The sequence below is a fragment of the Roseibium porphyridii genome, from assembly GCF_026191725.2.
GTDB classification, from domain to species: Bacteria; Pseudomonadota; Alphaproteobacteria; order Rhizobiales; family Stappiaceae; genus Roseibium; species Roseibium porphyridii.
This window is the reverse complement of sequence record NZ_CP120863.1, coordinates 2921899-2977588: the sequence shown is the minus strand read 5'-3', so window position 1 is coordinate 2977588 and position 55690 is coordinate 2921899. Positions and strand designations below refer to the sequence as shown.

At 54.1% G+C, this 55690-nt stretch carries 63 protein-coding genes, 1 tRNA gene and 1 riboswitch (2 of these 65 running past the window's edge); of the genes, 21 read left to right on the top strand and 43 right to left on the bottom strand.

Going from position 1 to position 55690, the window contains the following annotated elements; all coding sequences use genetic code 11:
• From K1718_RS14015 to K1718_RS14005, 3 genes are all read right to left on the bottom strand, one after another.
• On the bottom strand, positions 1 to 496 hold the 5' portion of the coding sequence (locus K1718_RS14015) for a DnaJ domain-containing protein (protein ID WP_265682069.1). The gene continues 212 nt to the left of window position 1, outside the view; only the first 496 of its 708 coding nucleotides appear in the window; it begins with the start codon at positions 494 to 496; its stop codon lies off the left edge, out of view.
• A gap of 134 nt (positions 497 to 630) precedes the next feature.
• A complete protein-coding gene (locus tag K1718_RS14010; RefSeq protein ID WP_209006938.1) occupies positions 631 to 1368 on the bottom strand; it encodes a vWA domain-containing protein in 738 nt (245 codons plus the stop codon).
• A 117-nt stretch (positions 1369 to 1485) separates the two neighbouring features.
• Complete coding sequence (locus K1718_RS14005) at positions 1486 to 2115, bottom strand: DUF2306 domain-containing protein (protein ID WP_265682071.1); 630 nt, start codon at positions 2113 to 2115, stop codon at positions 1486 to 1488.
• Positions 2116 to 2196: 81 nt separating this feature from the next.
• On the opposite strand from K1718_RS14005, the gene K1718_RS14000 reads away from it, so the two are divergent.
• Entirely contained in the window at positions 2197 to 2817 is a 621-nt protein-coding gene (locus tag K1718_RS14000) for a TetR/AcrR family transcriptional regulator (protein WP_265682073.1), read from the top strand.
• Positions 2818 to 2825: 8 nt separating this feature from the next.
• On the opposite strand, the gene K1718_RS13995 is transcribed toward K1718_RS14000, so the two are convergent.
• Positions 2826 to 3260 (bottom strand): DUF1489 family protein, encoded by a 435-nt coding sequence (locus K1718_RS13995; protein WP_265682075.1) that lies wholly within the window; start codon positions 3258 to 3260, stop codon positions 2826 to 2828.
• Between the two features lie 61 nt (positions 3261 to 3321).
• On the opposite strand from K1718_RS13995, the gene K1718_RS13990 reads away from it, so the two are divergent.
• The 3 genes from K1718_RS13990 to K1718_RS13980 all read left to right on the top strand — a co-directional run bounded on the left by K1718_RS13990 (position 3322) and on the right by K1718_RS13980 (position 6105).
• Entirely contained in the window at positions 3322 to 4266 is a 945-nt protein-coding gene (locus tag K1718_RS13990) for an SDR family oxidoreductase (protein ID WP_265682077.1), read from the top strand.
• A 107-nt stretch (positions 4267 to 4373) separates the two neighbouring features.
• Positions 4374 to 4928: a hypothetical protein gene (locus K1718_RS13985; RefSeq protein ID WP_265682079.1), complete on the top strand. Its 555-nt coding sequence runs from the start codon at positions 4374 to 4376 to the stop codon at positions 4926 to 4928.
• A 454-nt stretch (positions 4929 to 5382) separates the two neighbouring features.
• Positions 5383 to 6105 carry a DUF599 domain-containing protein gene (locus tag K1718_RS13980; protein ID WP_152501496.1) on the top strand — a complete coding sequence of 241 codons (723 nt, stop codon included), beginning with the start codon at positions 5383 to 5385 and terminating at the stop codon, positions 6103 to 6105.
• Here K1718_RS13980 and K1718_RS13975 read toward each other — a convergent pair.
• Positions 6024 to 7271 carry an adenylate/guanylate cyclase domain-containing protein gene (locus K1718_RS13975; RefSeq protein ID WP_265682083.1) on the bottom strand — a complete coding sequence of 416 codons (1248 nt, stop codon included), beginning with the start codon at positions 7269 to 7271 and terminating at the stop codon, positions 6024 to 6026. The two genes, K1718_RS13980 and K1718_RS13975, sit on opposite strands and share 82 nt — an antisense overlap.
• A gap of 113 nt (positions 7272 to 7384) precedes the next feature.
• Positions 7385 to 8182, bottom strand: a complete 798-nt coding sequence (locus tag K1718_RS13970) for a YdcF family protein (protein WP_265682085.1) — start codon at positions 8180 to 8182, stop codon at positions 7385 to 7387.
• Positions 8183 to 8681: 499 nt separating this feature from the next.
• Between K1718_RS13970 and K1718_RS13965 the strand changes: the two genes are divergently transcribed.
• Positions 8682 to 9086, top strand: coding sequence for a globin family protein (locus K1718_RS13965; protein ID WP_152501493.1), 405 nt, complete (start codon positions 8682 to 8684; stop codon positions 9084 to 9086).
• A gap of 72 nt (positions 9087 to 9158) precedes the next feature.
• Here K1718_RS13965 and K1718_RS13960 read toward each other — a convergent pair whose 3' ends face one another.
• The 13 genes from K1718_RS13960 to K1718_RS13900 form a co-directional block, all read right to left on the bottom strand.
• Entirely contained in the window at positions 9159 to 9773 is a 615-nt protein-coding gene (locus tag K1718_RS13960) for an ATP-dependent Clp protease proteolytic subunit (protein ID WP_152501492.1), read from the bottom strand.
• A gap of 186 nt (positions 9774 to 9959) precedes the next feature.
• On the bottom strand, positions 9960 to 10781 hold the full coding sequence (locus K1718_RS13955; RefSeq protein ID WP_265682088.1) for an adenylate/guanylate cyclase domain-containing protein: 822 nt from the start codon (positions 10779 to 10781) through the stop codon (positions 9960 to 9962).
• A 149-nt stretch (positions 10782 to 10930) separates the two neighbouring features.
• Positions 10931 to 11335 carry an ACT domain-containing protein gene (locus tag K1718_RS13950; protein ID WP_265682090.1) on the bottom strand — a complete coding sequence of 135 codons (405 nt, stop codon included), beginning with the start codon at positions 11333 to 11335 and terminating at the stop codon, positions 10931 to 10933.
• A gap of 12 nt (positions 11336 to 11347) precedes the next feature.
• On the bottom strand, positions 11348 to 11923 hold the full coding sequence (locus K1718_RS13945; RefSeq protein ID WP_265682092.1) for a GNAT family protein: 576 nt from the start codon (positions 11921 to 11923) through the stop codon (positions 11348 to 11350).
• Between the two features lie 119 nt (positions 11924 to 12042).
• Positions 12043 to 12732, bottom strand: coding sequence for an SDR family NAD(P)-dependent oxidoreductase (locus K1718_RS13940; RefSeq protein WP_265682094.1), 690 nt, complete (start codon positions 12730 to 12732; stop codon positions 12043 to 12045).
• A 92-nt stretch (positions 12733 to 12824) separates the two neighbouring features.
• Positions 12825 to 13730: a hypothetical protein gene (locus K1718_RS13935; protein ID WP_265682096.1), complete on the bottom strand. Its 906-nt coding sequence runs from the start codon at positions 13728 to 13730 to the stop codon at positions 12825 to 12827.
• A gap of 222 nt (positions 13731 to 13952) precedes the next feature.
• Positions 13953 to 14336: a cupin domain-containing protein gene (locus tag K1718_RS13930; RefSeq protein ID WP_265682098.1), complete on the bottom strand. Its 384-nt coding sequence runs from the start codon at positions 14334 to 14336 to the stop codon at positions 13953 to 13955.
• Positions 14337 to 14358: 22 nt separating this feature from the next.
• Positions 14359 to 15531: an isovaleryl-CoA dehydrogenase gene (locus K1718_RS13925; RefSeq protein WP_152501486.1), complete on the bottom strand. Its 1173-nt coding sequence runs from the start codon at positions 15529 to 15531 to the stop codon at positions 14359 to 14361.
• Between the two features lie 24 nt (positions 15532 to 15555).
• Positions 15556 to 16008, bottom strand: a complete 453-nt coding sequence (locus tag K1718_RS13920) for a GNAT family N-acetyltransferase (RefSeq protein WP_265682102.1) — start codon at positions 16006 to 16008, stop codon at positions 15556 to 15558.
• Position 16009: 1 nt separating this feature from the next.
• Positions 16010 to 16453, bottom strand: coding sequence for a PaaI family thioesterase (locus K1718_RS13915; protein ID WP_265682104.1), 444 nt, complete (start codon positions 16451 to 16453; stop codon positions 16010 to 16012).
• Complete coding sequence (locus K1718_RS13910) at positions 16454 to 16855, bottom strand: MerR family transcriptional regulator (RefSeq protein ID WP_152501484.1); 402 nt, start codon at positions 16853 to 16855, stop codon at positions 16454 to 16456.
• 89 nt (positions 16856 to 16944) lie between these two features.
• A complete protein-coding gene (locus K1718_RS13905) occupies positions 16945 to 17655 on the bottom strand; it encodes a glycoside hydrolase family 25 protein (protein ID WP_265682106.1) in 711 nt (236 codons plus the stop codon).
• A 57-nt stretch (positions 17656 to 17712) separates the two neighbouring features.
• A complete protein-coding gene (locus K1718_RS13900) occupies positions 17713 to 18138 on the bottom strand; it encodes a VOC family protein (protein ID WP_265682108.1) in 426 nt (141 codons plus the stop codon).
• A gap of 341 nt (positions 18139 to 18479) precedes the next feature.
• Between K1718_RS13900 and K1718_RS13895 the strand changes: the two genes are divergently transcribed.
• Positions 18480 to 19292 carry a type 2 periplasmic-binding domain-containing protein gene (locus tag K1718_RS13895; protein WP_265682110.1) on the top strand — a complete coding sequence of 271 codons (813 nt, stop codon included), beginning with the start codon at positions 18480 to 18482 and terminating at the stop codon, positions 19290 to 19292.
• Positions 19293 to 19334: 42 nt separating this feature from the next.
• Here the strand turns inward: K1718_RS13895 and K1718_RS13890 are convergent, their stop codons facing one another.
• Positions 19335 to 19760: an organic hydroperoxide resistance protein gene (locus K1718_RS13890; RefSeq protein ID WP_152501480.1), complete on the bottom strand. Its 426-nt coding sequence runs from the start codon at positions 19758 to 19760 to the stop codon at positions 19335 to 19337.
• A gap of 143 nt (positions 19761 to 19903) precedes the next feature.
• Between K1718_RS13890 and K1718_RS13885 the strand changes: the two genes are divergently transcribed.
• Positions 19904 to 20632: a MarR family winged helix-turn-helix transcriptional regulator gene (locus K1718_RS13885; RefSeq protein ID WP_265682112.1), complete on the top strand. Its 729-nt coding sequence runs from the start codon at positions 19904 to 19906 to the stop codon at positions 20630 to 20632.
• 29 nt (positions 20633 to 20661) lie between these two features.
• On the opposite strand, the gene K1718_RS13880 is transcribed toward K1718_RS13885, so the two are convergent.
• On the bottom strand, positions 20662 to 21267 hold the full coding sequence (locus K1718_RS13880; protein ID WP_265682117.1) for a TetR/AcrR family transcriptional regulator: 606 nt from the start codon (positions 21265 to 21267) through the stop codon (positions 20662 to 20664).
• A gap of 49 nt (positions 21268 to 21316) precedes the next feature.
• On the opposite strand from K1718_RS13880, the gene K1718_RS13875 reads away from it, so the two are divergent.
• Positions 21317 to 21757, top strand: coding sequence for a DUF1330 domain-containing protein (locus tag K1718_RS13875; RefSeq protein WP_265682119.1), 441 nt, complete (start codon positions 21317 to 21319; stop codon positions 21755 to 21757).
• A 75-nt stretch (positions 21758 to 21832) separates the two neighbouring features.
• Here K1718_RS13875 and mgtE (K1718_RS13870) read toward each other — a convergent pair whose 3' ends face one another.
• The 9 genes from mgtE (K1718_RS13870) to K1718_RS13830 form a co-directional block, all read right to left on the bottom strand.
• The gene (mgtE, locus tag K1718_RS13870) at positions 21833 to 23248 is read right to left on the bottom strand and encodes a magnesium transporter (protein ID WP_152501476.1); all 1416 of its coding nucleotides are present in this window, start codon (positions 23246 to 23248) and stop codon (positions 21833 to 21835) included.
• Positions 23249 to 23428: 180 nt separating this feature from the next.
• Positions 23429 to 23752, bottom strand: a complete 324-nt coding sequence (locus tag K1718_RS13865) for a hypothetical protein (protein WP_265682122.1) — start codon at positions 23750 to 23752, stop codon at positions 23429 to 23431.
• 55 nt (positions 23753 to 23807) lie between these two features.
• Complete coding sequence (locus tag K1718_RS13860; protein ID WP_265682124.1) at positions 23808 to 24386, bottom strand: hypothetical protein; 579 nt, start codon at positions 24384 to 24386, stop codon at positions 23808 to 23810.
• A 196-nt stretch (positions 24387 to 24582) separates the two neighbouring features.
• Complete coding sequence (locus tag K1718_RS13855) at positions 24583 to 24996, bottom strand: ankyrin repeat domain-containing protein (protein WP_265682125.1); 414 nt, start codon at positions 24994 to 24996, stop codon at positions 24583 to 24585.
• A 254-nt stretch (positions 24997 to 25250) separates the two neighbouring features.
• Positions 25251 to 25832: a cupin domain-containing protein gene (locus tag K1718_RS13850; protein ID WP_265682126.1), complete on the bottom strand. Its 582-nt coding sequence runs from the start codon at positions 25830 to 25832 to the stop codon at positions 25251 to 25253.
• The gene (locus K1718_RS13845; RefSeq protein WP_265682127.1) at positions 25832 to 27721 is read right to left on the bottom strand and encodes a TRAP transporter permease; all 1890 of its coding nucleotides are present in this window, start codon (positions 27719 to 27721) and stop codon (positions 25832 to 25834) included. The genes K1718_RS13850 and K1718_RS13845 overlap by 1 nt, the downstream gene beginning before the upstream one ends.
• Before the next feature lie 51 nt (positions 27722 to 27772).
• Entirely contained in the window at positions 27773 to 28705 is a 933-nt protein-coding gene (locus tag K1718_RS13840) for a TAXI family TRAP transporter solute-binding subunit (protein WP_152501472.1), read from the bottom strand.
• A 463-nt stretch (positions 28706 to 29168) separates the two neighbouring features.
• Positions 29169 to 29255: transfer RNA gene (locus tag K1718_RS13835), tRNA-Leu, on the bottom strand.
• Positions 29256 to 29385: 130 nt separating this feature from the next.
• A complete protein-coding gene (locus K1718_RS13830; protein ID WP_152501420.1) occupies positions 29386 to 29652 on the bottom strand; it encodes a FliM/FliN family flagellar motor switch protein in 267 nt (88 codons plus the stop codon).
• A 96-nt stretch (positions 29653 to 29748) separates the two neighbouring features.
• Between K1718_RS13830 and lipB the strand changes: the two genes are divergently transcribed.
• On the top strand, positions 29749 to 30450 hold the full coding sequence (lipB, locus tag K1718_RS13825) for a lipoyl(octanoyl) transferase LipB (protein ID WP_152501419.1): 702 nt from the start codon (positions 29749 to 29751) through the stop codon (positions 30448 to 30450).
• Between the two features lie 20 nt (positions 30451 to 30470).
• Here lipB and K1718_RS13820 read toward each other — a convergent pair whose 3' ends face one another.
• The 4 genes from K1718_RS13820 to K1718_RS13805 all read right to left on the bottom strand — a co-directional run bounded on the left by K1718_RS13820 (position 30471) and on the right by K1718_RS13805 (position 33938).
• The gene (locus K1718_RS13820; protein ID WP_265682130.1) at positions 30471 to 31337 is read right to left on the bottom strand and encodes an NAD-dependent epimerase/dehydratase family protein; all 867 of its coding nucleotides are present in this window, start codon (positions 31335 to 31337) and stop codon (positions 30471 to 30473) included.
• Between the two features lie 12 nt (positions 31338 to 31349).
• Positions 31350 to 32204: a glycosyltransferase gene (locus tag K1718_RS13815; RefSeq protein ID WP_265682132.1), complete on the bottom strand. Its 855-nt coding sequence runs from the start codon at positions 32202 to 32204 to the stop codon at positions 31350 to 31352.
• 8 nt (positions 32205 to 32212) lie between these two features.
• Positions 32213 to 33433 (bottom strand): NAD-dependent epimerase/dehydratase family protein, encoded by a 1221-nt coding sequence (locus K1718_RS13810; protein ID WP_265682134.1) that lies wholly within the window; start codon positions 33431 to 33433, stop codon positions 32213 to 32215.
• A 217-nt stretch (positions 33434 to 33650) separates the two neighbouring features.
• Positions 33651 to 33938, bottom strand: a complete 288-nt coding sequence (locus K1718_RS13805) for an acylphosphatase (RefSeq protein WP_152501415.1) — start codon at positions 33936 to 33938, stop codon at positions 33651 to 33653.
• Between the two features lie 328 nt (positions 33939 to 34266).
• On the opposite strand from K1718_RS13805, the gene K1718_RS13800 reads away from it, so the two are divergent.
• Complete coding sequence (locus K1718_RS13800) at positions 34267 to 35898, top strand: putative bifunctional diguanylate cyclase/phosphodiesterase (protein ID WP_265682136.1); 1632 nt, start codon at positions 34267 to 34269, stop codon at positions 35896 to 35898.
• A gap of 54 nt (positions 35899 to 35952) precedes the next feature.
• Here K1718_RS13800 and K1718_RS13795 read toward each other — a convergent pair whose 3' ends face one another.
• The 3 genes from K1718_RS13795 to K1718_RS13785 all read right to left on the bottom strand — a co-directional run bounded on the left by K1718_RS13795 (position 35953) and on the right by K1718_RS13785 (position 39981).
• Complete coding sequence (locus K1718_RS13795) at positions 35953 to 36858, bottom strand: DMT family transporter (RefSeq protein ID WP_265682138.1); 906 nt, start codon at positions 36856 to 36858, stop codon at positions 35953 to 35955.
• Positions 36859 to 36940: 82 nt separating this feature from the next.
• Positions 36941 to 37089: riboswitch (FMN riboswitch) on the bottom strand.
• A gap of 115 nt (positions 37090 to 37204) precedes the next feature.
• Complete coding sequence (locus K1718_RS13790; protein WP_265682140.1) at positions 37205 to 37870, bottom strand: HAD hydrolase-like protein; 666 nt, start codon at positions 37868 to 37870, stop codon at positions 37205 to 37207.
• A 98-nt stretch (positions 37871 to 37968) separates the two neighbouring features.
• On the bottom strand, positions 37969 to 39981 hold the full coding sequence (locus tag K1718_RS13785; RefSeq protein WP_265682141.1) for an acetyl-CoA carboxylase biotin carboxylase subunit: 2013 nt from the start codon (positions 39979 to 39981) through the stop codon (positions 37969 to 37971).
• Between the two features lie 250 nt (positions 39982 to 40231).
• Here K1718_RS13785 and K1718_RS13780 point away from each other — a divergent pair, with 250 nt between their 5' ends.
• Together K1718_RS13780 and K1718_RS13775 are read left to right on the top strand one after the other, a co-directional pair.
• Positions 40232 to 40702, top strand: a complete 471-nt coding sequence (locus tag K1718_RS13780) for a hypothetical protein (RefSeq protein WP_152501410.1) — start codon at positions 40232 to 40234, stop codon at positions 40700 to 40702.
• Between the two features lie 334 nt (positions 40703 to 41036).
• Positions 41037 to 41348, top strand: coding sequence for a hypothetical protein (locus K1718_RS13775; protein WP_152501409.1), 312 nt, complete (start codon positions 41037 to 41039; stop codon positions 41346 to 41348).
• Positions 41349 to 41423: 75 nt separating this feature from the next.
• Here K1718_RS13775 and K1718_RS13770 read toward each other — a convergent pair whose 3' ends face one another.
• A complete protein-coding gene (locus tag K1718_RS13770) occupies positions 41424 to 42956 on the bottom strand; it encodes an acyl-CoA carboxylase subunit beta (RefSeq protein WP_152501408.1) in 1533 nt (510 codons plus the stop codon).
• A 271-nt stretch (positions 42957 to 43227) separates the two neighbouring features.
• On the opposite strand from K1718_RS13770, the gene K1718_RS13765 reads away from it, so the two are divergent.
• From K1718_RS13765 to mgtE (K1718_RS13740), 6 genes are all read left to right on the top strand, one after another.
• Positions 43228 to 44229: a hypothetical protein gene (locus K1718_RS13765; RefSeq protein ID WP_265682144.1), complete on the top strand. Its 1002-nt coding sequence runs from the start codon at positions 43228 to 43230 to the stop codon at positions 44227 to 44229.
• A 110-nt stretch (positions 44230 to 44339) separates the two neighbouring features.
• Entirely contained in the window at positions 44340 to 45764 is a 1425-nt protein-coding gene (locus K1718_RS13760; protein WP_265682146.1) for a circularly permuted type 2 ATP-grasp protein, read from the top strand.
• On the top strand, positions 45765 to 46715 hold the full coding sequence (locus tag K1718_RS13755; RefSeq protein WP_152501405.1) for an alpha-E domain-containing protein: 951 nt from the start codon (positions 45765 to 45767) through the stop codon (positions 46713 to 46715).
• Positions 46716 to 46736: 21 nt separating this feature from the next.
• Positions 46737 to 47555, top strand: coding sequence for a transglutaminase family protein (locus K1718_RS13750; protein ID WP_152501404.1), 819 nt, complete (start codon positions 46737 to 46739; stop codon positions 47553 to 47555).
• 68 nt (positions 47556 to 47623) lie between these two features.
• The gene (locus K1718_RS13745; protein WP_152501403.1) at positions 47624 to 48355 is read left to right on the top strand and encodes a proteasome-type protease; all 732 of its coding nucleotides are present in this window, start codon (positions 47624 to 47626) and stop codon (positions 48353 to 48355) included.
• A 75-nt stretch (positions 48356 to 48430) separates the two neighbouring features.
• On the top strand, positions 48431 to 49855 hold the full coding sequence (gene mgtE, locus K1718_RS13740) for a magnesium transporter (RefSeq protein ID WP_265682149.1): 1425 nt from the start codon (positions 48431 to 48433) through the stop codon (positions 49853 to 49855).
• Between the two features lie 4 nt (positions 49856 to 49859).
• Here the strand turns inward: mgtE (K1718_RS13740) and K1718_RS13735 are convergent, their stop codons facing one another.
• Together K1718_RS13735 and K1718_RS13730 are read right to left on the bottom strand one after the other, a co-directional pair.
• Positions 49860 to 50633 (bottom strand): ATP12 family chaperone protein, encoded by a 774-nt coding sequence (locus K1718_RS13735; RefSeq protein WP_265682150.1) that lies wholly within the window; start codon positions 50631 to 50633, stop codon positions 49860 to 49862.
• Entirely contained in the window at positions 50633 to 51313 is a 681-nt protein-coding gene (locus tag K1718_RS13730) for an HAD-IA family hydrolase (protein WP_265682152.1), read from the bottom strand. The genes K1718_RS13735 and K1718_RS13730 overlap by 1 nt, the downstream gene beginning before the upstream one ends.
• Before the next feature lie 417 nt (positions 51314 to 51730).
• On the opposite strand from K1718_RS13730, the gene K1718_RS13725 reads away from it, so the two are divergent.
• The 3 genes from K1718_RS13725 to K1718_RS13715 all read left to right on the top strand — a co-directional run bounded on the left by K1718_RS13725 (position 51731) and on the right by K1718_RS13715 (position 53756).
• Positions 51731 to 52966 carry a DUF2778 domain-containing protein gene (locus tag K1718_RS13725; protein ID WP_265682154.1) on the top strand — a complete coding sequence of 412 codons (1236 nt, stop codon included), beginning with the start codon at positions 51731 to 51733 and terminating at the stop codon, positions 52964 to 52966.
• 73 nt (positions 52967 to 53039) lie between these two features.
• Positions 53040 to 53210 (top strand): hypothetical protein, encoded by a 171-nt coding sequence (locus K1718_RS13720; protein ID WP_173005992.1) that lies wholly within the window; start codon positions 53040 to 53042, stop codon positions 53208 to 53210.
• A 54-nt stretch (positions 53211 to 53264) separates the two neighbouring features.
• Positions 53265 to 53756 carry a P-loop nucleotide/nucleoside kinase family protein gene (locus tag K1718_RS13715; protein WP_265682156.1) on the top strand — a complete coding sequence of 164 codons (492 nt, stop codon included), beginning with the start codon at positions 53265 to 53267 and terminating at the stop codon, positions 53754 to 53756.
• A 24-nt stretch (positions 53757 to 53780) separates the two neighbouring features.
• On the opposite strand, the gene K1718_RS13710 is transcribed toward K1718_RS13715, so the two are convergent.
• From K1718_RS13710 to K1718_RS13700, 3 genes are all read right to left on the bottom strand, one after another.
• On the bottom strand, positions 53781 to 54800 hold the full coding sequence (locus K1718_RS13710) for an RluA family pseudouridine synthase (protein ID WP_265682157.1): 1020 nt from the start codon (positions 54798 to 54800) through the stop codon (positions 53781 to 53783).
• A gap of 118 nt (positions 54801 to 54918) precedes the next feature.
• Positions 54919 to 55302, bottom strand: coding sequence for a fluoride efflux transporter CrcB (gene crcB / locus K1718_RS13705; RefSeq protein WP_265682159.1), 384 nt, complete (start codon positions 55300 to 55302; stop codon positions 54919 to 54921).
• 143 nt (positions 55303 to 55445) lie between these two features.
• Positions 55446 to 55690, bottom strand: the 3' portion of a protein-coding gene (locus tag K1718_RS13700; protein ID WP_152501395.1) for a sterol desaturase family protein. Its footprint extends 544 nt past the window's final position; only the last 245 of its 789 coding nucleotides appear in the window; the start codon falls outside the window, past its right edge — the gene reads right to left on this strand; it ends in the stop codon at positions 55446 to 55448.

Genomic DNA, 55690 nt, shown 5'->3' with positions numbered 1-55690 from the left:
CATCCGTCTGGAAGTGTTCACGCCATCCGGCAAGCCGGCGGTCGAGATAAGCTTCGACTAACTTCTGACTTTGTTCATCCTGGCCAGATTCGCGCCAGAATGTTTCAAGTTCCTGGTCGTTGAGATCATCAAGCCCGCGGCCCTGAAAGCCGCCGGCCAACACCGTCCCGGTCATGGCTCCGCTGTCGTGATCCAACTCCATTTCAACCATTGCCGTTCGCACACGCGACCTCTGCCCGGAAGACTTCTGCGGTTTGTAGCCACCAGAAAGACCCGGAAAGACATGTTGTCGAAGCAACATCACGCCAAGCCCAAATGCTGGTAGCGCAAACGCAAAGCGTCCCGTAACGGCAAAAAATCCTGCAAGTGCTATCATGAAGACCCCAGCGAATGTACGCAGTTGCCTGGCAAGCGCGGCTGGGTTGGCGTGCACAAAGTTCCTGGCCAGCGTCAAAACGGCGACGAGAAGGACAATTCCGATCAGTAGGTAGAACATTCGGTCCCTTGGGACTGGATTGACAGATAAAGGATCGGGCAGCTCCAAACTGCCACGAACTTCCTGCCATCAAAATGGGGCATTCCAAAGCACTTTTGAAGGAACGCTCTTAGGTAGCCTCTTGCAGATTCGGGTCACGACTTTGGAGGAAGCTGTTGCAGAAGCAGCCGCGCACCCTGCCCGCCCCTTTTTTCCAACGCGTGAAGCGCCGATCGACCACCGCTTGCAAAAACTGCAACCGCCTTCAAAAGCTCTGCCAATTGTCGGGCTGCTCCAGCATCGAATGGGCAATAGGCCCCCTTTGTCAGGCGCGCCATTTCACGAAAAGCTTTTTCCGCTACTGGATCGCGACCCTCCTGAAACAGAAACATCGGCACCCCGAGCAGCCCAAGTTGACCCGCCTTGTCGCACAGCAAATCGACATCTTCTTCCATACAGTCGCCGACATAGACCAGCGCCGCTATCTTTTCCCTGTCGGCCGCTTCAAGCGCGGCCGTCAGAACCTTGCGAATCTGCGTGCGCCCGCCCTGACATGAAATTCGACTCATCGCACGAGCCAAATCATCGCTGGAATTAAACCATCGCGATGCCCGGCATTCGCCGAATCCTCGAAAAAAAACAAGCTTGATGTTCAGCCCACCGATGCTCCCGGCTTCCTGAAACATTTCTGCCTGAATGTGACAGGCCTGGTCCCAGGTCGGCTGTCGGCTCATCGTCGCATCAAGCGCAAAAATCAAACGACCGTCGCTTCCTGGCTGCGGTTTGATGCTTCGCGCCTTTTCCAGGAATGCCGAGACATCGGCATCCGCTGACGGAAGTTCTGATTTTTGCCGGACAAGCGCTTCTTTCATGCGGTCGTCGGTCTTACCCATGCTTGCCTAGTCCTTGTGACTTTCTCTGACATTCAACTTGGGACGCTCGAGGGACTTTGGCAAGTTCAGGTGCTCACGGGAGCTGAGTGCAGGGACCAAAATTTTCGTAGAGGCCGTTCACGTGGTTCGATGCTTCAAGAAATGAGCCCGGCGAAGATAGAACTCCACCAAAAGAGCATTCGGTACCCAGCACGCCCAACTTATGATGGGGTACGCAATGGCAAAGTCTGCACCTAAGGCCATCGAAGACCCCAGATAGACCCTTAAGGTGACGGCGGCAAAGGTAAGCGCCGCGGACCGAAGCATCCAGCGTCTGTGCCGAGCAATCTGACGATTCACCGCAAAATAGAAGGCTGCACCCGTGGTACCCAGCCAAACGACTGCCAGCGTGGCAAACCCAACCGTGGCAAAGGCGCCGGTGGTCGTATGGAATGCAAGCTGAAGACCCGCAAGGCCCGAGACAAGGATTGCTCCCACGTAGACCCGACCACTCCAACGGTGCAGAGCAGGCCAGCGTGACCGCAAGACGGACATGAATTGAAACGGCATCAGGGCCAGTGCAACCGGCGCGACCCCGATATGTGCGTAAAGTGCCAGGGCGTTACCGCTGAGATTATGGGCAACGAATTCCATTCCCTGTTGAACTCCCAGCGGTATGAAGCGGTAAGACACGATTGCAACCAAGACCGAAGATACCGTCGCCAGCCAAAAGCCGGAGCTGTTCGCAAGCCTTGAAATTCGTTCCATGTCGTTCCCCTCCTCATAACTTGACACTGTCAAGATAAGATCGAACTTGACAGTGTCAAGCTAATCACGGATGAAGCCTTCATGACGAATGCCTCCAAAAGCCGCCCGAGGGACGGAACGCTTCGCACCAAGTTGGTTGATGCAGGCGTCGAATTGTTGAGAGACCGAGGGCCCGATGGTTTGTCCTTGAGGGAATGCGCGGCAATGGCTGGTGTTTCGCATGCAGCGCCAGGCTATCACTTCAAAAACCTGATGGGGCTTTCAACGGCCATCGCAGCCAGAGGATATCGTCTTTTTTGCGATGCCATGCTTGCAAGAAGAGACAAGGCGGGCCCTGCGCCTTTTGAGCGTCTCTCTGCGATCTGTCACGGCTACCTGGACTACGCAGCGGGACATCCGGAATTGTTTCTGTTCATCTTCTCGGGGCAGAAATTCAATGAGAACGACCAGGACTTCTGTGAGGCCTCTTCCAAGGCATACAGTATCTTGCGGGAAACGTGTGCACCCTTGGTGCCTGCCGGAACTGAGATCGAAGAAACCGAGATCCTGATCTGGTCGCTCGTTCACGGTTACGCGCATTTGGCCATGACCCGAAAAAAGGACAACCCGAAGCTGGGGCGCGGCTGGCCTGAACTGGACGCCTTGCTCTCACATCTGCGCAACGCACTTTCCGCCCAATCCGCTTACAACGCCCGCAATTGAGCCTTTCGTTAGAGGAGGCAAAGCTCTGTCAGGTCGCGACGCATTGCGTCCGGCATCGCCACCGCCTCGCCTGCAAGCCGGATATCACCGGGAGCTTCATCCACCTTCAGATACCGCCAACCCTGAAACGGGCGCTTGGGCCGGTATTGGGTCAATATCAAACGGGGTTCCAGCACAAGATTGCACCGTTTGATACCCGCATCATCGGTAAACGGGCGAATGTCCAACAGGTGTTGGCGCGCTTGGATCTTCCCCTTGATGACCCAGAAGAGCGACCCGCCGTCCAGCAACTCATCCTTTCGGGTCGGGACCATGCGTGTTGTGTGTGTCGTCACCTCTTCCGCACCAGCAAGGCGCGCCTGCTCGACACGGTAGTCGATCCAGGCCTGAAGAGATTCTGCGCTGTCTGCTCCCACACACAATTTGACAAGATGCAAGGTCATAGACCTGACCTAGCAGGCCTGCCGGTTCCGTCAAGCTGACTTCTGGAAACGGCGGTGGATTTTGCACAGCAAGAGTGACGTAACGCTTGCGGTAGACGCCCAACAGGGGTCTCATAGACGTATGGAAGTGTTTCTCACAGGCGGGACCGGTAGCATTGGTTCGGCAGTCCTTAAGCGACTTCTCGACGAGAACGCCCGGATTGTCGGCCTCGCCAGATCAGACGCGTCGGCTGAAAAACTACGTGCTCTGGGGGCCAATGCCTACCCCGGTGACCTGCGCTCTCCAGAAAGCTGGGTGAGCCGCGCTGCCGCCTGTGACGCGGTGGTGCACTCCGGCGCAACTTTTTCTGCAGACATGGGCCGTGTCGACAGGCAATCAATGTTGGCATTGAAAAAGGCCGCGCAGCACCGTCAGCAACCACTCAAGGTGATCTACACCGGCGGTGTCTGGCTGTTTCCGCAAACGACATCACGAAACGTGATCACGGAAAAAACTCCATTTTCGCCTCTGCCTGCCTTTCGCTATATGACCGAGACAATCAGAACCTTGTCACACGGCACAGACATGAACCTTGCCGTGGTGCATCCGGCACTGGTGTGCAGCCGGAACTTCGGACCTATCGCAGAGATGACCGATGCCTTGAAGAAGGGCCAACCGTTCAAAACAAGAGCTACGCGCGATACGCTGTGGCCACTGGTCGAAGTCAACGATCTTGCAGATTTCTACGCGCGCGTTCTGCAACAGTCCCGTTTCAGAATGTCCCTGATTGCCAGCTGCATTGCCGGGATCTCGGTCGGTCACCTTGCATCGCACATTTCCGCAAGACACGGCGCACCGTTGGAAATCGACACGACGCAAGCCCCCGAAGAGACAGATCCGGAAACCGACTGGAGCGCGGGTTATGCCTTGTCGCAGAAAGTGGACGTCAGTCACGCCCGTCGCACCACCGGATGGCAGCCCGAGCATTCCACCATCGAAGATCTGGTTGTCACACTGTCAAAATGAACACTGACAATTCCGTATAACGACGTTAGCGATTTTCTCAATTCGAACAAAGACTTTCTAAAGTTTCCCAACTTAGATTTAAGCCAAGGGCAACTTGGGGCATTTCATTGATCCGTTCGTTATTCACAGGTTTGGCGTATCTTCTTTTGACGGTTTCACTTGCCGCCAGCGATTGGCCGCTTGGCACATTTGAGGTTCGCAATACGGCCGGGTTTGTTCAGGAAGGCGACGTGCGCAGGACGATCGAAGTCGATCGAAATGCCGGTACAGCCGAGATTGCCGGTACTGAAGGCGATGGCCTGAGTGTGAAGATCGGCGGGACCCGGATACACCTTTTCCGGATCGAAAACGGCCTTGCGTCGATAGAATGGGATGCAAGCGGAACCAATTTGCTCCATGGCGTCGATATTCAGGCGCTTCTCGGTAAGGAGACGCCGCAAAACGTTCCGGGTTGGGGTGCCCGCCTTGCCTGGCCCGGTGCCGGTTCGGTCCAGATGGTGCTGCTGCCACTTCGGCAAAACGCCTATACTGGATTTCTGATCAGCCGGCCGGCAGGTCGGATCGTTGTGCGTCAAATGGAATTCAGAAAGGTCTCCGGTCCATCCAATCGCCCAGGATCGACAGGATCAGCTGATAGGCGTCGCGCGGACATTTCCGGCTAGAAAAACGAAAAGGCGCAGCTCCCGGCTGCGCCTTTGTTCTGAACACGTCCAGCTGTTCTTATTGAGCAACAGCGACGGCTTGTTTGGCACTTTCCACATCATTGAACAAAAGAACCATCGTCAACGCGACGCCAACGACAGCGACAGTCCAAAGAGTGACGCTCCAACAAGATTTCTGCACGTTTTCGTCCATCAAATCCCTACACTTTGTTATTCGGCACCGGGTCCCACCGACCTCAAATGTGGCGCCATTGGGGCGATGAGGTAAACGATCCCTTACCCTTTCGCAAGCGCAAAAAAGGAGCAACTGGTATCGCTTTTTTGCAGAGCTTAAATCCTTTCAGTTTTTCAGCACCTTATGGTTTCCCACAGTGTTCCTTAGTGCTGTTGGATAAACTCTGTTATGACAATTTAAAGCCGGAGTTCACCCGCCGGCATCGTCAAAAGGTTCGTGATGCAGTCCCTCTCATATCTGGATATCGCCGCAGCCGTCTGGTTTCTGTTTGCCTGGTTCGGCTTCAATTTATTGATTGACGTCAGTCCCTTAAGACAAAAAACTCTGTCAAGCGCAATGGACGACTTTCGACGTGGCTGGATGATCTCCATGTGCATGCGCGAAGTCCGCATCATGGACACCTCCATCATGGCCGGCCTCCAGCAAGGCACTGCCTTTTTTGCCTCAACGGCACTTTTGGCAATGGGGGGCTGTTTTGCACTGCTCGACGCGACAGAGCGGATACTTCAAATTGCGGGGGACCTGGCGATACCAGGTGCAGACAGCCGAGCCTTATGGGAAATCAAGGTTCTTGGCCTGATGCTGATTTTCGCCTATGCCTTCTTCAAATTCGGCTGGGCCTATCGGCTTTTCAACTATGCGAGCATCATTATGGGTGCCGTTCCGGACCTCGGACAAGCTGAAGACCAAGCGGTTCGAAAAATGGCAATGCAGGCCGGCGAACTAAACGTACTCGCCGGACGCCATTTCAACCGAGGTCAACGCGCTTTTTTCTTCGCAATCGGATTTCTTGGCTGGTTTGCCGGCCCCTACGTTTTTGCAGGGGCCACGCTCGCAGTACTGATCGTGCTCACACGGCGTCAGTTTGCTTCAAGAGCACGCTCAGCCGTGTTTTCAGGGCAATATCCAAACCTTGGATCACCCGTCAAATCCGGAGAATAAACCGATACCGGGTCGTCGAAACCCTTCACCTGATACCGTCCATAAAGACCTGAACGGCAGCCCATGATGTCGGAAAGAGCGTCGGAAACCAGCACTTGACGCTCAAGGTCTTTCGCCAGTTCGGCAATACGCGCCGCCAGGTTGACGACCGGTCCCACCACAGTGAAATCAAGCCGCGTTTCGCTGCCGACATTGCCATAGAATACATCGCCGGCATGCAACGCGATCCCAACGCTCATGTCCGGGGTCGCAGCGCATGTTCTCGCGCTGTTGATCGTTTCGATCCGCTGCAGTGTCTCGCGCGCTGCAAGCAAGGCCCGCTTGGCGGCATCGCGCGCCTCATCATCCGTTTCATAGGGGAAGATGGCCATCACTTCATCGCCGATGAACTTCAGCACTTCGCCGCCATGGGCTTCCACAGCTGCCGTCATTGCACCGAAATACTTGTTCAAAAACAAGATGACCTTGTCGGCAGGCAAGGTGTTGGACATCCGGGTAAACCCGCGAATGTCGGCAAAGCTTACAACCGCTTTGATCCACTCGCCCTCGCCTCGGCGTGTCGTCCCGTCGAGAACGCGCGAACCGGCGCGCGGGCCAACATAAGTCTCCAGTACAGTTTCCGCCGTGCGTTTCAAGGTTTTGAGCTCACACACCAGGGCCAGCGGCCGCACGAGCGACTCAAAAACACTGATATGAGAACTTGCAAACCCACCGGGCGTCTTGGTTGCGAAGGTAGCAACCTTTACAGAGCCATCCGAAAACGGCAGCGGCAGCGCAATATAGTCGGTGTAACCTTCATCCCGCAGTTCAACCGTGACCGGAAACTCCACGGCAATCGAAGGTTCTTTCTCGATCCGGACACGCACTGCAGCGCTCGTTTCGTGAACACGCTTGATCGGACTGGAATGGTAGTCCTCTTCCGAACTGTTATCAGACGTATAGAGCCTGAGCTCCCGCGTTCCATCACTTGCCCAAATGGATGCTTCTGCACGCACGTTCGGGTGGACGACCCAGATACCTGTTGTCGCCCTGTCGACCGGCACATTGCCGCGACGCAGGCGTTCAGCAAGCTCTGAAACGATTTCCAAAGTATCATTCAAATGCGAAGCGTCGCTGTAGAGCCACTGTACAACGTCTGCCGCGACGATCGGCGCTTCGAGGACCATGAGCCCACGTCCTTTCAAATCCCTGAGTTCATTCAATATATGGTGCGACGCAACCGTCTGTAAAAGAGGTTGAACCCAAAAATGAGATGTAAGTTAAAAGTGATTTGCCGCCTTCAGGGTTGTGGGAAAAATTCCGTGCTCCGCCCGATCGCCCAATAGACCGCCAATCCGAGCCATTCTCTAAACGCGATGTCGAATCGGCGCAGCCCCTTTGAAGCGCCATCGAATCCCAACCCTCTGTCCACTTCCCCCCTGGTTCTATAGTCCACAGGATAAGCCGTCAGCCCTGTCCACCCGGCCTTCTCAAAGACCCCCATGGACCTGGGCATGTGATAGGCGGAGGTGACGAGCAGCCACCTTTGGCCCGGCTGCGGATCCACGATCTTCTTGCTCAAGGTTGCGTTTTCCCAGGTGTTGCGCGACTCGTCCTCCAGCACAACGCGCTCCGGTGAAATTCCAAAATCGGCAAAGAGACGTCCTGCCCCCTCGGCCTCCGTCGCCTGCGAAGAAATAATGACGCCCTGACCGCCGGTGTGCACGACGATTGCGTCAGGCAACAATCTTGCAAGCCGCGCAGTGATCGTTATGCGTTCAGCCGACATGGTCAAAGCAGTGTCTCCTCGAACACCGGTCACGACGGTATCGACCGCGCCACCGAGAACGATAATGCCATCAAATCCACTGATCTCTGCGGGACGAGGAAACCGGTCTTCCAGTGGCTGGATCAACCAGTTGGCTGCTGGAGAAAATCCACAAATAATCAGGCCAATAAGCCCGGTCCAAGTCATCAGCTTTGCGATACGCCGACGATTGGTGAATGCCGTTATCACCAAGCCAAACAGAATCAACGCGATCAGAAAGTTCGAAGGCTGAATGAAAAACTGACCGATTTTCGAAACGTAGAAGAACATCCGCCCTCCAAGGAAACCATTTTGTTGCAGAACAACGGCTGACGTCATCCAACAAGTCAAGACAGAGCTTCAAACTCGCTCTGATCGCAACAGGAAGGTCAATGTCCATGCTGCGAGACAGCCCAAAAGCCACAACAAAATCAGATCACATTCATCTCTGGATGCGGCAGTCATTGCAGCTGGAAATTTGCGGAAAGTTGCGTCCTTATAGACAACTCGTTTGTTGCCTCTTACCTCCATCTGCCGCCTCAACTCATTGCCAGTCGCAAAGCTGGTAGAGACATTTGAACTGTAAAAAGACTGACACACAAACTCGACATTCTGCGCCGAGCCAGGAGCCCATTTGCCGAAATTACTTCCAACGAATGCCAGCACGATTCAGCAGAGTTTCATTGGAATTTTTCGCAAAGGGAATAATCGTGATCGGAGTCACAGGGTTTTGAAATCAATTGAGGCAATCTCTAGGCATCAATTCGAAGGCTTAATCGAGGATAGCCAGATGACACTCTATATGAAACTTGGTGGACGTAAGGCAGTCATGCAGGCAATGCCGCGTCTGAAGCAACGTCTGGAACAGGATGAATGCTTCGATCTCTCCGGTTTCCGTGAAGAGTTCGAGCGTTCCGATGACCTGACAGAATTCCTGATTTTCCTGTCAGGAGGTGCGCCGTTCTATGATGGAAAGCCCGTGTGCGAGCTGCTCTCGCCAATCTGCACCTGCTCCGACCTCTACGCCCGGTTCGTCGATCACCTGGTCGGCGCATTCTTTGGCGGCAAAGCCGGCACGGGAGACGAAACTGAATTTCGGAGACTGCTGGACCGCTTGCGTCCGCAGGTTCTCAGCCCGAAACCCGTTGCTCCGGTGCTGGTCTATTCGGTCGAACCGGAAACGCTGAGCGCTTAAGGCGCACTTACAAAACAAAACGCCGGTGGAACCATCCACCGGCGTCCTGAGAAAGTTTCCTTCAGAGCTTGATCAGCCCAGCTCGTCCACGCTGGTCACGACCTTTCCGACAAGACCATAGTCAATGCCCTCTTCCGGGCTCATCCAGTAGTCGCGATCCGTGTCCTTTTCGATCCGGTCGATCGGCTGGCCAGTTGCATCAGCGAAGATCTTGTTCAATCGATCACGCATCTTGATGATTTCCTTGGCCTGGATCTCGATATCCGTTGCCATGCCGCCGGCACCACCGGACGGTTGATGCAGGAGAAAGCGCGTGTTCGGAGTACAAAACCGCTTGTCCTTCGGCACGGACACGTAAATCAGGGCACCTGCGCTGGCGACCCAGCCCATTCCCAGTATCCGCACCTCAGGTGCTACAAACTTGATGGTGTCATGGATCATGTCGCCCGATTCAACGTGGCCGCCAGGCGAAGAAACAATCACCGTAATCGGATCGTTCGAGACCTGTGCAAGGGCAAGCAAACGGGAACAGACGTCGCGGGCCATTTCCTGTGTCACCGGGCCGGTGATCAGAACTGTGCGCGCTTCGAACAGATGCTTGTCGACTTGGATCGACTGCTGGCTCTTGGCTTTGTCCTCGTCATCATCGTCGAGGCGTGCAGGCACCGTGGTCGAATAGTTTTTCATGCGCAGGATTAAGCTCCCTTGGCTGTTGGGCCGGTTGAACCGGCGTTTTCAACGGACGATGGCCACAAGTCCATCATCCCGGCATTAAGTCATGTGTATGCGAAGTCTGGGGCACTCGCAAATGATGTGATCCTCAATAACGTGAAAAGAGTTATCAGAAAGGCAACGGCGGACCAGATCGATGCCTCAGTCTCCACGTGGAAGTTGGCTGTCAATCGCCTTTTCCCTGCGTCCGACAACGAAGTGCCAGACAAGCATGACTGCAAAGGGCAAGGATGGCCAGACGAACCATAGTGTGGACAACCCCGACGTCAGAAGATTGAGAATGAAGAAAAACCCGATCATGAACACACAGCTGCGCACTTTTCTCGGTTGCGCGCGCAACCAGCGCCGTGCCTGCTCGAAACCGTTGGCAACGGCTTGCGTATCCTTGTCCCAATTGGGTCTATCCGATGTTGAACCGGGACTGTCGGCCTCGTCTGCGTTTTGAGCAGTCGTGCTTTCCTGCGGCGCATTACGTCCTCCCATTCGAACAGAATAGGTTTCAACCGGATCAGCGACGTTCTTGACTTGTTGTGGGCCAAGCGGTTCAAAGCCGAGCGCCATTTTTGTTTTGACCTGATCGTAAACCGACTGCGACAGCATTATCCCGCCCGTGGGCGCAATTTCCTGAAGGCGCGCAGCGACATTCACTCCGTCCCCATAGATGTCATCGCCCTCGACCATGATATCGCCGAGATTGATGCCGATCCTGAATTCCATTTTGTTCAAGTCGGGCAGTTCGGAATTGCGGTGCAAAAGTTCGTTCTGGATGTCGACCGCGCATTGAACGGCTTCCAGAACCGAAGTGAACTCGATGATGACGGCGTCACCCCAGGTATTAACAATCCGGCCGTTGTGGCGCCCTGTCATGGATGACATAACAGACCTATAGGCCTTCAGCCGATCCAACGTGCCATCCTCATCACGCGCCATCAGCTTCGAATATTGCGCAACGTCTGCGCACATGATCGCCGCCAGACGCCGCTTCACCCGTTGCATCATCTTACCCCTGATTGCTCAAGCTTAGGAATGGTAAGCCGAAGGTCAAATTGCAAGGGAAAATCCACTCAGGCTCCAAATGACCGGCCATTGGCCGCAGCCAGCACTGTTCCAGTCTATTCACCGCCAGCAAGATCCCTCAAGACTTCCAATGCATCTTGAGCGCGTTCTGCAGGGACAAAAACGTGATCATGGAAATAGGCGGCAACGACATTGGCCGGAATGGCTTTTTCTGCCAGGGCCGCAGAAACGGCAGCTGTCAGTCCAACAGCTTCCAGCGACGAATGAACCGTCAGCGTGATCCTCCGGTACCACTCAGCATCGGCCAATCCGAGCTCGCGAGCACGTTCAACGGGAAGAATCGCCGTCGTCCCTTCCGTTTCGGAAAAAAGCCCTATTGGCTCATATTGTGCGAGATCCCCTGGTGCCCTGGCTTCAAATGTACAGAAAACATAGGGCTCAGGATCGAGCATCGGACGCATGTGCGAAATCAACGCACTCAATTCGGTCTCGCCTGGCATGTCGCCTCCAGTTCAAGTTAAACAAAGCCGCAACAGAGGTCGGCGCGGGCTACGTCGGGCGACTTCTTCAAAACCACAGCGGCGGAAAACGGATGCAATTCCAACAAAGCCCTCGCCCCATTGCAGAGGCTTGTCAGCCTCTATCGGGCAAGCATCCAGATAGTGTGCTCCCTTGCTTCTGGCATAAATTGACGCTGCCGTTATGAGTTGGAACATCAAACCGCTGTTCCGGAATCCCTTTCGAACAAAAAAGCATGTCAATGCATAGGTTTTTCCAATCTGGTCAGGCGTATCCTCTTCAAGAGGGCGAGTGGTCCGGCTCAACTGGAACCGAACATAGTTTTCGCGAGGTCCTACCGCGACCCAGCAAATCGCCGGTTTGTCGTGATAACCCAACAGCCCGGGTTCAGATCCAGTCGAGACCCTGTTGTGGAAGGCATCTCGACGTTCTTCGCGTGCCATGGCTTGCCAGTCTTTCGCTCGTAAGAGCGGCCACATACACCAGCAACCGGAGTTGGCTCCTTTTTCCGGTCCGAACAACTCGACGAGGTCGTCCCAGCGGTCTGGCGTTAGCGGGCGAAATTCCATCTCATTGATCACCTTTATTGCAATCGGTTGAATCGCAAGAAGAACATGAAATGCGCAGCACCTGCAACGTTCATAGACTTTTTGAATTCAATTTGACTAACGCTCGAAAAACAAACGATTTACCAGGGAATTCTCTCGCCCCGGTAGTCAAAAAAACCGCCATTTGCCTGAGGTTCGAGCGATCTCAGAACCGTCAGGATCTTCACGGCAGCTTCATGGGGAGTTTGAACGTCAAGACCCGTTTTCGCAAATCCGTCGGTCAATGGCGTTTTTACCGTACCAGGGTGCAAGGCAACGCATATGGCGTCCGGCGCTTTGCGCGAGATTTCAATCGCAACCGTTTTGACGAGTTGATTAAGAGCCGCTTTTGAAGCCCGATAGGCATACCAGCCGCCCAGTTGATTGTCGCCAATAGAGCCAACACGGGCCGACAAAGTTGCAAATACTGACCGCCCCGACCGTGGCAGAAGAGGCAAGAAATGCTTCATTACAAGTGCGGGGCCAATAGCATTGACCGCATAAGCTTCCGCCAAATGCGTCGGATCGATTTCTCGCATACTTTTTTCAGGTCGATTGCCAGACACAGTCAGAGCACCGGTTGCGTCGACAATAAGTCGAATATCACCCTTCTGATCTTTCACCCAATCGGCTGCAGATTTGATAGACGTTTGGTCAAGCAGATCCAATCTTGGCGTGTCCACTCTGTTTAAACCAAGGACAGCGTCATACTGCTGTTCGTCGTAAAGTTTCGTTTGGAGCGCCGAACCGATTCCTCCTCTGGATCCGATGACAACAGCAATCTGTTTCATTTTTGGCCTCTCGTTTTTCGTCCAAAAGACCTACGAAAAAATATCTTGGAAGGATTTGTCGCCGCATACAGAAGCTGTGACCAAGCATAAGATTAGACACCCCGGCGCCCAAACTGCGTGGGTTTGCTGTAGCTCCGTTGAGTACCGTATTGGGAGTGGCTGTTTGTGGCCGTATACGTTTGCCCCGCAGCTACTTGCGGTTTAGGCAGTTTTGGGGCTCCAGGACTCAGATTTCTCTGTATGCCGCAAACACCGACATAGACAAATGCGATGCGCCAAACAAAGTACCAGATGTATTCGAGTGGGCTGGCAACAAATTGCTTCAAGGTAAATGTTTCTGGCTTCGCTGGATCATACTTGAGATCAACATATTTGTTGCGTTTCAAAGTTGTGTAGGTCGTATAGGAGACACGCTTTGTTCTTGTAAATATTTCACCGTCCGGCCCAGGAAATGAGAACGTTGCAAGATAGCTTGGTGTTCTCATTGAAACAGAGTCTTGAGCTTTAACGAGACTGTCGACTTTGCCAGTAACCTCTACACCCCAGAAAACTATCGGAATTCTTTTTTGCATATTGCCCGTGCCGCCAACCAAACCAGCTCCGGCAATACCAATTCCAAAGAGAAACACACCAATGGAAGCTAATTTTCCGACAAGTGTATTCGCTTTCCCCTCTTCTTCAGTGGGAAAACCTATTGAAATTCTTCTGTAAATTCCTCTGCCACCAAAGAATAGAAGCCCACCACCAGCAACGACTTGCCCTACGAACATGAGAACGAACAATGCGAAGACGCCCGGCCCCGGTAGTTGGACATCGGACTTTTCGATGATATTGCCAACCAATTCAGTCCGAGGATCCAAACCGATACCGTTGAGCATCAAATACATCACTACGCCCTGAATCAGTTTCGACATTCCTTGAAACAACAGAAGCAGGCCTAAAACGACCCCAATTAGACCGGCAAACAAGTCTAGGCTGTAGCGTAATAGTCGATCCATAGTGCACCCCTGCAATTGAGATGCTACCCATACGCAAAATTCAATTAAAAGAGACTGAATTAAAGAACTGCAATCATAACGATTATCGACAGATCGGCCGCTACACCGTTGAAATCAAGCGACCATTGGGCGCACTTGTTACTCGTGAAGTCTGCAGAAGGAAACGACCTGCCTAATATTCAAAAGTATGCCCGACCGATAATCCAACCACCCGCAAAATACTCAAATTGTGGGCTGCCATGCCCCCTCGACAAATTCTGCTTCATCGTCTCCCGGCCAGGGTGGCATCGAAATACAAATGAACTTCAAAGAAACCGAACCAGTCGCGCGGTACTGAAAGGCCGTCCCGGAGGGAATATCAATCGATACGCCCGGCTCCAGATCGACAACAATCTCCGTTGCACCGGATTTTCGCCAGATCTGTCCCTGTCCCTCAAGAATGTGCCAGAATTCGCTGACTGTGTTGTGCTTGGTCGCCCTGTTTATTTGACCGGCAGGGACCGTCGAGTGGATCATATTGCCGGTCGGACCATCCATAATAAAGCGGTTATCGGCTCCAGCAGGAGACTTGGCATCCGCCGTGACCGGCAACCGTGTACATTTCATTGATCCACTCCTTGGCGAAGCCTCAGGTCGTTTTGTTGAAGATCTCGCGGCCAATCAACATGCGGCGGATTTCAGAAGTTCCCGCCCCGATTTCATAAAGTTTCGCATCACGCAGCAAGCGGCCGGTCGGATATTCGTTGATATACCCGTTTCCACCAAGCAATTGGATGGCATCCAGCGCAATTTTCGTCGCATTTTCAGCAGCATAAAGGATTGCACCAGCAGCGTCTTCGCGCGTTGTTTCACCGCGGTCGCACGCCTTGGCGACCGCATAAACATATGATTTTGTGGCGTTCATGGTCACATACATATCCGCGACCTTGCCCTGAACGAGCTGGAACGTCCCGATCGGTTGTCCGAACTGCTCGCGTTCATGAACGTACGGGATAACGACATCCATCGCAGCCTGCATGATACCGACCGCGCCAGCGGCCAGGACAGCGCGTTCGTAGTCAAGGCCAGACATCAGGACATTGACGCCCTTTCCGACTTCTCCCAGCACGTTTTCTTCTGGCACCTCACAATCCTGAAACACCAATTCTCCGGTTTCAGAGCCACGCATGCCCAGCTTGTCCAGTTTTTGGGCGACCGAAAAGCCCGGAAATTCTTTTTCGACCAGAAAAGCTGTGATGCCCTTCGGACCGGCATTTGCATCCGTCTTGGCATAGATGATCATTGTTTCGGCCGAAGGCCCGTTTGTGATCCACATCTTGGATCCATTGAGGATGTATTTGTCGCCCTTCTTGTCAGCGCGCAATTTCATGGACACCACGTCTGAGCCGGCCCCCGGCTCCGACATTGCCAGTGCCCCCAGATGCTCACCAGTGACAAGTTTCTCCAGATACCGCTTTTTTTGGTCGTCGCGCCCCCAACGTCGCAGCTGGTTCACACAAAGGTTGGAATGCGCTCCATAGCTCAGGCCGATCGAGGCGGAAGCCCGACTGACTTCTTCCATTGCGATGCAGTGCTCAAGGTACCCGAGCCCCGAACCGCCCCATTCCTCTTCGACCGTTATACCGTGCAGGCCAAGCTCTCCCATCTCCGGCCAGATCTCTCGCGGAAACCAGTCTTCGCGATCTATCTTTTCAGCCATCGGTGCAATGCGATCCTGGCTATAGGAACGGACAGTATCCCGCAGCATGTCGGCAGTTTCGCCCAAGTCGAAGTTAAATCCCGGAAAGTCGTTACGGATCATTGTTTTACCTCCCTGGCTCCCGATCTATCGAGAGCGGTCATAACGGACGAAATCGCTCAGGTCGCCAATACGATCGTAGAGGAGACGCGCGCGTTCATTGTGATCATGTGTGTGCCAATAGACATTGCCGCTTGCTCGCGGCTCGGCATCCGCTGCCGCATAGACTGCTTCAATCAGCTTACGGCCAGCTCCGCTTCCACGAAGCGTGGGAGCGACGAAAAGATCTTCCAGGTAGCAAGTCATCTGCGACGACCATGTGCTGTCGTGGAAAAGATAGTGAACAAGGCCAACCATTGTGTCGCCTTCAAAGGCCACCAATGCTCTGTGACCATTTTCGGAAAGTAACCGTTCAAGCAGGTCGTCGGTCACCTCCTGAGCAAGGTCTTGCTGATAGAATTCAAGATAGGCCAGCCAAAGTGCACGCCAGGCGGATTTATCCGCGGGCTGAAGCGGCCTGATCGTCAGGGTGTGCATCATATCAGTCTTTCACGCCCGAGACGCTCATCAAGGTGAAAAGACCCGTGGCGACATGCACCTGTGTGCCGTCGTCCAGCCCGTAGACATCGGATCGCGCAATTGTCAGGGTTCTCCCCGGCTTGATCACTCGGCCTCTGGCGAGCAGCACCGGTTGGTCCGCAGGATTCAGCAGATTGATCTTGTACTCGCTCGTCAGAACACCCGCTTCAGGCGGAAAAAGCGTCAAGGCCGCATACCCTGCCGCACTGTCTGCAATCGACGATGTCGCGCCAGCGTGGAAATAGCCGTGCTGTTGCGTCAGATCAGGCCCAAGGTCCAACTCAAGATCGACACCACCCGGCGCAAGATGAACAAGCCTTGCACCGATAAACGCCATGAAATTCTGAGCGCTGAAACTGTCGCGAACTCGGGTTTCCCAATTGTGGTCTCGTGGTCTCAGGTCCATTCAGGCGTCCTCCGATGCCGCACCGGCACCAAGTTCGCTTATCCTTGTGCGAGCCCCGGCTTCCACCTCGTCCAGCTCCAACAGGGTCAACTCGATGTCGCGCTGCTTTTCCAGCAGCTCTTCGCGCCGCGCTTCAATCTTGTCCAGAAGCAATCGCAGCTGTCCGGTCTCACCCGGCGCACTGGCATACATCTCGATCATCTCCCGGATTTCATTCAGCGAAAATCCGAGGCGTTTTCCACGCAGGATCAATTTGATGCGGGTTCGATCGCCAGGCGTATAAAGTCGTTGCCGTCCGCGCCTGGTTGGTGACACCAGGCCTTGCGCCTCGTAAAAACGCAAAGTTCGGGTGGTTATGTCGAATTCCTGGGTCAGTTGCGTAATCGTGAAATAGCGCTGCATGGCTGCTCCTCGTTGGAGCGCACAGTTCAGTCTTTTTACGTTAAAGTCAACATATCTATTTTATGATATATTTTTCATAGAGATAACAACTAGATCTTTAGGTCTTCAAGTGTCAATTCGCTGTTCAGGACATTCAAATCAACATCCCCGGATATCCCCTCAACAGACCCTCTGTTGTGGAACTGCCAGATCGTCCAATCCTGCGTATAGGCTGGTGAGTGCCAGATGGATCGCGTCCACAGCCGGCGATTAAGGCCCTGCCCTTTCAGATAGGTGCGGTAGAAGTCCTCCGGCGCATAAAAGAGCACCTGCTTTCCAACGACCGCTTCCACCGCGTTTGCAAAATCACTGACTTCACGAAGCACTTCTTCAACGGGCGGGCGCCGGGCACAATTCCCGGTAAACTCCAAATCCACCATCGGAGCGAGCATATCCGGCGCTTCCGGCAAGACACTCAAGAAGTTGTCCGCCTGCTCCTTGCCCGGTTTGCAAAGACTGAAAAAGTGATATCCGCCTCTTTCAAGCCCCGCAGCCCCAGCTGCCGCCCAGTTCCTGGCAAATGCGCTGTCCTTGAAGTCACCACCCTCGCTTGCCTTGATATAAGCAAAGGCGACATTATCGTCCGCGACCTTTGTCCACTCTATGGCTCCCTGATGGTGGGACACGTCAATGCCGCGCACTGGGAAGTCATCCTGATCCGGTTCCCAATTCATGAAGAAAAACGCTGCTCCGACAATCGAAATAACACCGCCGACCACAACGTAGAACAACGTGCGCAAAATCGCTTGCAAGAATTTCATTTCATTATCCGGTTGGTTCGATCACGCATGTGCACCAATACGCTTGAGACCCTAATTTCATGCTAAGAAATTTGGCCAGAGCGGAGCGCTTGCCAATTCAAGAACATTCCCGTCCGGATCACGGAAATAGAGACTGTGGCCACCTGCAGGCCAGGTGACCTCACTTATGATAAGCGTGCCTGTTTCCTGCAAATAACTGCGCCAGGCGTCCATTTCGTCCGAAGCAATCTTGAAAGCGAAATGACCATGGCCGCTGGTGTCGTGACCTGGCACGGTCCCGCCCCTGGTTTCAACATCATCACCAGTGTGACCCCGGTGAAACACCAACAGTGTCTGAGCCGGGCCTGCGTCATAGGCATAAAGCCGCTCGCCGGCAACCATTCGCTTCAATCCAAGAACTTCGGAATAAAAGGCATGTGCCGCATCCATGTCGTCAACGTAGACTGCTGTCTCCAAAATTCCAGCTATCGCGGGCCTCTTCATCAACAACCACCCTTCCGGGACATTTAACACTGCACATTTCGACAGTAGAAATATTGACAGATAACAAGTATATTCAACCCAAAAACAACTGCAAGATGCAATTCACAAGAAAAAATAAACAATCAGATAAGATTATGTAACGAAATTCAATTGCAATTCACACAGCGTGCGTGACAAACTTTACTTAAACGGGACGGAATCAAGAGCAAGTTGCTCTTGCTTTGAATTCAAAAACATCGGGTCTGATATCCTTGTCGATCAGAAAACAAGTCAACTTCTTCACAATACTCTTCACCGGCATCAGCATATTAATAGCTTGGATAGCAACAGCACATGCGGCAATGACCGTTACCGTGCAAGGACCTGAATCTCCCGCCGACAAGCGATATGAATACGACCGCGCAGTCATCGAACTGGCCTTGACCAAAACTCGGGCAAAATACGGTGACTTCAAAATCCAAAACACGCCCGTCGGTCAAAACTCGAAGCGGGCCCTGATCGATGCTTCAAACAACAAATACGCAAATTTCATCATCAAGTTTTCAATGAACAATGATTTGCCGGACAGCCTGACCGCAATCCCCTTTCCCGTGGATCTTGGCGTCGTTGGGTATCGTGTCGCCTTTGTATCCGAGAAAACCAAGTCGGCGCTTTCGAAAGTCAGGACGCTAGAAGACCTCAAGGAATTTGAGGTTCTTCAAGGGCTAGGCTGGCTCGATACACGAATTCTGGAACATCACGGCTTCCAGGTCAGGACAGGCGCGGAATACGAGGCCATGTTTTCAATGGTCGCGCTGGGTCGCTCGGATCTGTTTTTGCGCGGTGCAAATGAACTCCTCAACGAATGGCAGTCCCATCTCGAAATAGACGGCCTCGCGTATGATGAGGCTGTTTCTATCTACTATCCGCTGCCACGTTTTCTCGTGACATCAAGCGAAAACGAGGAACTGATCGCTCGGATACAGGAGGGATTGCATCTTGCTCACGAGGACGGGTCGTTGCTCAAACTCTGGGACCAAAAGTACCGGGCCAGCGTTGATTTCGCCAAGTTGGACAAACGCAGGATCTTCCGATTGAGCAACCCCTTTATCGAAGGGCTCGACCCGTCCTGGCAAAAGTTTGTGTACCAGGTCGGGCCAGACCTTACCCAATAGCTGTTTTTGAGCGCGCTTTTTGAGTGCGTGATCCACGCACCGTCAGACGACCGTCAGCTTGACATCGATATTGTTGCGGGTGGCGTTGGAATAGGGGCAAACCTGGTGCGCCTTCGCAACCAGATCTTCGGCAGCTTGCCGCTCCAGACCGGGCAGCGATACTTCCAGTGCAACTTCAAGACCAAATCCGCCTTCTGAACGCGGACCTATACCCACCGTTGAGGTGATTGCGGTTTCGGCAGGGATCGCAATCTTGTCCTGCCCGCCGACAAACTTCATCGCGCCGATGAAACATGCGGCGTAGCCTGCGGCAAAAAGTTCTTCAGGATTGTTTCCCGCACCCCCTGCACCGCCAAGCTCCTTCGGTGTTGCAAGCTTGACTTCGAACGACCCGTTCAAGGTCTTCGCGGATCCGTCACGTCCGCCTGTCGCCTGCGCTTTGGTTTCATAGAGAACTTCCACTGTCATCTGCTCGTACCTTTGATTAGCAAGACTTGAATATTAATATCGCAAACGTTTTTATCGTGCACGATATAATTTATGCACATATAGGCAATGACACATGTCGTCAACAGCTTGCGATCATATCGCGCACGATTTATAAACCGCACATGAACGAAACGACCGACCAGATGTCTCTTCTGGATGCAATCGGAATGACTGCAGCTGAAGAGACCAAAAAACCAAAAAAGAAAGCGCCTTCCTCCAAGAAAAAAGCGCAACCGAAAAACGCCAAAGAATCAAAAAAGAAACGCGAAGACATCGCGGAAAAGTCTGCAGGGCCTCAGCAGGAAAACAGCGAGAGCTCCCCGGCCCGCGACCTGCAAGAAACGGCCGGAAGCAACGGCCTGCCGCACACTTCTGACGAACCGACTCCTGTCGCAAACGATCCCATCGGAAGCGACCCAATCACGCTCGACAAATACATTTGCTTCGCGCTCTATTCGGCCAATCACGCCATGCACGGCGTCTACAAGTCACTGCTGAAGGAAATCGGACTTACATATCCGCAGTTTCTTGCAATGACGGTGCTCTGGGAAACCAACAATGTACCGGTCGGAGCCATCACAGCTAAACTTCAGCTTGACACCAACACGCTGACCCCGCTGCTGAAACGGCTTGAAGCCATGGGACTGGTCACCCGGACACGCAACGTCAAGGACGAACGTCAGGTCATTCTGAAATTGACGCGCAAGGGACGCGCCCTTGAGAAAAAAACCGAACATTTCGGTTCGTGCATTTTCGCGTCAACAGGCTTGAATCTTGAAGAAATAGCAGATCTTCAGTCCAGGATCATGAGGCTACGAGACAACTTGCGCGGCAATGACACAAACTCCTGACATCTTTCAGGAAGTCTGCTCTCGGAATATCAGACAGGCCTTGTTGTCGGGCGCAACAAGGCCTGACAAATCGTTCGCATCAGAACGTCTTGAGCAACGCCCCTTTGCCAACCGCAATCCTGCGTCAGCAGTCCCCACATCTGAACACTGAAAGACGCCCACAAATACTCTGAGGCTTCCTTGGCGGACCAGGTCGGTTGCAAAGCCCTGTCTTGTTCCAGGGTTCGCGTGAGTTCAAGCAGCCATTCGCGCAGTTCCGACATCCGGTCCTCCCACGCAAGAGAAGCGTCTTCGTCGGTCGCTCTGAGGCGTATCAGGTCGGTCGCAACGGGAAATATTTCCTGAACAAACTGGATCCAGACACTGATGGTTGCCTTCAGGCGTTCTTCAGGGTCCGCTGTCTTGAACGCAGAAAACAATTTCGCTTCGATATCAAGCCGCTCGTCAGCCCTGCGCACCAATGCCAGGATCAACCCACCTCTTGAGCCGAAGTGGTCGTAGACGGATTGACGGCTGATGTCTGAAGCCTTCGCTATTTCAGCAATCGAGACCTCTGCCCCCCTTTCTGAAATCAGAGTCCAGGCGCTGTCGAGAATTTCAGTGCGGGTTCTCTGCACCCTAGATTGACTTGACACGTGTAAAGTTTCCTGCAATTTGACACATGTAAAGTTATGGAGATTGCACATGAACGTCAACCAACAGGTAACTCAATTCACGTCCTGGTATGGATCGGGCAGCGACGGTGCTTGCCCAACCGAAAACCAATGGTCTCAACTCCTGGATAGGCCAGCCGATCACCCCGTCACCCTGATCAACTTCTTCAAATTACGGCCCAAAGCCGAATATTCCGAGGGCCAAACCGGGTCGACCGGTCAGGAGGCCTTTTCAGACTATGCTTCTGTCAGCATGCCGGCCATGGAGCGAGCTGGCGGGAACTTCCTATACGTTGGCCCCTATCAGGGAATGTTCATGGGTGAAGACGAAGACTGGGACCTGATCGCCATCGGGTCCTATCCGAACCTCGATGCGTTGATCGCGCTCTATTCCGACGAAACCTATCGCGGCGCATTTCACCACCGCACGGCCGCCTGCGAACGCCAGAAAGTCCTGGTATGCGGTGACTGAGAGAGAAAGGCTGCGCTCGAACGAACGCAGCCTTTTCCGCCGATCGCTATCCCTATTAAACAGCATGACGGAAGGCTAAAGCGGCAGCCCGAACCACAGCGCTGCAATCCCGAGAAAAGCAAAGAAGCCAACAACGTCCGTCACGGTGGTGACGAACACGCTCGATGCAATTGCGGGGTCGACATTCATCCGATCGAGTACAATCGGGATCAACAGGCCGGAAAGTCCGGCAAACAACATGTTTATGATGATTGCGCCGGCGATCACGATCCCCAGACCTGGACTGGCAAACCAGAGCCAGGCTGTGATACCGATAAGCACAGCCAATGCCAATCCATTGACTGCGCTCACAAGGATTTCACGATTGAGAACGCGGAGAAGATTTCGGGCGCTGAGCTCCTGAGTGGCAATACCGCGCACTGCAACGGTCATGGTTTGCGTTCCGGCATTCCCACCCATGGACGCCACAATGGGCATCAGAACGGCAAGAGCAACCATGGCTTCGATCGTCTCTTCAAACAGTGCGATCACCACAGATGCCAGAACCGCGGTTCCAAGATTGACAACCAGCCAGGCGAGACGCGAGCGCGCAATGGTGACCACATCATCTGAGATTTCCTCATCGCCAACACCCGCCAGCGCTCGAAGGTCTTCTTCTGCCTCCTCCTGAATGACGTCGACAATGTCATCAACCGTCAGCACGCCGACCAGACGGTCATTTTCATCCACAACTGCCGAGGAAACTAGATTGTAGCGCTCAAAGCGCCTGGCAACTTCCTCCTGATCCTCGGTCGCAAGAACCGCCTGGCGACTCTCTTCCATGATCTCCGTCACCTTCCGCGCCCGCTTGGTCCGCAGGATCTTGTCCAGGTGAACTGACCCAAGCATTTTGAACGCTGGATCAACGACATAGATTTCATAAAAGCTGTCTGGAAGGTCCCGGGCTTCGCGCATGTAGTCGATGGTCTGACCGACGGTCCAGAACTGCGCCACCGCGATGAATTCGCTCTGCATGCGCCGTCCGGCACTGTCTTCGGGATAATCAAGCGCCTTTTTCAGCTGGGCTCTGTCGGCGTATGGCAGCTCTTCCAGAATTGCCGCCTGGTCGTCCTCATCGAGGTCTTCCAGAATGTAGACGGCATCGTCTGAATCGAGATCTTCCAGACCTTCTGCGATAACCTCGTGCGGCAGATCTTCCAACACTTGCAGGCGCACGGCCTCGTCGGTCTCGGTCAGTGCCGTATAGTCGAATTCATCTCCGAGCAGTTGAATGAATTCCGCACGGTCATCGCCGTTCAGCGTCTCAAGCAGGTCGCCTGTATCGGCCTCGTGCAAGTCGCCTGCAAGCTGTCTCAGTCCATACGTATCATGCGCCTTGATGGCGGCTTCGACAGCAACGATGAAGTCAGGATTGAGGCGTTCTTCCTCGTCGCGAACGGGAATGACAGGATCGGGCGTGGTTCGAACGTCAAGCTCAGCTGCTTCACTCATCCGGCGCCTCCCACTCCTCAGACGAACTGCCCGCAACGCCCAGCGCCGCACTGTCGTCAAGAACTAGCGTCAGACGGCACAAAGCGCTACCGCAAAAACTCAGCCGGTCCACAGACTTGGATAGAACTTCCCAGGCCGCTCGGCGAGAAAAGACATTTTCAGCAGCAGGTCTTAACAGCCTTAAAAGCCACGGCAGTTCTTGCCTCTCGCAACCTCTCTGAGGGTCTCCAGATAACCTCGCGCCCTTGTCGGCAAAATGTCTTCATCATCTGAAATACAACGCTCTGCCCGACTGAATGCGCGTCGCGCCCTTTCCGTTTTCAAACACACACGCCCTTCAGCCAGAACTTCCTGCTCCACATACCAGAGCTGCTGACACGTCATCGCACCGAAACGCCCTGGATTGGTCGAGAGGCTTTGAGCAATCGCTGTTGATCCTTCCGCGAGGCCTGTCAGCAAGACCAGGCAAAGTGCCAGAGATCGCCGCATCCGCTTTGAGTGCATTTAAGCTTCTTCTTTCAAAGGCAATGGAGCTGGGAATGTGGTTGGACACCCAAGCTTAGTTTTCATCGCATTCGGACGGACGGGTATCCATTGTCCACTCCCCAACCGGCAGCGCTTTCAAACTCGTTCGAAAGGTCTTGTCATTCAGCTCGCCTTTGCCGGTCAGCAAATTGACATCGCAAATGCCGTTACTGTCCGGATCAAGCGTATCGTAATAGGTATAGGTGTATCCGGCGACCAGAAACCGACCCTTGCGATAGACTATGGTCAGGATCTGTTCCCAACGATTGCGCCCTATTGAAATGTTCTCCGAATAGACCTTGAGAGCGCCTTTCTCAGTCGCCTCGATCCAGGGTTCTTGGCCGATACCACCCCGCCAGACAATGTCCTTTGCATAGACGTTCTGTGTCCACCCGTCTCCCGCATCCGTAAATATGTAGAGATCAGCTCCCTCTTCACTGTCTGCCAGCACCGCCTTGTAGCGATAAATGTCGCCGTCAACGGGAGCGGTCACCATGCCTGAAACGGCGCTGGGTGCTATCGTCTTTGTCTCGGCACCAACATGCGTGGAGAAGGCTAATGAGGAAACAGCAACAATAAGCGAAAGAACTGTTCCAGAAACAGATTTGAACATAACGGCCTCCTAAAAAAGTGTTTTTTAAGTGACCTTGACGGCCCAGTGAAGAGAGAAGCTCGACACGAGCAAGCCTGTCACCAAAACCGGGCAAGAATGTAGCTGCGATGGTCGTTCGCCACAATGCGTCTTTGAAGGCAGACAACCCGTTCACATTGACGGCAAAGCGCGGCATCACATCAGGACCAAAAACTTGTCACTCCTGGTAGGCAGGCTTGGCTCCGGCTTTTCGCCTCAGCAAGGCTCTAAACTCACTGCCGAGATCATTTGCGATATTCTGTGGTGATTGGCCGAATTCCGAGACCAACGAGACACCTGCGCCTGCATTGAGAAGCAGCTCAACCGCAACAATGTTTCTCTTATGCAAGGCGATATGGAGCGGCGTCTCCGACATGTCTCCGACCGCATTGACGTCAGCGCCTGCCTCAATCAGCCTTTCAATGCCATAGTTGTTGCCACGTCGAGCCAACACATGAAGAGGCGTATCCCCATCGGCATCGCGGCTATCGACCGTCACGGGCGCAACGCCAAGCTCGGCGGGGAAAAGCGTATCGGAACATGACGCCAGGATTTCATCCAGCGACTGCCTCCGTTTCAATTTCTTGCCCACAGAACACACCTCATTGTCATGGCCCTTCTTATGCCATAAGCGGGCAGTCCTTTTCACAACGTGAATCTTTTGATCGCATTTCTATCGAACTGACGCGTGTTTTTGAGCTCGCCCTTGCCGGTCTTTCGCCGCAGGACTGCACTCCGGTGGAGGTCTCAGCTTGCTCAATTGCGTTGACCCGCACAAATGTCCTTCAGGGGAACTTCCGAGCGCAGGTTGGCACTGCACAGAGGAAAGCCGCCCCTTTCATGCCGTCAGCGTGGCGGAATACCCTTTCCTTCACCGGCCTTTGCGACACCATCGATCAGGATGAACATGATCGTGCACGGTTCCGTGCCGCGGTTCGCCCAGGCGTGATTGGTTCCACGTTGCACAACCACATCACCGGCCTTGAGATGAACATCCTCTTTTTCTTCATCCATCAACATCCAGATCTCACCGGACAGAACGATCCCATAGTCCACTGAATCGGTGCGGTGCATCCATGGATGACGCCCTCCTTGCACGACATTGGCACCCGCCCCCATCTCAGCAAAGGCAGCAGCACCATCCTCGCTAGAGAGCTTTGCCATCACCTCAGGGTCTTCCGGCATGAATTCGACACAGCGAAAAACCGTGCCATCCTTGGGAGGATGCAAAATGAACGGTCCCGTGCATGTCTCGGTCGGTCCGTCATACTCGGCCGGGGTCTGATCGGTCAGCCAGAAATTTGTGAGACGTACACCCGGGCGGTTTGGCCGCTCAAGGACCTGGGTTGCGATCTCATCGCTCTCGATAATGGCGATGCCGTTGGCATCATGTCCGGTGACAACGCGCCGAAACTCTCTGTGCTGCATCAGGTTCTCTTTGGATTTGAGGTTGCAGATTGAGTGCGGTCTATTGCGACAACCGCAAGGAACAATAGAATTCCGATGACTGCGCTGAGCCACCCCTGGAACAAAAGGCAGAGTCCTGCAGCAGCGGCCAAAGCGCGAGCTGATGCTGACAATGGCCGGCTGAGTGTTCCAATGATGGCAACCGCAATAGCGAAGGTGCCGATTGCAGCAGTGACGACTGCGGCTGCATTGGCAACCAAGGACGCGTTCATCAAAAGCCCGGGGCCATAAACAAACGCAAACGGCAGAACAAAGGAGGTCGCCGCGTAGCTTGCCGCAGTCCAGCCAACCTTGTTGACATCTGCTCCGGCAATGCCTCCTGCCACATAGGAAGCAAGGGCCACAGGCGGTGTAATGGTTGAGATGCATCCATAGTAAAACACAAAGAAATGCGCTGTGAGGACGGGCACGCCCAGTTTCACAAGGGCTGGCGCGACAACTGTTGCCAGGATCAGGTAAGCCGCCGTGGTCGGCAACCCCATCCCGAGAATGATGGACGTCACCATGGTGAAGAACAACGCCAGAAGAAGATAACCGCCGGAAGCCAGATCGATCAGCGTGGCGATCTTCGATCCAAGCCCTGTCACACCAAGGACACCGGCAATGATCCCCGCGGCTGCACAGGCGGCTGAAATAGTGACCACCGAGCGTGCGCCTTCGGAAATGGAAGTGACGATTTTCCAGGCAAATTCCATGTCGATTTTACGATTGCGAACGACGTCACCGACAATCAGGACCAGCATCGCCCAGAGAGAGGCCATGAACGGCGAATAACCCATCAGCATCATCGTGATCAGCGTGCCAAAGGCCGCTATGAACGGCGCTCCCTTCAGCAACGCCCTCGATAGCGGCTCTTCGCTTGTTGTTGTGCTCGTGTTCGGCGCGATCCCGGATTTTATCGCCTGCAGGTGAACGACCACGAAGGCTGATCCAAAGAACAAAAGTGCCGGCAAGATCGCAGCTGCCATCACAGAGGTGTATGGCACGCCCACGATCTCGGCCATGATGAACGCCGCCGCTCCCATCACCGGTGGCATGATCTGCCCCCCTGTAGAGGCAACAGCTTCGATCGAGGCAGCCTGATGAGGCGCATAGCCTTCGCGCTTCATGATCGGGATCGTCACGGTTCCCGTAACCGCAACATTGCCCGCAGCCGACCCGCTGACCATGCCGATAAGCGTCGAGAACAAAACAGCAGCTTTGGCGGACGCAGCTCGAAGGCCGCGCGTGCTGCGCACCGACAATTGAAAGAAGAAGTCGCCCGCGCCAAAATTCGACAGGAGCGCCCCAAATATCGTGAAGACGATGATATAGGTCGCGGCCACACCGACCGGAATACCATAAATACCGGCAGTATCTGTCGTCAGGACTACAACGATCCGTTCCAACGTTGAGCCACGTCCTTCCAGCACTCCCGGTAAATAAGGCGCGGCAAAAGGGTAGAGAAAGAAAACGAATGTGATTGCGGCCAGGATCAGCCCGATCCCGCGCCGGGCAGCCTCAAAGACGATGATCAAAAGCACGACACCGGCAGCAAAATCGGTGTCGGTGGTTATTCCACCACTGAACGCAATCGCTTTCCAGCGCATCAACATCCAAACGCTTGCCCCGACCGCCGCAGCAACCAACAGGACGGTCAAGACGGCATTGACCTTTGTTCCTGCCAGTTTCTGGCTCGCCGGTTTGATGACGAACAACAGTGAAAGCGCAAGCATCACATGCGTCACGCGCATCGGCATGGTCGAGATTGCAATCACGCCCGACACGACGAGTAGATGATAAGCGCCAAGCGCAAAGCCAGCGGCAAAGACGCCGTTTTGCACGGTCAAATAGCGGGATAGCCAAGTCAAAGCTGGATCCTGACCGGTTGGGGGCGCATCCCCCCAACCATCGGTGGGTGACTACTTGCTGTCGAAATACGCCTTGGCGCCCGGATGCAGCGGGATCGCCAGGTTCAACGACATCGCCGGATCGATCTGACGCGCGTTGGCGTTTTCTGCTTTCAGTTCATCAAGGTTCTCGAAAATTGCCGAGGTCACTGCCTGAACGGTCGCAGCATCCATGTCATTGGGGGCAATCAGCATGTTGTTCACCCCGATCACAGTGCCAGGCTCAGCTGTGCCATAAACATCGGCTGGCACTTCAACAGCAACAAATGCTCCATTTGCTTCAAGCGCCTTGTCCAGCATTCCTTCAGAGAAAGAAATGAACCGGAGATCTGCGCCAGCTGTTGCCTGCATCACCGCGCCTGCCGGAAATCCGGAAAGTGCCAGCGTGGCATCCACCGTGCCATCGGTGAGCTGGCTGAAGCCGTCAGAATAGGAGACGAAGCTGGGCGTGATGTCATCGATGGACATGCCATGCAGCGGGAACAGAAAGTTCACAAATCCTAGCGTCCCGCCCCCGGCCGGACCAACTGCAACGCGCTTGCCCTTCAGGTCCTCAAGCGTCTGGATGTCGCTGTCGGCAAGTACCATCATGTGCAACACGGACGGATGGAGTGCAGCCACCGCGCCAATATCTATTGGTCCTGCCGCCTTGTAAGGTCCAGCCCCTTTTGTCGCAAGCACCGCAAGATTGTTGTTCGTGATAGCAATCTCGACCTCACCCGAAGCGATCAGATTGGGGTTCTGCACCGAACCGCCGGTCACGATCGGAACCATCGAAATCCCCTCGCCCGCATGCTTGTTGACGACATTGGAGATGCTTTGTCCCATGGGGTAAAACGCGCCACCCAGCGACGCAGTGCCAATGCGCAACTCTTCCGCAACCGCTGCAGAACTGATCAGCGAAACCGCGGCAACAGCCACGAATGTCTTCAGTGATTTGATCATGAAATCCTCCCTGGTACCGAAACCATTATTACGGTATTTTAGCAAGGAATTCAAAAAAATCGATATTATAATCCTTTTTCATAAAAAGAAGGTTTTCAGATCATTCTGGCTTCCGAACATTCACGCCAATGCGTGCAAATCAAATTGGGTACTCGTGCCGCAGATTGGTTGAGAGAGATGGCATGTTTTCAAGGCATGACCGAGAACACAGAAGTTTCCGCTGAGATCCCATCAATCGGCGGTTCCGAGAAACCTGCTCGCGCGCTGGCGTCATTCAAAACCTTGTTCACTCCATCGCAACGGCTGTGCTTCACCAACCGTCACACATTGACTGGCAAATGTCTGAACAATGCTTTTGAGAGACCCGGTCTGAAAATGGCGTGCGCCTTGCCTGCAACCGGCACACAAACCAAAAAGGCGCCCCGAAGGACGCCTATTCATCAATCAGTAGTCTGATTGTCTTTGGTGCGGTCGAGAAGACTCGAACTTCCACGGGTTTTACCCCACAGCGACCTCAACGCTGCGCGTCTACCAATTCCGCCACGACCGCATATTCGATTGTTTTCGGCGCCTGTCAGCGTCGAGGCGCTCCATGTAGCAAAAGGGCTTTGGGGGCGCAAGGGCCGAAGTGACATTAATTCACAAGGGCATGGAAATATTCTTGAGGCCCGTCCGGAAGCCTAGAGCGGACCGTCGGTCCTCATGGGACGGACTTCAGGCGGACGCATCAGAACCTCGGTGATGGAGATCCCGATCCTTTCGCCCAAAAGCACCACCTGCCCCTTGGCGACAAGCGTGTTGTTGGCGTAAATCTTGACGTCGTCATCTTCTGCAACGTCGAGATCGATGACCGCGCCACGGCCCATGCGCAACAGCTGATGGACAGGCATCTCGGACTCGCCGAGAACAACAGATATATCGACTTTGATCTCATCAAAGGTGGTCATCAGACACATCGATCCTTAAATAGGGCGAACGCCGCCAGCGCTTAACCATACCACGGCACGGCCAGCCAGCTCAAAAAACAAAGAAGTGTCATCCACATGTCACCTGCCGACCGCGACAGCCTCGCATTGAAATTTCTGCCAGAATCGGGCTCAGCACCCGTCGAATGGACAATCTCGGACAAGCTCGTCGACTACGAGACCGCGCTCGCCGCGATGAACGAACGCGTTGAGAGAATCATTTCAGGCGACGCACCCGAACAAGTATGGCTGCTGGAACACCCTCCGCTTTACACTGCCGGAACCAGCGCGGACGACAGCGATCTCGTTTCTCCCGATCGGTTTCCTGTTTACCGCACCGGCCGTGGTGGCCAGCACACATATCACGGGCCCGGCCAACGGGTTGCCTATGTCATGTTGGACCTGAAAAGACGTCAACAGGACGTCAGAGCCTTTGTTGCGGCCTTGGAAGCCTGGCTGATCAACAGCCTGTGGCACTATCATATTCGCGGCGAGCGGCGCGAAGACCGGGTCGGCGTCTGGGTGCGCCGGCCAGACCGTGGCGCGCAGGTCGAGGACAAGATCGCGGCCATTGGTATTCGCGTGCGAAAATGGGTGACCTTTCACGGCATCAGCTTCAACGTCGAACCGGACCTGGAGCACTTTTCCGGCATCATTCCCTGCGGCGTGGAGGAGCACGGCGTCACCAGCCTAGTAGACCTGGGTATTCCCGTCGGCCTTGCAGAAAATGACAGCGTGTTGCGGGCGGAATTTGAAAAGATCTTCGGTGACACCAGATAGCCGTGCAGCCTTGAAAACCTTCAGTTGAGCGATCCGATAAACGCCTGAAGGCGCTCCTTGCCGCCCGGTGCCCATCCGAGCGCTTTCAGCTTGCCAGGCTCCATCACGCCAACGGATCCGTCAGCGCGCTGCGGCAACGCTGCCCCACTTAATCCCCTGTGCTCGGCATAGAGTTTGATGAGGTCCTGACGGTCGAGCAGAAGATCGGAAACATTGAAAACTTCAAAGGGCGCATTTCTTTGAGACGCATTGTCAAGAATTCTGGCAACCGCATCAGCAAGATCTTCACCATGGACTTCCGTCCCAAGCCTTGGGTCGATGCTTTCGCCACGTTCAAACGCAGCGAACAGATCAGACCATTTATGTTCTTGGGTTCCAGGCGCCGTCCCGTAAACGCCGGTCGCTCGCAAGGATGTACCTTTGAAACGGTCATCGCACAAAGACTGAAGTGCCTGTTCACATACCAGTTTCACCTGGCCATACAATGTGTTCGGGTCTGTCTCCGCCGTTTCGCTGAGCACGGCCCAATTGTTGACCTCGGAGTAAACGGCCCTGCTTGACAAGAACACAAAATGAGCAACTCCAGCAGCCTTAGATCTTTCCATCAGGCGCACGGTTCCTTCCGCATTGCGTTCGATGAAGCCGTGCGGATCGTCTCCCTCGCCGTCCCTGTACTTGCCGGGTATATGCGACAAGGCGCAATGGATCAGCACATCGGCTTGGGGAACGTCAACTTGCGTGTCTGAAAGGTTCCAGGACTGGTAACCTGCTTTTAGCCAGTCAAGCGGCTGGCGACCCAGCGCTGTCAGCTGGTGCCCATCACGGTGAAGGCGATCAGCGATAAAACGGCCGACCAGACCGCTTCCACCGGTTATCAGAACGTGCATTCAAACAGCCTGTCAGGTTGCAAGGACCGCAGGCCCGGGCAAACACCCGATGTCTTCCGGCATTCCCGTCCCGCTCGCAAAGGCCTGCCACAGATCAACAAGCGGACGCAACAACTCAGCCTTGGGATGATCAGTTTGCCACGGTTTTTCATACTGGTAGTGCAGAACGTGAATTTGGTTCCAATCCCACAGTTCTGGCAGATTGAACCAGACATATTGCAGCATATTGTAGAACACAGGCAGGCCGTGCCAGTTGGGAAAATAGCTTTCCAGGAAAGTCTGGTCAGTCCGCCGCCAAAACACGTCCGGCTGATCCAGCGCAGTTGCCATTGCAGAAAAGGTCGCATCGCTCGGTCTGGCCGTGAAAACACCGCTGTTGAGACGATGAAAATCTGCAAGGCCTTCATAGACATTCGGCGCTGCGCAAAACTCAGGATACTCAAACAGCTTGTCACAATTCTTCAGAACCAACGCATCGGCATCAATGAAGACGACCCTTTCATAGTCGCGCAGTTGCCAGAGCCGCAGTTTGACGAAATTGTCCAGCGGCGTATGAAAAAGTGGTTTGCCGCCTTTTGAAAATGGTGCCGCCTTGTGCAACCTCCCTCTTTCGTGGCGTTCATTGAAGGCTGCAGAGGTTGCAAGTCTTTCACAGCGACCAAACCTTGGCATGAAGCTTTCAAGCGGGGTGAGATCAGCTTCCTCGACACCCGGTGTATGAAGCACCACCAGGTCGGCTTCTGTCCCGGTTCTTCGAAGCGAGCGCAACAGGGCTCTCGCTCCCAGAACATAGTCCTGATTGGTCACCAATGTGACATAGGCAACTCTGGCTGAGGGCGCTCGATCGAACGTAGGAGCACTGTCCATCGGTACAATCAGGAAACGGACTTCAGCCGAGGATGCTCAGGATCATGCTCGATTTCATCGGCAATTTCCTTCGTCCAGGCCGAGACGGCAGGCACTCGGCTCCGGTCAACCCGGTAAGCGTAGGCTTTGGCGACATCAACGACTTCACCAAGCAGCCCCTCTTCTAGGGTAATCGGATCGAGGCCCAACTCGAGAAACTGCTTGTTCTCGACAACAAGATCGTTTTCTGCCGCTTCCTTGCGTGGATTGGGCAGATAGGCAACCTTGGCGCCTGTTTGACGCGAAATCATTTCAGCAAGATCACGCACACGGTGGGTCTCGGTCATCTGGTTGAAAACCTTCACCCGGTCGCCGCGTATGGGCGGGTTCTTGAGGGCCAGTTCGATGCAACGCACTGAATCTTGTATGTGAATGAAGGCCCTTGTCTGTCCGCCCGTCCCATGAACCGTGAGCGGATAACCAATAGCGGCCTGGATCAGAAACCTGTTCAGGACAGTGCCGTAGTCACCATCGTAGTCGAACCGGTTGATCAGCTGTTTGTGGCGCAATGTCTGCTGCGTGTGAGTGCCCCAGACGATCCCCTGATGCAGATCGGTGATCCTCATCCCATCGTTCTTTGCATAGAACTGGAAGAGCAGCTGATCCAGACACTTGGTCATGTGATAGATGGAGCCCGGATTTGCCGGATAGAGGATTTCCTGGTTTGCCTTGTGTCCTGCAAGGGTGTCCACATCAACGGCAAGATACCCTTCAGGGATGGCAGCTCCCACGTTGGAATAGCCGTAAACCCCCATCGTGCCGAGATGAATGAGATGCGCGTCCAGTCCCAGCTCCACCATGGCGTTGAGCAGGTGATGAGTGGCGTTGACGTTGTTGTTGACCGTGTAATTCTTGTGCTGATCAGATTTCATCGAATAGGGCGCGGCGCGTTGTTCGGCGAAATGGATGATTGCATCAGGCCGATTGTCCGCAAGCCAGCCCTTGAAGACCTCATAGTCTTCGGCAATATCTATCAGATGAAAATTGATGGTGTTGCCGGTTTCCTGTTTCCAGATGCGCGTTCGTTCCTGAATGGAATCCATTGGCGTCAATGACTGTACGCCCAACTCCGCATCGATCCAGCGCCGGCTGAGATTGTCGACAATGTGAACCTCATGGCCCTTGTCCGACAAATGCAAAGATGTAGGCCAGCCGACAAAACCGTCACCGCCAAGTATCGCAATTTTCACAAGTCATCTCCCCGAGTTACACAATTTGGCACAGGCGTGCTTCACTCAAATTGTGCTATATGAGTGACCAGATCATTGCGATGATTCCGTGACAATTCAACGATGATTTTTCAGATTGATACACAATACCGCAGCCTGAAGCGTTTCTCGTTTTTGGCTGGTCTGGACGAACGCCGAAAGCGGTTCCGGGTGACATGCGCAATAGGTTCAGCTGTGGTTAGGCAGTGTCACGCATTTCAAAGTCGCCACTACAGGGGCTGACAGGCTCAAGATCCTTCACGGAACGAACGCGCGCAAATGACGGACCTTTCCAAATCGCATCCATCATATCGACGACCATATCCGAAGGACCTGAGAAAACGGCTTCCACAGAGCCTGTTTTCAAGTTTCGAACCCAACCGGAAAGCTGACGTCGCTCAGCCTCGGCTGCACACCATGCCCGATAGCCGACACCTTGCACCCTTCCCTCGACCAGTACATGAACGGTCAGTGGATCACTCGTCATTCAAACCTCATCTCATCCGCACTTGAATGAAGCACAATCATGGCGGTGGTTCCACTGAAGGATCGCGGTCTTCAGGCGCAATCCAAAGGCGTCGATTGGGAAGCGAGCGATTGAAACAGGTTTAATTGAATGAAAGTGCCCACCACTTTAAATTGAACAAAGGTTGTATCTAGTTCAACCTAAACAAATAATTCATCATAACTCGTCCAATAAAAACAAATAAAACAGAAAACTTGATCAATTTGTAATTTCAAACAACACAACTAATAATTTAGTAACATTTGCCAATAAGATTTGCAGTGCAGTAACTCTAGTCGAGTCCTTCCAAATGCCGTTCAAATCACTTGCCTTCGCGTCCAAAAAACGCAAAAGACTGTTGCCGGAAGTCGCAATAACACTTGTTGGACTTGCAGCATTGACCCTCATTCTTGCGGAGTTGGATGCATTCGAGCGGATCTATGATTTTTCACGCGCACATGAAGACTACGAACTGGATGAGATAATAACAGCGCTGTTTGCATCTCCAGTAATCTTGCTGGTCTTCGCTTTCCGGCGCGTACGAGACCTGAAAAAGGAAATCAGACGACGGGTAACTGCAGAAGCCGAGTTGAGGCATCTTGCACAGACAGATTTGCTGACCGGACTGCCGAACCGTCTCTTCTTCTTCGACACGCTCCGGAAACGTTTGAATTCACAATTAAGATCGAACCTTCCGATTGCGCTCATTCAAGTGGATCTGGATCGCTTCAAGCAGGTCAATGACAGGTTGGGACCTGCTTTCGGTGACTACATCCTCAAACAAATCGCGCAGCTGCTTGCTGAAAACGCTTCGAAGGACTGGCTTGTCGCGCGCATCGGTGGAGATGAATTTGTAGTCGCGGCAGACGTGGCACAAGAAGCAGACGCCCAGGCGATCGCCAAAAGGCTTGCAACAATCCTCAATAGATCCTTCATTCACCAAAGTACCGAATGCACGATTGGTGTCAGCATTGGTGTGGCCGTTCACCACAGCGCTTCGCTCACCAATAACACTGATCCTGAAACGCTGCTCATGAACGCCGATATCGCGCTCCATAGAGCCAAAGTCGGCGGACGAAACCGGATCGAAGTGTTTGAACCCACTTTCCGTTCCGACTTCGAAAGGAACACGGTCCTCTCCAACGATCTTCTGCGCGCCATCGCACGGAAGGAGTTCTTTCCCGTCTACCAACCGCTGGTAGACTCTTCGACGCAAAAAATCGTTGGCGCAGAAGCCCTTGTGCGCTGGAAACACCCAACGCGCGGTGTGCTTCCACCTGCCATGTTCATGGAGCTGGCGCAAACTCTTGGTGTGCTTGCCGATATCGACCAGGCCATGTTCGAAGAAGCAGTAAAGAAGAGAAAGACCTGGGAACGGATGCTGCAAAACCCGCCGCGCATTTCGGTCAATATCTCTGCGGAGCGCCTCAAGTCGCCAAGTTTCCTAAGCACCGTTCAAGCCGCCGGTGTTCAACCGAATACGATCATCTTCGAGATAAGCGAGGCGGTGACGTTCGAAGAGCTTGACGATGTTTCGAAATACAATCTTGATGCCCTGGAGGGACTTGGCGTTGAAGTTGAGATTGATGATTTCGGGTCTGGCCGCGCATCGATCCTGAGCCTTTTGGAAATGAAACCACGCCGACTGAAAATCGACAGAAACCTGACGGCACCCGTTGTTGAGTCCGAGCAGGCACGAAGCCTTGTCGCGAGCATTCTCGATATCGCTCACACCCTATCCATAGAAGTGGTCGCAGAGGGTGTTGAAACCAGTCAGCACGCGGAAATTCTCAGAGAACAAGGCTGTTCACTGCTTCAAGGATACTATTTTTCCCGCCCGATCGAGGAAACCGCCTTTGAAGAGCTGCTCCAATCGGAACAAGCACGCAGTGCGAGATGGCCAACACAAGGACTGGGTCATCGCCCAGCCGCGGCAGGTTAAAAAACCGCTTCATTCTCAAAGACACTCATTAGGCACCTATAAACGTGCCTAGCCTCAAGCCGTTCGGGATATGGCCGTGCTTCGCTTTTGTTCATCCAGCATGACAAGTAGCGATGCCCCCACAATGACCAGTGCACCCGGCCAGAAAGCCCCGGAAGGCGCAAACCCAAAAGCCAGGAACCCAACGGCAATGTTGAGTGGCAGTTTCAAATGGTCAAAGGGCTGCACAAACGTTGCGTCGGCATTTTTATAGGCGAGCGTCAGCAGGTAGTTGGCAACGACTGTCAGGACACCAGCGCCGATCAGCAACCAAAGGGCATTGCCTGAAGGCACAATTCCGCCATCACCAAGAGCAAGCAGAGCATTGACCGGTGTCAGCAACAGCAGCAGATAAACCGTAATGGAATCTGCTCTTTCGGTCGCTGTCAGCTTTTTGGTCACGAGAGATGTACCAGCCCAGAAGGCTGCGGCAGCAACAGGCAGGACAGCCCCCCAATGAAACGCCTCAGTCCACGGCTGGAGGATAATCATACCGCCTGAAAAACCGGCAACGGTCGCAAGCCAGCGGACAACGCCCACTTTCTCGGAGAAAAACAGCTTCGCGCCGATGATAACGAAAAACGGAGACGTCATAACAAGAGCAATCGCTTGCCAGATTTCCACTCTTGCAAGGCCCGCCACCCACAACTGGATGCCGACGACAGCCAGTGCGGCCCGCATCAGATGCCAACCGAGTTGACGCGTTTTCAGGGAAGACAGGCCCCGCCGGAGAACCCATGGCAAGGCGATGAGCAATCCAAGGGCATATTGCCAGAAGGCCGCCGAAGTTGACGGGACGCCCAATTGCATTGTCGAGGCCTGCAGAGCCCCATTGACCAAGGCAAAGCATGCCCCCGCGCCGACCATCGCAAGCGCGGCAAACAAGGGGCCTGAGAAGGCTCCGCGAGAAGGTGAAGTCATTTCGTTTGATCCTGTCCGGTTCGTCCATTCCAGAACAGTCTCAAAAGACACGCGTCCGCAGGCCTTGCTGTTAGACCCGCGTCCAAGTTCTCTCTCATCCGGACTGTAACCGTCGGCTCCGGCTTCTCACCGGATCTGCTGACCCTTGAAACAAACGTTGCAAGGCGCTCGCGGGCTCCAGGTTTCCCTGATACCGCCGGTGGGGAATTGCACCCCGCCCCGAGAACTGTTCTCTGCACCACTGTCTAACGGTTGCGCTTGTTCTTGGCAACGTTTTCGTGGTCAAAATTTCAGTGTTACTGAAAAGCCGTGAACCTTCCGTTCTGGTCTAGCGGCAATGAGAGCTTCACGCTCGGGAGAATTTGCTCTCAAGATACTGGACAATCTCAGAAGGCTGACGAGCAATCAGTACCGGGTCTTCCTTGTGGAGCTCATCATGGCTGCCGTAGCCCCAAAGTACTCCGATGCTTTCGACACCATTCGCCTTTGCACCAATCAGATCGTGTTCGCGGTCACCAATCATGACGACTTGCGTTGACGTAATGCCCTCTTCGTCGAGAATGTAAGAGATAAGGTCGGCTTTTGCCGAACGTTTGCCGTCAAGTTCTGAACCGTACACCTTGCCGAAATACGGCATCAGTTCGAAATGTTCGACGATCTTGCCGGCATAAGCGTGAGGTTTGGACGTGCAGACATGCAATTCAAATCCCAAAGACCGCAAGTCACTCAAAGTCTGAGGTATCCCCTCGATCAAGGTATTCTCGTAGAGACCAACGTCGGTGAAACGCTCTCTATAAAAGGCAACGGCCCGGTCCAACTCGGCCTTGTCATCGGTGTCCAGAAGAACGCGGAAACTGTCCCAGAGCGAGGGTCCGATACACCAATGAAGATCTTTTGCATCCGGAACCTTCGATGACATCTTATCAAGAGCTTGCTGGATTGAACGGGTAATGCCCTCAAAAGGGTCAGTAAGCGTGCCATCCAGATCAAACAAAACGGTTGTAACGGACATCCGGTTTTCCTGTTAGAGAATCAATACGGCCCATGACGAAGACATCATGGGCCGCAGCACTAGCGTTTGTCCGCTCACAGTGTCAATCAAACCTCAAATCACGAGAACTCCATGATCACCGCGTCTACTGCAAGGCTGTCACCTGGTGCTGCCTTGATGGCAGAAACCGTGCAGTCCCGCTCTGCTCTCAGGACATTCTCCATTTTCATGGCTTCGACAACGGCAAGCTGTTCACCAGCCTTCACCTCCTGCCCTTCGTCAACGGCAATCGATACGACGAGCCCCGGCATTGGACACAACAACATCTTGGATGTGTCCGGCGGCAGCTTTTCAGGCATCAGTTCGTCAAGTTCAGCAACCCTTGGGGTCATAACTTTCGCAACGACCGAATACCCTTGCCAGTCGAGTCGATGGCCACCAGTTACCTTGCGGATCTGCACTGTCACCGGCTGATCGCCGACTTTGCCTGACCAGAGCGGGTCACCAGGTACCCAATCCGATTCAACATTCATCACAGGACCATCGCCGACGGCAACATCGAGTTCGACTGGTGTCCCGGGATAACCTGCAGCAAGACGTATCGGCACATAAGTCTTGTCGAGCCGAACAACCCAGTCCTCCCGAATAGCGCCCGAATGAGGACGCAAGCGGCCTGGCAGATGGTCCAGACGTTCGCGTTCCAAGGCTCCCATGGAAAGGGCAACTGCCGCCAGCACAGAATATGCTGCTTCATCTGGAACGGCAGGTGAGAAACCGTCCGGGTATTCGTCGGCAATAAAACTTGTTGCCAATTCCCCGGAACGCCAACGCGGATGGTTCATCAACGCGGTCAGGAATGGAACGTTGTGCTGGATCCCATCAACATAAAACGCATCAAGCGCTGTGCTCATAGCATCGATTGCCTGCTCACGAGTCGGAGCGTGGGTGATCAGCTTGGCAATCATGGGATCGTAGAACATGGAGATCTCCGACCCTTCGACAACGCCGGTGTCGTTCCGGATCGTCGAACCGTCTGAAGAGGCCTCTTCTGGTGGCTGATAACGGACCAGACGTCCGATCGACGGCAGAAAGTTCCTATATGGATCTTCCGCATAGATCCGGCTTTCGACCGACCAGCCGTTCAACTTCACATCATCCTGAGCGAGCGACAGTTTTTCACCCGCTGCAACGCGGATCATCTGCTCGACAAGGTCAACGCCCGTGATCAGTTCTGTGACCGGGTGCTCCACCTGAAGACGGGTGTTCATCTCCAGAAAGTAAAAACTCTTGTCCTGACCGGCAACGAACTCGACCGTTCCTGCACTGTCGTAATCGACGGCATTCGCAAGTGCGACGGCTTGCTCGCCCATCTTGCGGCGCGTTTCCTCATCCAGCAGCGGCGACGGAGCTTCTTCAATGACTTTCTGATTACGGCGCTGGATCGAGCATTCGCGCTCTCCCAGGTAAATCGCGTTTCCGTGCTTGTCACCAAGCACCTGAATTTCAATGTGACGCGGGTTTTCGATGAACTTTTCGATAAAGACGCGATCGTCGCCGAATGACGATGCAGCTTCGGACTTGGAACGGGTGTAACCGTCCCTGGCCTCTTCCGCATTCCAAGCGATACGCATTCCTTTGCCGCCACCGCCGGCGGAGGCCTTGATCATCACCGGGTAGCCGATGTCACCTGCTATCTCTACGGCCTGATCTGCAGATTCAATGACACCCAGATACCCGGGAACCGTGCTGACCTTGGCATCGTTTGCGAACTTTTTGGACTCGATCTTGTCGCCCATCGCCTCGATTGCACGCGAGTTCGGCCCGATCCAGACGATCCCTTCTTTGGCCAGTGCTGCTGGAAAGCTCGCACGTTCGGACAAAAACCCATAGCCAGGGTGAACCGCCTCGGCACCGGTTTCCTTGCAGGCGGAGATGATCCTGTCGGCCACCAGATAGGATTCAGCAGCTGCTGCCGGTCCGATATGAACTGCCTCGTCAGCCATCTCTACATGCAACGCGTCCCGGTCCGCGTCTGAATAGACAGCGACCGTCTTGATGCCCATGCGACGTGCCGTCTTGATAACCCGGCAAGCGATCTCGCCCCGGTTGGCGACAAGAATTTTCGAGAACATTGAATTCCACCCAGCTGGATCGTTTCCAGAGTTGTAGGCTGGCCCACTGCCCTGCGCAACTTATCCAAAGGGCGAGAGGAGTATTGCGGACACCTTGCTACGCACTCCCTCTGGCAGCTGAGCTACAAACGGGATGCACTTGACCGAAATGTGATGCATTTCTGCCAGTTCCGGCAGCAATTTGCGAACGGTCTTTATCTCAATCTTAAGAAAACTACTGCAGTAAATACTGATGCTTGGAGGAGAACTCATGGCAAAGCTTTTTGCTTTTGCACTTGTTGCAGTCAGTTTGTTGTCTCACACCGCGAACGCAGAAACGTTCGCCAAGTGGAGCCGAGGCGACGTCGACGGTTTCACCCGTTACTGGACCACAAACAATGTTGGTGCGAATTTCGTCATCTGGTGCCATCCGGACCGCAAGGTCAACGGAACTGTTCTCCACATCGAGATTGATGGACAAACTCCGGCGCCAAGCAGCCACATCAAACTGATTATTGACCAGGAAATTCTTGATCTGCCTGTGAACAAACAAGGTTATATCGGCAGCGACTGCGCGACCTGCTCTGACAGTTTCAGCTATGTCTGGCACCGCTTGCGCGCGGCAACCACATTGGCTGTCAAATTCGAAGACAATCGGTATGCAGGATTTTCGCTCAAAGGTGTCAAACAGATCCTCCCGGGCCCTGTCTGTCCGACAGACTTCGGGAAAATACATTCCTGAGCAATTTCCGGATATCAGTCCCTTAACGTTAGTTTTCTAACACATGCGATTCAGGCACACAGGCGAACCACCAATTGAGCCTGTGACTTGGGACTGCCTCCCCCGGTCAAGTACGGGCAGCTCCCTAAGCTTTCGACTCTCCAAAAAGGCAAGCTCACAAAATTTGGGAGCTAAGCTGTCTTTAAGTGTCCGACGTCACATCTCCGCACCACAGATTGGTACAGACTTCGCTAAGTTCTTACCTTAGGGTAAGGTCAAGAGTCTCACTTTGAACTATTGCTAGTCGCCGGATTTCAAACTCAACAAAGTTCACCGGCATCGCAAGGAGATATCGATGCACAAAGGCAAACTCTTTAGCGCTACGCTCGCTCTTGCCGGTTTTTGCATGGCTACTGCCGCCGAGGCACGCCCGGACCTTCGTCAAATGACCTGCGCACAAGCACAGAACATGGTAGTCCGGCACGGTGCCGTCGTCTTCACGACAGGCCAGCACACCTATTCCATGTTTGTTTCCAACAGAAGCTATTGCGATTGGAACCAGGAACTGTTCGTGCAGTACGGTCCGACACGCGACAACCGCAAATGCCCGGTGGCTTATCAGTGTAAAGAACCTCTGTTCGGACGCGGCTTTAACCGCTGGAACTGATCTTCAGTACCAGACACCAAAAAGGGCCGAAAAATCGGCCCTTTTTCATTTGGAAACCAAGCATTTCGGTTCTGCTCAAAGCGGAATGTTGTCGTGCTTCTTCCACGGCATTTCGACATTCTTCGACCGCAGCAAGGCAAGCGCTTTGGCAACCCTGCGCCGTGTTGAATGAGGTCGGATGACGTCGTCAATATAACCGCGTTCCGCAGCAACAAACGGGTTTGCAAACCTGTCTTCATAGTCCTTGGTGCGCTGGGCAATCTTGTCAGCATCGCCAAGTTCGGATCGATACAGGATCTCAACCGCACCTTTTGCTCCCATGACGGCAATTTCGGCTGATGGCCAGGCATAATTGATGTCGCCACCGATATGCTTGGAACTCATGACGTCATATGCACCACCGTAGGCCTTGCGCGTAATCACGGTCACTTTCGGCACAGTTGCTTCCGTGTAGGCAAACAGCAATTTCGCACCGTGCTTGATGAGGCCACCATATTCCTGCGACGTCCCTGGCAAGAAGCCGGGCACATCGACAAAGGTTACGATCGGAATACCGAAACAGTCGCAAAAACGCACAAATCTTGCGGCCTTGCGGCTGGCATCGGAATCCAGAACCCCAGCGAGCACCATCGGCTGGTTGGCTATGATGCCGACTGTCCGCCCCTCGATCCGGCCGAGCCCGGTGATGATGTTCCCTGCAAAACTGCCTTGCAGCTCGTAGAAGTCGCCCTCATCAACTGTTTTAAGAACGAGTTCCTTCATGTCGTAAGGCTTGTTCGGATTGTCCGGAATTAGCGTATCCAGGCTGTTGTCGATACGATCCGGGTCGTCGTAATTCGTCAGTTCAGGCAAATCGGCCTGATTGTTCATCGGCAGAAAGTCGATGAGACGCCGCATTTCATCCAGGGCCTCGACATCATTGTCGAACGCCCCGTCCGCGATGGAAGACTTTGTCGTGTGGATCGACGCGCCACCAAGTTCTTCTGCGGTCACTGTCTCGTTGGTAACCGTCTTCACAACATCGGGCCCGGTAACGAACATATAGGACGTGTCTCTGACCATGAAGATAAAGTCGGTCATGGCCGGACAATAAACGTCACCACCGGCGCAAGGACCCATGATCAACGAAATCTGCGGAATAACACCCGAGGCCAGCACATTGCGTTTGAACACCTCACCGTATCCGCCCAGCGCAGCGACACCTTCCTGAATACGGGCACCACCAGCATCGAAAAGACCAATGACAGGCGCGCGATTTTGAAGCGCCATATCCTGCAGCTTGGTGATTTTTTCAGCGTGTGCTTCCGACAAGGAGCCACCAAAAACCGTGAAATCCTTTGAAAACACATAAACTGTTCGGCCGTTGACTGTGCCCCAACCGGTCACAACGCCATCGCCGGGTATGTGCTGTTCTTCCATGCCGAAATCGGTGCACCGATGCTGCTTGAACATGTCAAACTCTTCAAACGAGCCTTCGTCCAACAGGATCTCGATCCGCTCACGCGCCGTCAGCTTGCCTTTTGAGTGCTGCGCGTCGATGCGACGCTGCCCGCCACCAAGCCGGGCAGTTTCCCGGCGGGTTTCCAATTCGGCCAGAACTTCTTTCATCCGGTCCTCCCAAGATACGTCAGCTGAGGCTCTAACATGCCCCCCAGTCGCAGCATAGTCAGCACATGGGATTATGGGGAAGTACGCCTACGCCTCATACAAAACGGCAAAAATATGATTTGCGACACATCCCCTAACGTTATTTCATACTAAATTCGGTGATTGTGAACGGGCTCCCTTTGACCTGAGTCCGGGCACTGAAGGGATTTTGCCCTGCAATAAAAATGCATTTTTATGGCTTAATACTGCAAGCCGGCTGGGAGCATTTGCGATGACTTTATACAGTCCCGAAACAACATGGATTGCCATTTTAGGCGGCGGTTTCTCTGGTTCGATACTCGCTGGAGGAAGTGTTTTTCAGTTCGATCTCTGGAATATGGGATCGAAGAAATTACCCATACAGGTTCTGGTGACCGGCAAGCGCGCCGGCTTGATGGCGGAGGCCGGCACCGCCATGGCGATTCTTCTTGTCACGGGCTGCAGAACGGCAAGAGAGATGGACGGCATTACATCTTCCGGGCTCGACTGGGAACTGTCCTTTGGCGGTGATGCGGATGCGGTTGTCAAATCCGGCGCAAGTGTTTTCAAGGAAGTTATGAAAGCTGCGGGCAAGCAAACCGGTGAATGGGCGTTGCATGAATCAGGAAAACGCCTTGCCCAGTACATTGTTGGCGACCTCGGCGTTGTTCAGCAGGGACGACAATTCAATCTTCTGCCCACACCAATATCTGCCTCCATCGGTGCCGGGATCTTTTATGAATGGCAGAAACTGCACGTGCTCGACGGTGAAATAGGTTGGAACTATATTTCGCCGGAATATTCGGTCGAGAACCGATCCGGCAACGTTTACATGCGAATGAAGAACATCCCGGTCAAAGACGGCACAACAATTCATCTTGGCTTTGGCGTGGACGAATGGGGGATCGACGGCAACATCAAGTGGACACCAACGTCTTCCGGGCCACGGATCGGTCGCAGCAGACTGCATATTGACTGTGCAGTCTATGGCGGAGAGCTCTATCAGAGCTTCAACCGCAATGAACAGCCCGGCATCAACCTCAGTCAGCTGCAGCCCGCAGGACGCAGCGAAGCTGGCATGCTGACAGTCTCCAATACCAAGGAGGTCGCGAAAAACGGTAAGCTCACCATCTACCCGCGTATCTTCAAATTCACGAACTATCCCTACTGGTCAGCAGACGACACCATGACCGTGCATGTTGACGGCAAGGGACGGTTTACAAAGGTGGATGGAACGACTTCCTTTAGAGACTAATGCGTAAGATTGCCTAAAGAGTGAGCAAGAGCGCCGCCAGTTTGTACTTTGACAGCCTTCAGAAATTTGCAATGATTGCTTAACAACGAAGCACACGCAAAGGGGAGGCAATGGCGGACGCTCGCACTTTCTTCAATGAAATGCTCGACGAGACCGGGAACTCGCGCACTCCGTATGCCAGGCTCTCAAAATGGCTTGAAGACAAGCCCGCCAACTTCCTTTCCAAAAAGAGCCGAGATGCAGAAACGATCTTCAGACGTCTCGGCATCACCTTTGCGGTCTATGGCGCCGAAGAGGCAACCGAACGCCTGATTCCCTTCGATCCGATCCCCCGAGTGATATCGGCCGGGGAATGGCGCCGCTTGTCAGCCGGCATTGACCAGCGTGTGCGGGCGCTGAATGCGTTCATGCATGATATTTATCACCGCCAGGAAATCTTGAGGGCCGGCAGAATACCTGCCGATCTGATTTTGCAGAACGAGGCTTTTCTCCCGGAAATGGCCGGGTTCACACCTGCACGCAAAGTTTATGCGCATATCATCGGTACCGACCTCGTAAGGGTGTCTGAGAACGAGTTCTATGTTCTTGAAGACAATACCCGCACCCCTTCCGGTGTCTCCTACATGATGGAGAACCGGGAAACCATGATGCGCCTGTTTCCAGAGCTCTTCCAGATGCATCGCGTCGCCCCGGTCGAGCAATATCCCGAAAGCCTTCGCCTCACCTTGGAAAGCGTTGCTCCGGACCTGTCCAAATCAACCCAGACCGTGGTCGTCCTGACGCCCGGCATTTATAACTCTGCCTATTTCGAGCACGCCTTTTTGGCCGACTCAATGGGCGTTGAACTGGTTGAAGGCCGGGATCTATTTGTCGACGCAGGCAAAGTGTTCATGCGTACGACGCGTCAACCGAAACAGGTCGATGTTATTTACCGGCGCATTGACGATGCGTTTCTGGACCCCCTCACCTTCAATCCGGACAGCATGCTCGGCGTGCCGGGATTGTTTGACGCCTATCGTGCCGGCAACGTCACGATCTGCAACGCGCCTGGAACGGGTATCGCAGATGACAAGGCGATCTATGCCTATGTCCCCGACATCATCGAGTTCTATACAGGTCAAAAACCCATACTGAACAACGTGCCGACCTGGAACTGTTCCCGCCCTGACGATCTTGCCTATGTCTTGGACAACCTTGAAGAGATTGTGGTGAAGGAAGTCCACGGATCTGGTGGCTACGGAATGCTGATAGGTCCAACTGCGTCGAAGCGGGAAATTGCTGAATTCCGAAAGGTTCTGGAATCCAATCCAACCAACTATATCGCACAGCCTACCTTGGCCCTGTCGGCCTGTCCGACACACGTGGCATCGGGTGTTGCCCCGCGCCATGTAGACCTTCGCCCGTTTGTCCTGATCGGAGACCGGGTTCGCATTACGCCTGGCGGCCTGACCCGAGTTGCGCTGAAAAGGGGATCACTCGTCGTGAACTCCAGCCAGGGCGGCGGCACCAAAGACACCTGGGTACTTGAGGACTAGATGCTCGGAAGAACCGCCTCTTCGCTGTTTTGGATGTCGCGCTATCAGGAGCGCGCCCTGAACGTCACGCGCCTGCTGGAAGTAGGCTACCGCGGCGCCATCATGTCTCACATGGGTCAGGAGCACGGCACACACTGGACTTTTGCGCTGACTTGTGCCGGTTGTGAAAGCGGTTTTCAAGCCAAATACGACGAACTGGCTCTTCGCAATGTCACCAATTACCTGATCTTTTCCAAAGACAATCCGGCAAGTGTCAGAAACAGTCTGGAGCATGCGCGCAACAATGCCCGCGCGGTGCGCACCAGCATCACGACTGAGCTTTGGGAGGCGATCAACACAACCTGGATCGAGTTTGCCGAAGTCAATCCACAATCGATCACACAGGAAAAACTTCCAGATTTCCTGGCCTGGGTCATCCAACGCGAACATCTTTGCCGCGGAGCGTTTCTGAACACCGTCCTGCGGGATGACGGTTATTGCTTCAGCCAGATGGGCAATTTTGTGGAGCGCGCCGACAATACGGCCCGCATCTTGAACACACAGTATTGGGTGCTTCTGCCCGACAACGACATCATCGAAGACGGTTCCACGGACCGTTTCCAATGGTCAGCGATCCTCAGGGCACTTTCCGGTCGCAGAAGTTATCGTTTCGCCTATTCAAATGCCCACCTGAAGGCGTTCAACATCGCAGAGTTTCTTGTGCTCAGGAAAGAGATGCCGCGGTCTCTTGCGCACTGCTATGACTGGATCAGCGATACTGCGGAAGACCTTGAACAATTCTATGGCTCAAGCGAGCCGAGCCTTCAGCTTGCCACAGACATCGCAAAAGAACTGAGGCAAAAGCAAATGCGGGAAATCTATCAGGAAGGCCTCCATGAATTCCTCACAGACTTCATCGGCAAGAACAATCAGTTCGCCCAACAGCTTTCCGAAGACTACAATTTTGCCTGACCTGAGCCCCGGACCGACCCCATGAGACTGACTGTCCGACACACGACTCGATACCGCTACGACACGCCGCTGGCCAATGCCATGCAGCAACTCAGGCTGACACCGGAAGATGGACCGTCACAGACGATCGTGGAATGGTCCATCGATGCTCCCGGCATTGAGCGTGCCACCACTTACAAGGACGCCTTCGAGAACCGTGTGCATATGGTCTCCAGAAGCGAGCTGGTTGAAACGGTTGAGATTACGGCGTCGGGCACCGTCGACACAGTCGACACCAACGGCGTCATCGGTCACGAACCGGATGCCGGCGCTCCGACCCGCCTCTATACGCGCGTGACACCGCTGACCCAGACAAATCAGGCGATCCGCAAGCTCGCGACACTTGCCGAAAGCCACGACAAGATCGCCGGCTTTCACGCGCTGATGCATGCCATACGAGACAAGGTGGACTATAAGATCGGCGTGACCGAGACCCACGCCTCCGCCACGGCTGCTTTGGCCGCTGGCGAAGGGGTCTGCCAGGATCATGCGCATATCTTCATAGCTGCCGCCCGCTCGATCGGCATTCCAGCCAGATACGTGTCGGGATATTTGCTACTGGAAGAAGAACAGGCTTCGGAGGCGCACCATGCGTGGGCGGAGGTTCTGATCAATGGATTGGGATGGACCGGATTCGACATATCCAATGCCATGTGTCCGACCGACCGCTACGTTCGCCTGACGACCGGGCTCGATTCTCGCTCTGCGGCCCCCATCAAAGGACTTCGTTTCGGCGGTCTTGAGGAAAACCTTCAAGTAGAAGTGGATGTCGCACAGGCTGCTTTGCAACAGCAGCAATAGCTGTCATAAGGCAAAGACTTGAGCCGAGCCTTCGACGCCCGGCATTGAAGCATGGGCGGGGCTTTGAAATGACCTATTGTGTCGGGTTGAAATTGGACCGGGGGTTGCTGTTCGCAGCGGACACGCGGACCAATGCCGGTGTCGACAACATTGCCACGTTCAAGAAACTGCACACTTGGGAAGAACCCAACGAACGCGTCATCACGTTGTTGTCGGCTGGCAATCTGGCCATTACCCAGGCCGTCGTTTCACTGTTGAGCGAACACATCACGTCTGTTGAAGACGACCGTGCCACGCTCATGACGGCCAAGACGATGTTTCAGGTTGCACGCCTGGTCGGCAGTGCCGTGCGTGAAGTCAAGGAAATCGATGGCGAAGCGCTGGCGACCAGTGCTGAAAGCTTTTTTGTCACCTTCATCCTCGGTGGACAGATCAGGGGTGAAGAGCCGCGCATGTTCCAGGTCTATGCTGCCGGAAACTTTATCGAAGTCTCCGAGGACACGCCGTTTTTGCAGATCGGCGAGCATAAGTATGGAAAGCCCATTCTTGACCGGGTGACCCGTTCGGACATGCGCCTGGGTGAAGCGGCAAAGCTGGTCCTTCTGTCTTTCGATTCGACCTTGCGGTCCAACCTGTCTGTCGGCATGCCGATCGACATGCTTCTCTACAATACCGATACCTTCTCAACCGAGCGTCAGGTTCGGATCGAACAGAATGACCCATATTTCCGGAAGCTTTCACAAAGCTGGTCGGACAAGTTACGGGAAGCATTCGGCGATATCGATGAGTTTGAGGTCTAGCCTCACTACAGCCTGTCAGGCTGACGTCACAAATCCGCAGTAGATGCGAACCGGACAACTCCGGAGTTCACGTCCATGAGCAATGCCAGCGCCACATCGGATCTCAAACCTGTTTCCTGGACAAGGGAACCGGCTCAAGAGCCGCTTGAGGAAAACGACGGCGCTCTGAGAGCGGTGCGTGACATGATCAGAGCCGGCGAGCGAAATCAACTGGTGGATCTCCTGAAGAAATGGGACCCACTCGACGTAATGCAGCTGCTGGTTCGCCTCCGGTTGAAACACGCCCGAAAACTCTTTCAATGGCTGCCGGCCAATCCCTCAATCAAGGTCGTTGCAGAGCTGCGTCCTGAGTTTCGCTCCATATTGATGGAGGAAAGCACGCTTGAACAGTTTCGCGACATTCTTGCCGGGCTTGATCCGGAAGACGCGGTGGAAATTCTCAACGAATTTCCCGATGACGCTGCTGAACAGCTGATCGCACGATTGCCCGACATCGAAGATATCGGGACGCGCGGATCTTATGCCGACGACACGGCCGGGCGTGTGATGGCGAGGAAATTTGTTGCTCTGCCCGAGGAGTGCACCGCAGGCGATGCCGTCGCCCAGATGCAAGCAGAAGCAAGCAGAATACGAAAAGTGTTCACGGTTTATGTCACAGACGCCAAAGGCCGTCTGACCGGAACTGTGGAGGTTGGCAAGCTTTTACTGGCACCCAACGACACGCAGCTTAAGAAAATCATGAACAAGGACGTGATCGCCGTTTCGGCCGACACGGACCAGGAGGAAGTCCTCCGACTTGCGCGCAAACGCGACATGCGCACCGTTCCAGTGGTGTCCGGGGATGGGCAACTGATTGGCCGTATCACGCCGAAACAGCTGACCCGGATTGCAGCGGATGAAGCCAACGAGGACATGCTGCTCATGAGTGGTGTTTCTGGCGAAGCCCGCTCGGATGATACCGTTTTGAGGATCGTCAAGGGCCGCCTGCCCTGGCTTCTTGCCGGATTAGTTGGCGCGAGCGTTGCGGCAACCGTTGTCGGCTCGTATGAAGATCAACTCGCGGAAGCGGCCATTCTTGCAGCTTTTATCCCCGTGACCATGTCCATGGCCGGAAATGCCGGTCTTCAGGCATCGGCAGTTGCCGTTCAAGGCATCGCCACCGGAGCACTCTGGTCCGGCGACATCTTCTTTCGCCTCATGAAAGAACTTGTCGCAGCGCTTTTCAACGGCGCCATTGCCGGAACGTTGCTCGGCTGTCTTGTCCTGGGCGCATCAATGATTGTTCCACTTGAAGAACCGGTGCGGCTAGCGCTCGCCACATCGCTTTCGCTTTTGTGCGTAACCACACTTGCTGCAATGGTCGGCGCGACAGTTCCGATTGTGCTGGACAAGATCGGCATCGATCCCGCCATGGCAATCGGTGTCTTCATCACCTCATCGAATGATGTTCTGGGGGTGTTGATCTTCTTTCTTATGGCAACGACATTTTATCTGGGCTGAGAATTCAGCCTTCGGTAAGGACCAAAACGGCGGCGTCAAACTCTGCTCGTTTGTATGCCCGGATTTGCGCAGCTTCCGCGTCCTCTCCCCAGCGCTCAATGTTGAAGTCTTCTTCCACATGCGCTGCGGTCCAGGCGCTTTCTGCATCGAGTTGCCCCTCTTTCAGTGCAAGTGCCAGCAATGCGGATCCTGTTACACTGGTGATGGTGTGAAGGGCGGCAAGCTGTAAGGGTGTTACGGCGGCAATGTGATTGCGATATGCCGCAAGCAGATCATCAGCTTGTGGGGCGTGAATAATACCTTCAATCAGGACAAACCTGCCACCCAGAAGACCTCCTGCCCAATCCACGACCGGATCCCAGACAGCCCTCTGAGTTTCTACAAGGCTTTCGGGATCGTCTGCCCGATAACAGAGCGCATCATTGCCTGCAAAGCGGGTGATATCATCAGCAACTTCCCCAAACCGGACACTCACTGCGTCTTGCGCCGAATTGGCAATTCGCGTCAGCGGCATGTTCGCGGGATTGATTTCCTTTTCCTGGGCGTTCCATTCAGCGGCAACAGCCGCGCCAAGGGCATTTGACGGCAATACGAGTGTTTCTCGCCCCGGTGTTTTGACCGGGCGGCCATCGAGGTGAATTTCAAATCCGTTATCACCCGCTATGTGTTTTGCGTCTTGGTAAAACCGCTTGGGCAACTCGCGCTTGGAGAGTTCACGTGCACGCTGCTCAGGGTCTTTGATCGCCTCTTCCTGCAAGGTCTCAAGAAAGTCGCGCATCACATTGTTTCCTTGTGAATTTTCATAACGTTTGACACGGCGGATTCGAGGTCTTCGAAGCTCTGGATTATTTGATCTGCACCCTCTTTGACGAGGCGGGAATGATCGTGATAACCCCAGGTGACGCCAATGGCATGCGCGCCGGCAGACTTGGCCATGGTCATGTCAAATCCGGTATCTCCAAGCATGACGGTGTTTTCAGGCTCAACTCCTGTTTCAGAAATAGCTCGAAGCACCATGTCCGGATGCGGTTTTGACGGAGATGTGTCCGCAGTCTGGATCGTCACAAACCGTCCGTGAAGGTCATGACTGTCAAACATATGCCGAACGCCCCGCATCGCCTTGCCTGTGGCAATACCGAGCAAAATATCTTCACGCGCATGAAGCTGATCAATCGCCTTGCGGGCTCCGGGATATAGCGGATCAAGATCCAGCCCCTGGCGGCGCCTTGAAACTTTCGACTCTCTGTATGCGGCTGCCATGTCGGGAACCTTGTCCGCATGTGTCTTGCCGACCAGATCCAGAAACGCCTCTTCAAGCGATCGCCCGACAATTGACAAGGCCGTCTTTCGATCGGGCATGGGAAGGTCAACTGCAGCGAAGCCTACCTGTAGTCCATGAAAGATGGTGTTTTGACTGTCCACCAGGGTGCCGTCGACATCAAAAAGGATCAGATACATAAGGTCCCTGAACGAAGGGTTGCCGGTTCCGTAGCGAACCGGAAATCGAAGATAGATAGCCTCCCCCGCATGTGCAGCGTTTTGGCTTTTGGGTCAAGAGCAGCACCGGTGCTCAATCCAGCCTGGCAAAAATACTGATCGGCAAAAGCTGCCCTAGCACCCTTCCTTTTAACTTCTTGCTTTGGATATCGCATAATTTAGCCAGGCGCCTGAAAATTGCCTCTTTATCTTGGTTATCGCACACCCAGTCGCGCTTAACCTTCAGTTAACCACGTTTCTAAACGCCCTGGTTACCATGAACGGCAATAATCGTCAGCGCGGGTGGGCATGATTATTTGGGGCAGATTTGTCACCAAAGAACACGGATTTTGGGACGCAGTTTGATAGAGCTGCGCGAACGAGAGTGGTTTTGTCTGAATGCCTCGGAACAAACAACGCATCAGCGGCGGTGGGCGCCTGACACCTTTCGCAAATCAGCGGGTATCATTGACCGTACTTGGCGGAGCAACGCTGCTGTTTGCCGGTTTTGCTGCAGTTGTCGCAATTTTGAACTCGACCGCGGCACCCACTCAATTTTCCAGATTCCTTGACTTCGTTGGCGTCCCGACCTCCACGCAACATTCAAGTTATGGCGCTTTGACAAATGGCGCTCAGCGCCCAGCCTCAACGACTTCAGATCGGACAACTGTCGGAGTTGCTCTGACGGCGAAGGCCAGAACGAGCCCTGTATCGACAGCAATGGCCGCTTTCGATGTCGCTGCCGCACGTGAAGCGTCCGCAAAAAAAGCCGCCAAGAAAGCATTGGCTGCAAAGCTCGCGCACATGAAGCTGGCACGCAGTCTTCTGGTCGCTCAAAAGGCGTCTCAACTGGCAGAAGCTTTGCCTGAACCGACTGTTTTAGTCGCAGCGGACCAAAGCGTTGGCACTCTGGCAAGGGCTTCGGTAACTGCAAGCGCCGAGACACCCGTCAGCGTCGTCGCCTCGCTTGCCGCACCTTCTCATTTCAAGCCTGGAGCAATCCTGCCTCCTGCTCCAACAGTAAAGCCTGATCCGCCGCGACGCGCGAAGCCGGCTTCTCGCACGCCAGCAAACGAAAGCGTGAAACCGCGCAATGGTGCACCCGCCCTTGCATATGCGGCACCTGGCAATCCCGAGAATGAAGAAGCAGGCGTTTTCAGCGGGATAGGTAAACTATTCAACGGCTCAAGGGGTGGTTTGCCTGGTCGTGGAAGCGGCATCGCCGTTTACGATATCAGCGCCGCAACGGTTCATATGCCCGATGGCACCAAGCTCGAAGCTCATTCCGGAATTGGCCATCGCATGGACAATCCCAAATACGCCTATGTAAAGAACCTTGGGCCGACACCCCCGAATGTCTACAAGTTGCGCATGCGGGAACGACGTTTTCACGGTGTTGAGGCAATCCGCATGCTGCCGCTCGACAAGGCGGCCATGAAAGGCCGGGACGGTATGCTGACCCATACTCGCCTTCTGAGGAACAGCATCGGGTCTCATGGCTGTGTCGCCTTCAAGGATTACAACAAGTTTCTGCGAGCCTATAAGAGCGGTAAGGTCAAAACTCTGATCGTTGTTCCATCCATGAACAAGCTGCCGACCTATATGGCGAAACTTCAGAGGCAAAGCGGCGCTTGAGATCTCTTGCGAGTGTCTTTCCGATTGGCTATGCCCTAGGGGATAGCCACTCCCGTCTGGCCAGGAGCCTCCCGTGACAAAAATACTTGCGCTGTTTTTGATCCTGATTGCTGCAATCCAGGTGATAAAGCCGCTTGGCTGGCCCGGTCTCAAAAAGCGTTCCGATGCCTGGAAACTGGTTGCCGGTGTTGTGGCAGTCACGGTGGCATCCGTTATTTTGAGCGCATTGTTTCAGGGGCTCTGATCCGAAAACGGCAGTCAGGAAGTCAATACGCTTTGAGGAACGCTGGGACAGCCCATGCCTGTTGAAACAACGCTGCATATGCTCTGCGGAAAGATAGCTTCCGGAAAATCAACCTTTGCAAAGACCTTGTCGGCCAATCCGAGTACAGTTCTGATCAGCGAGGATCTCTGGTTGTCGGGTCTTTACGAAGGCGAGCTGGTCAACATTGCCGACTATGCACGGTGTTCCGGACGTTTGAAGCAGACAATCGCGCCCCATATCGTCGAGCTTCTCAAGTCAGGCCTTTCTGTCGTGCTCGATTTTCCGGCCAATACCCGGGAACAGAGACTGTGGATGAGACATCTGTTCGAAGCGGCAGGCTGTCATCACAAGTTGTACTATTTCGACGTTCCTGATCAAGTCTGCAAGACACGCCTGAAGGCGCGCAACGCATCGGGAACGCACGAGTTTTCGGTAAGTGAAGACGTCTTCGACAAGGTCACCAACTACTTCCAGCCTCCGCAGCCAGACGAGGACTTTGAGTTGGAAATTCACCCGGCAGGGTGAGACTCTTGGCCCACCTAGCTTCTGTCAGCGCTTGATAGTGCTTTCGTCCGGATCGTCTGCTTCCGGATCATAGTCCGTTGCATCAAAACCCAAAAGGTTCCAGGTTTGTTGCATATGGGCCGGCAATGGCGCAGATACGTCAATCGTACCGTGCCCGGAAGGATGCGGAATGACGATCCTGCGGGCCAACAGGTGAAGCCGGTTCTGGATACCGCCGGGCAGTTCCCAGTTCTCGATGTTGAAATACTTGTCGTCACCAATGATCGGATGACCGATGTGAGCAGCATGTGCCCGCAGCTGATGGGTTCGACCTGTCACAGGCTTCATGGTGACCCAGGACAGTTTCTGCGCCGATTGCTCAAACACGGAATAGAGCGACACCGCATGTTGGGCGTCGTCTTCTCCCTGCCGAACGACCTGCATGCGCTCCTCACCTTCGCTACGCGCCAGAAAGGTTGAGATGCGGCCCTGACGCGGCTTTGGTACACCGGCCAGCATGGTCCAATAGATCTTGCGGGTGTTCCGATGCCGGAAGGCCTTGGTAAGCTCCTGCGCCGCTTGCCGGGTGCGAGCCACAAGAATAATTCCGGACGTTTCCCGATCCAAACGGTGCACAAGCCGTGGCTTGTTGCCTTTGCGGTCCGTGAAGGCGTCCAGCATGCCATCCAGGTGCCGTTTCAGACCGGAGCCACCTTGAACGGCCAGGCCAGCCGGTTTGTTGAGGACCATGACCTGATTGTCCTCAAAAAGAAGCATGTCCTCGATGGCCTTGCGATCATCTGCGATCAGCTTCGTCGACTTCGGCTTTGCGTTCTTCTTGTCGTTGGCAGGCAATTCGACACCAAGTGGTGGAATGCGAACGGTTTGGCCTTTGGCTATTCGCGTACTGGCTTCCGCACGCTTGCCGTCGAGACGCACCTGACCGGTGCGCAGCAGCTTTTGCAGGCGGCCAAAGCCCAGTCCCGGATAATGGAATTTGAACCAACGGTCGAGGCGCATGCCCGCTTCATCTGCGGTCACTTGTTTTTGTTCAATTGCGGACATTTTGTTCTCAAGGTCAGCGGCGTGCTTTCAGAGCCCGCGCGGTCTCGTCCTTCAGCAAGCGGACGAAAATTCGTTCCGGTGCGTATAGGCGGAATCGGCACCAAAAGGAAGAAAAACCTTAGGATCCAAATTGGCGCATGAACATCAGACCGGCGAAGACTGCACCAATGGAAAGGACAACAGAGCCGAGGATGTAGACAAGTGCCAGGAGGGTGTCTCCCCGTTCCCAAAGGACTGAGGTATCAAGGGAAAAGGCAGAAAACGTTGTAAAGCCGCCAAGAACGCCTGTTGCGAAGAAATACCGAAGCGTTTGGATATTGGCGGTATCGTGCTTGACCAACCATCCAATGAGGAGCCCCATTGCCAGCGATCCGACAACATTTACGGTCAGGGTGCCGACAGGAAAACCCGGTCCGAAGAGACGCAGCGTCAGGAGCGACACGAGGTGGCGTCCTCCCGCCCCAAGTCCGCCGCCGAGCATAACCAGAAGAAGATGTTTCAATTCTTTTGCCCCAGCGAACGTGTCTTTCCTGCCTTGCCTTAACTGGCAGAGAACGGTTTTCTTGCGTTTAGCACATAAATGCCCGGACCTGAATGAGCCCGTACGCGTCAATGCCGCTGAACTCTGGGTCGTCAAACAATCGGCTATTCGCCCGGGGTCACCGGTTTTTGCTCGCCTTCCTGCCCAAGCCTTTCAAAAATCTTGACCTGATCATCATATTTGGGGTCGATGGTTCCGCAGACCCGGTCCCAGAAAGAAAAGAAATTGGCGAAATTGTATTTGAAGCGAGAATGATGCTGATCGTGGAAGGTGACGCAAACCATCGGCGATGGCATGCGGGACATGGGTGATGCCCAAAACTCGAAACCCGAGTGGCCGATCGTACCGT

Coding starts and splice junctions, on each gene's coding strand:
- K1718_RS14010 (WP_209006938.1), bottom strand. CDS start 1,368: ATGGGTAAGACCGACGACCGCATGAAAGAAGCGCTTGTCCGGCAAAAA.
- K1718_RS14005 (WP_265682071.1), bottom strand. CDS start 2,115: ATGGAACGAATTTCAAGGCTTGCGAACAGCTCCGGCTTTTGGCTGGCG.
- K1718_RS14000 (WP_265682073.1), top strand. CDS start 2,197: ATGACGAATGCCTCCAAAAGCCGCCCGAGGGACGGAACGCTTCGCACC.
- K1718_RS13995 (WP_265682075.1), bottom strand. CDS start 3,260: ATGACCTTGCATCTTGTCAAATTGTGTGTGGGAGCAGACAGCGCAGAA.
- K1718_RS13980 (WP_152501496.1), top strand. CDS start 5,383: ATGCAGTCCCTCTCATATCTGGATATCGCCGCAGCCGTCTGGTTTCTG.
- K1718_RS13975 (WP_265682083.1), bottom strand. CDS start 7,271: ATGGTCCTCGAAGCGCCGATCGTCGCGGCAGACGTTGTACAGTGGCTC.
- K1718_RS13970 (WP_265682085.1), bottom strand. CDS start 8,182: ATGTTCTTCTACGTTTCGAAAATCGGTCAGTTTTTCATTCAGCCTTCG.
- K1718_RS13965 (WP_152501493.1), top strand. CDS start 8,682: ATGACACTCTATATGAAACTTGGTGGACGTAAGGCAGTCATGCAGGCA.
- K1718_RS13960 (WP_152501492.1), bottom strand. CDS start 9,773: ATGAAAAACTATTCGACCACGGTGCCTGCACGCCTCGACGATGATGAC.
- K1718_RS13955 (WP_265682088.1), bottom strand. CDS start 10,781: ATGTGCGCAGACGTTGCGCAATATTCGAAGCTGATGGCGCGTGATGAG.
- K1718_RS13950 (WP_265682090.1), bottom strand. CDS start 11,335: ATGCCAGGCGAGACCGAATTGAGTGCGTTGATTTCGCACATGCGTCCG.
- K1718_RS13945 (WP_265682092.1), bottom strand. CDS start 11,923: ATGGAATTTCGCCCGCTAACGCCAGACCGCTGGGACGACCTCGTCGAG.
- K1718_RS13940 (WP_265682094.1), bottom strand. CDS start 12,732: ATGAAACAGATTGCTGTTGTCATCGGATCCAGAGGAGGAATCGGTTCG.
- K1718_RS13935 (WP_265682096.1), bottom strand. CDS start 13,730: ATGGATCGACTATTACGCTACAGCCTAGACTTGTTTGCCGGTCTAATT.
- K1718_RS13930 (WP_265682098.1), bottom strand. CDS start 14,336: ATGAAATGTACACGGTTGCCGGTCACGGCGGATGCCAAGTCTCCTGCT.
- K1718_RS13925 (WP_152501486.1), bottom strand. CDS start 15,531: ATGATCCGTAACGACTTTCCGGGATTTAACTTCGACTTGGGCGAAACT.
- K1718_RS13920 (WP_265682102.1), bottom strand. CDS start 16,008: ATGATGCACACCCTGACGATCAGGCCGCTTCAGCCCGCGGATAAATCC.
- K1718_RS13915 (WP_265682104.1), bottom strand. CDS start 16,453: ATGGACCTGAGACCACGAGACCACAATTGGGAAACCCGAGTTCGCGAC.
- K1718_RS13910 (WP_152501484.1), bottom strand. CDS start 16,855: ATGCAGCGCTATTTCACGATTACGCAACTGACCCAGGAATTCGACATA.
- K1718_RS13905 (WP_265682106.1), bottom strand. CDS start 17,655: ATGAAATTCTTGCAAGCGATTTTGCGCACGTTGTTCTACGTTGTGGTC.
- K1718_RS13900 (WP_265682108.1), bottom strand. CDS start 18,138: ATGAAGAGGCCCGCGATAGCTGGAATTTTGGAGACAGCAGTCTACGTT.
- K1718_RS13895 (WP_265682110.1), top strand. CDS start 18,480: ATGACCGTTACCGTGCAAGGACCTGAATCTCCCGCCGACAAGCGATAT.
- K1718_RS13890 (WP_152501480.1), bottom strand. CDS start 19,760: ATGACAGTGGAAGTTCTCTATGAAACCAAAGCGCAGGCGACAGGCGGA.
- K1718_RS13885 (WP_265682112.1), top strand. CDS start 19,904: ATGAACGAAACGACCGACCAGATGTCTCTTCTGGATGCAATCGGAATG.
- K1718_RS13875 (WP_265682119.1), top strand. CDS start 21,317: ATGAACGTCAACCAACAGGTAACTCAATTCACGTCCTGGTATGGATCG.
- mgtE (WP_152501476.1), bottom strand. CDS start 23,248: ATGAGTGAAGCAGCTGAGCTTGACGTTCGAACCACGCCCGATCCTGTC.
- K1718_RS13865 (WP_265682122.1), bottom strand. CDS start 23,752: ATGCACTCAAAGCGGATGCGGCGATCTCTGGCACTTTGCCTGGTCTTG.
- K1718_RS13860 (WP_265682124.1), bottom strand. CDS start 24,386: ATGTTCAAATCTGTTTCTGGAACAGTTCTTTCGCTTATTGTTGCTGTT.
- K1718_RS13850 (WP_265682126.1), bottom strand. CDS start 25,832: ATGCAGCACAGAGAGTTTCGGCGCGTTGTCACCGGACATGATGCCAAC.
- K1718_RS13840 (WP_152501472.1), bottom strand. CDS start 28,705: ATGATCAAATCACTGAAGACATTCGTGGCTGTTGCCGCGGTTTCGCTG.
- K1718_RS13830 (WP_152501420.1), bottom strand. CDS start 29,652: ATGACCACCTTTGATGAGATCAAAGTCGATATATCTGTTGTTCTCGGC.
- lipB (WP_152501419.1), top strand. CDS start 29,749: ATGTCACCTGCCGACCGCGACAGCCTCGCATTGAAATTTCTGCCAGAA.
- K1718_RS13820 (WP_265682130.1), bottom strand. CDS start 31,337: ATGCACGTTCTGATAACCGGTGGAAGCGGTCTGGTCGGCCGTTTTATC.
- K1718_RS13815 (WP_265682132.1), bottom strand. CDS start 32,204: ATGGACAGTGCTCCTACGTTCGATCGAGCGCCCTCAGCCAGAGTTGCC.
- K1718_RS13805 (WP_152501415.1), bottom strand. CDS start 33,938: ATGACGAGTGATCCACTGACCGTTCATGTACTGGTCGAGGGAAGGGTG.
- K1718_RS13800 (WP_265682136.1), top strand. CDS start 34,267: ATGCCGTTCAAATCACTTGCCTTCGCGTCCAAAAAACGCAAAAGACTG.
- K1718_RS13795 (WP_265682138.1), bottom strand. CDS start 36,858: ATGACTTCACCTTCTCGCGGAGCCTTCTCAGGCCCCTTGTTTGCCGCG.
- K1718_RS13790 (WP_265682140.1), bottom strand. CDS start 37,870: ATGTCCGTTACAACCGTTTTGTTTGATCTGGATGGCACGCTTACTGAC.
- K1718_RS13785 (WP_265682141.1), bottom strand. CDS start 39,981: ATGTTCTCGAAAATTCTTGTCGCCAACCGGGGCGAGATCGCTTGCCGG.
- K1718_RS13780 (WP_152501410.1), top strand. CDS start 40,232: ATGGCAAAGCTTTTTGCTTTTGCACTTGTTGCAGTCAGTTTGTTGTCT.
- K1718_RS13775 (WP_152501409.1), top strand. CDS start 41,037: ATGCACAAAGGCAAACTCTTTAGCGCTACGCTCGCTCTTGCCGGTTTT.
- K1718_RS13770 (WP_152501408.1), bottom strand. CDS start 42,956: ATGAAAGAAGTTCTGGCCGAATTGGAAACCCGCCGGGAAACTGCCCGG.
- K1718_RS13765 (WP_265682144.1), top strand. CDS start 43,228: ATGACTTTATACAGTCCCGAAACAACATGGATTGCCATTTTAGGCGGC.
- K1718_RS13760 (WP_265682146.1), top strand. CDS start 44,340: ATGGCGGACGCTCGCACTTTCTTCAATGAAATGCTCGACGAGACCGGG.
- K1718_RS13755 (WP_152501405.1), top strand. CDS start 45,765: ATGCTCGGAAGAACCGCCTCTTCGCTGTTTTGGATGTCGCGCTATCAG.
- K1718_RS13750 (WP_152501404.1), top strand. CDS start 46,737: ATGAGACTGACTGTCCGACACACGACTCGATACCGCTACGACACGCCG.
- K1718_RS13745 (WP_152501403.1), top strand. CDS start 47,624: ATGACCTATTGTGTCGGGTTGAAATTGGACCGGGGGTTGCTGTTCGCA.
- mgtE (WP_265682149.1), top strand. CDS start 48,431: ATGAGCAATGCCAGCGCCACATCGGATCTCAAACCTGTTTCCTGGACA.
- K1718_RS13735 (WP_265682150.1), bottom strand. CDS start 50,633: ATGCGCGACTTTCTTGAGACCTTGCAGGAAGAGGCGATCAAAGACCCT.
- K1718_RS13730 (WP_265682152.1), bottom strand. CDS start 51,313: ATGTATCTGATCCTTTTTGATGTCGACGGCACCCTGGTGGACAGTCAA.
- K1718_RS13725 (WP_265682154.1), top strand. CDS start 51,731: ATGCCTCGGAACAAACAACGCATCAGCGGCGGTGGGCGCCTGACACCT.
- K1718_RS13715 (WP_265682156.1), top strand. CDS start 53,265: ATGCCTGTTGAAACAACGCTGCATATGCTCTGCGGAAAGATAGCTTCC.
- K1718_RS13710 (WP_265682157.1), bottom strand. CDS start 54,800: ATGTCCGCAATTGAACAAAAACAAGTGACCGCAGATGAAGCGGGCATG.